General features: G+C 40.2%; 49 protein-coding genes, 2 tRNA genes and 1 pseudogene (1 of these 52 running past the window's edge). 27 read left to right on the forward strand and 25 right to left on the reverse strand.

Annotated features, from left to right (window positions below; translation table 11 throughout):
- Positions 1 to 115 precede the first annotated feature (115 nt).
- A complete protein-coding gene (argG, locus tag HHA42_RS06470) occupies positions 116 to 1459 on the reverse strand; it encodes an argininosuccinate synthase (protein WP_168525845.1) in 1344 nt (447 codons plus the stop codon).
- Between the two features lie 360 nt (positions 1460 to 1819).
- Between argG and HHA42_RS06475 the strand changes: the two genes are divergently transcribed.
- From HHA42_RS06475 to epmA, 4 genes are all read left to right on the forward strand, one after another.
- Positions 1820 to 3853, forward strand: a complete 2034-nt coding sequence (locus HHA42_RS06475; RefSeq protein ID WP_168525847.1) for an NADPH-dependent 2,4-dienoyl-CoA reductase — start codon at positions 1820 to 1822, stop codon at positions 3851 to 3853.
- Between the two features lie 129 nt (positions 3854 to 3982).
- Positions 3983 to 4072, forward strand: a tRNA-Ser gene (locus HHA42_RS06480).
- A gap of 160 nt (positions 4073 to 4232) precedes the next feature.
- Complete coding sequence (locus HHA42_RS06485; protein WP_168525849.1) at positions 4233 to 5300, forward strand: 4-phosphoerythronate dehydrogenase; 1068 nt, start codon at positions 4233 to 4235, stop codon at positions 5298 to 5300.
- A complete protein-coding gene (gene epmA / locus HHA42_RS06490) occupies positions 5297 to 6277 on the forward strand; it encodes an EF-P lysine aminoacylase EpmA (RefSeq protein ID WP_168525851.1) in 981 nt (326 codons plus the stop codon). The genes HHA42_RS06485 and epmA overlap by 4 nt, the downstream gene beginning before the upstream one ends.
- Positions 6278 to 6436: 159 nt before the next feature.
- Here the strand turns inward: epmA and HHA42_RS06495 are convergent, their stop codons facing one another.
- From HHA42_RS06495 to ahcY, 6 genes are all read right to left on the reverse strand, one after another.
- Entirely contained in the window at positions 6437 to 7672 is a 1236-nt protein-coding gene (locus HHA42_RS06495; protein ID WP_168525853.1) for a multifunctional CCA addition/repair protein, read from the reverse strand.
- Between the two features lie 102 nt (positions 7673 to 7774).
- On the reverse strand, positions 7775 to 10054 hold the full coding sequence (locus HHA42_RS06500) for an NADP-dependent malic enzyme (protein WP_168461193.1): 2280 nt from the start codon (positions 10052 to 10054) through the stop codon (positions 7775 to 7777).
- A gap of 138 nt (positions 10055 to 10192) precedes the next feature.
- A complete protein-coding gene (locus HHA42_RS06505; protein WP_168525855.1) occupies positions 10193 to 13069 on the reverse strand; it encodes an EAL domain-containing protein in 2877 nt (958 codons plus the stop codon).
- Between the two features lie 182 nt (positions 13070 to 13251).
- The gene (locus HHA42_RS06510) at positions 13252 to 13968 is read right to left on the reverse strand and encodes a 16S rRNA (uracil(1498)-N(3))-methyltransferase (RefSeq protein WP_168525857.1); all 717 of its coding nucleotides are present in this window, start codon (positions 13966 to 13968) and stop codon (positions 13252 to 13254) included.
- A 36-nt stretch (positions 13969 to 14004) separates the two neighbouring features.
- A complete protein-coding gene (gene metF, locus HHA42_RS06515) occupies positions 14005 to 14841 on the reverse strand; it encodes a methylenetetrahydrofolate reductase [NAD(P)H] (protein ID WP_168525859.1) in 837 nt (278 codons plus the stop codon).
- Positions 14842 to 15056: 215 nt separating this feature from the next.
- The gene (gene ahcY, locus HHA42_RS06520) at positions 15057 to 16439 is read right to left on the reverse strand and encodes an adenosylhomocysteinase (protein ID WP_136144189.1); all 1383 of its coding nucleotides are present in this window, start codon (positions 16437 to 16439) and stop codon (positions 15057 to 15059) included.
- Between the two features lie 218 nt (positions 16440 to 16657).
- Between ahcY and HHA42_RS06525 the strand changes: the two genes are divergently transcribed.
- Positions 16658 to 17164, forward strand: a complete 507-nt coding sequence (locus HHA42_RS06525) for a cysteine peptidase family C39 domain-containing protein (RefSeq protein WP_168525861.1) — start codon at positions 16658 to 16660, stop codon at positions 17162 to 17164.
- A gap of 94 nt (positions 17165 to 17258) precedes the next feature.
- Here HHA42_RS06525 and HHA42_RS06530 read toward each other — a convergent pair whose 3' ends face one another.
- Positions 17259 to 17771 carry a tetratricopeptide repeat protein gene (locus HHA42_RS06530; protein WP_168525863.1) on the reverse strand — a complete coding sequence of 171 codons (513 nt, stop codon included), beginning with the start codon at positions 17769 to 17771 and terminating at the stop codon, positions 17259 to 17261.
- Positions 17772 to 17990: 219 nt separating this feature from the next.
- On the opposite strand from HHA42_RS06530, the gene HHA42_RS06535 reads away from it, so the two are divergent.
- Entirely contained in the window at positions 17991 to 18251 is a 261-nt protein-coding gene (locus tag HHA42_RS06535) for a hypothetical protein (RefSeq protein ID WP_136144186.1), read from the forward strand.
- Positions 18252 to 18325: 74 nt separating this feature from the next.
- Here HHA42_RS06535 and HHA42_RS06540 read toward each other — a convergent pair whose 3' ends face one another.
- Entirely contained in the window at positions 18326 to 18712 is a 387-nt protein-coding gene (locus HHA42_RS06540; RefSeq protein ID WP_136144185.1) for a carboxymuconolactone decarboxylase family protein, read from the reverse strand.
- Between the two features lie 198 nt (positions 18713 to 18910).
- The gene (lipA, locus tag HHA42_RS06545) at positions 18911 to 19924 is read right to left on the reverse strand and encodes a lipoyl synthase (protein ID WP_168525865.1); all 1014 of its coding nucleotides are present in this window, start codon (positions 19922 to 19924) and stop codon (positions 18911 to 18913) included.
- 288 nt (positions 19925 to 20212) lie between these two features.
- Here lipA and sthA point away from each other — a divergent pair, with 288 nt between their 5' ends.
- Positions 20213 to 21628 carry a Si-specific NAD(P)(+) transhydrogenase gene (gene sthA, locus HHA42_RS06550; RefSeq protein WP_168418062.1) on the forward strand — a complete coding sequence of 472 codons (1416 nt, stop codon included), beginning with the start codon at positions 20213 to 20215 and terminating at the stop codon, positions 21626 to 21628.
- 160 nt (positions 21629 to 21788) lie between these two features.
- Here sthA and HHA42_RS06555 read toward each other — a convergent pair whose 3' ends face one another.
- The 5 genes from HHA42_RS06555 to map form a co-directional block, all read right to left on the reverse strand.
- Positions 21789 to 22745: a TauD/TfdA family dioxygenase gene (locus HHA42_RS06555; RefSeq protein WP_168525867.1), complete on the reverse strand. Its 957-nt coding sequence runs from the start codon at positions 22743 to 22745 to the stop codon at positions 21789 to 21791.
- 240 nt (positions 22746 to 22985) lie between these two features.
- Positions 22986 to 23120 (reverse strand): hypothetical protein, encoded by a 135-nt coding sequence (locus tag HHA42_RS13595; protein WP_289846645.1) that lies wholly within the window; start codon positions 23118 to 23120, stop codon positions 22986 to 22988.
- The gene (locus HHA42_RS06560; RefSeq protein WP_154320512.1) at positions 23113 to 24324 is read right to left on the reverse strand and encodes an MFS transporter; all 1212 of its coding nucleotides are present in this window, start codon (positions 24322 to 24324) and stop codon (positions 23113 to 23115) included. Before HHA42_RS06560 ends, HHA42_RS13595 begins: the two co-directional genes overlap by 8 nt.
- A gap of 195 nt (positions 24325 to 24519) precedes the next feature.
- Positions 24520 to 25572: an OmpW family protein gene (locus HHA42_RS06565; RefSeq protein ID WP_168525869.1), complete on the reverse strand. Its 1053-nt coding sequence runs from the start codon at positions 25570 to 25572 to the stop codon at positions 24520 to 24522.
- Between the two features lie 346 nt (positions 25573 to 25918).
- Positions 25919 to 26746: a type I methionyl aminopeptidase gene (map, locus tag HHA42_RS06570; RefSeq protein ID WP_154320514.1), complete on the reverse strand. Its 828-nt coding sequence runs from the start codon at positions 26744 to 26746 to the stop codon at positions 25919 to 25921.
- A 208-nt stretch (positions 26747 to 26954) separates the two neighbouring features.
- On the opposite strand from map, the gene rpsB reads away from it, so the two are divergent.
- From rpsB to HHA42_RS06585, 3 genes are all read left to right on the forward strand, one after another.
- Positions 26955 to 27701, forward strand: a complete 747-nt coding sequence (gene rpsB / locus HHA42_RS06575) for a 30S ribosomal protein S2 (RefSeq protein ID WP_168418066.1) — start codon at positions 26955 to 26957, stop codon at positions 27699 to 27701.
- A 143-nt stretch (positions 27702 to 27844) separates the two neighbouring features.
- Complete coding sequence (gene tsf / locus HHA42_RS06580; protein WP_168461185.1) at positions 27845 to 28720, forward strand: translation elongation factor Ts; 876 nt, start codon at positions 27845 to 27847, stop codon at positions 28718 to 28720.
- A gap of 116 nt (positions 28721 to 28836) precedes the next feature.
- Positions 28837 to 29355: a DUF3465 domain-containing protein gene (locus HHA42_RS06585; protein ID WP_168525871.1), complete on the forward strand. Its 519-nt coding sequence runs from the start codon at positions 28837 to 28839 to the stop codon at positions 29353 to 29355.
- A gap of 34 nt (positions 29356 to 29389) precedes the next feature.
- On the opposite strand, the gene HHA42_RS06590 is transcribed toward HHA42_RS06585, so the two are convergent.
- The 7 genes from HHA42_RS06590 to HHA42_RS06620 all read right to left on the reverse strand — a co-directional run bounded on the left by HHA42_RS06590 (position 29390) and on the right by HHA42_RS06620 (position 35500).
- Complete coding sequence (locus HHA42_RS06590; RefSeq protein ID WP_168461181.1) at positions 29390 to 29845, reverse strand: Mpo1-like protein; 456 nt, start codon at positions 29843 to 29845, stop codon at positions 29390 to 29392.
- 206 nt (positions 29846 to 30051) lie between these two features.
- Entirely contained in the window at positions 30052 to 30660 is a 609-nt protein-coding gene (locus HHA42_RS06595) for a septal ring lytic transglycosylase RlpA family protein (protein ID WP_168418070.1), read from the reverse strand.
- A 294-nt stretch (positions 30661 to 30954) separates the two neighbouring features.
- Positions 30955 to 31956: a lytic murein transglycosylase B gene (mltB, locus tag HHA42_RS06600; protein WP_168525873.1), complete on the reverse strand. Its 1002-nt coding sequence runs from the start codon at positions 31954 to 31956 to the stop codon at positions 30955 to 30957.
- 354 nt (positions 31957 to 32310) lie between these two features.
- Entirely contained in the window at positions 32311 to 32961 is a 651-nt protein-coding gene (locus tag HHA42_RS06605) for a hypothetical protein (RefSeq protein WP_168461179.1), read from the reverse strand.
- Between the two features lie 18 nt (positions 32962 to 32979).
- Positions 32980 to 33795 (reverse strand): NADPH-dependent 7-cyano-7-deazaguanine reductase QueF, encoded by an 816-nt coding sequence (gene queF / locus HHA42_RS06610; protein WP_168418073.1) that lies wholly within the window; start codon positions 33793 to 33795, stop codon positions 32980 to 32982.
- The gene (locus tag HHA42_RS06615; RefSeq protein WP_168525875.1) at positions 33795 to 34568 is read right to left on the reverse strand and encodes an ABC transporter permease; all 774 of its coding nucleotides are present in this window, start codon (positions 34566 to 34568) and stop codon (positions 33795 to 33797) included. Before HHA42_RS06615 ends, queF begins: the two co-directional genes overlap by 1 nt.
- On the reverse strand, positions 34565 to 35500 hold the full coding sequence (locus HHA42_RS06620) for an ABC transporter ATP-binding protein (RefSeq protein ID WP_168418075.1): 936 nt from the start codon (positions 35498 to 35500) through the stop codon (positions 34565 to 34567). Before HHA42_RS06620 ends, HHA42_RS06615 begins: the two co-directional genes overlap by 4 nt.
- 179 nt (positions 35501 to 35679) lie before the next feature.
- Between HHA42_RS06620 and HHA42_RS06625 the strand changes: the two genes are divergently transcribed.
- From HHA42_RS06625 to HHA42_RS06635, 3 genes and pseudogenes are all read left to right on the forward strand, one after another.
- Positions 35680 to 35755: transfer RNA gene (locus tag HHA42_RS06625), tRNA-Arg, on the forward strand.
- A gap of 163 nt (positions 35756 to 35918) precedes the next feature.
- Positions 35919 to 37151 carry an integrase arm-type DNA-binding domain-containing protein gene (locus tag HHA42_RS06630; protein WP_168525877.1) on the forward strand — a complete coding sequence of 411 codons (1233 nt, stop codon included), beginning with the start codon at positions 35919 to 35921 and terminating at the stop codon, positions 37149 to 37151.
- A 241-nt stretch (positions 37152 to 37392) separates the two neighbouring features.
- Positions 37393 to 38565, forward strand: a pseudogene (locus HHA42_RS06635) (tyrosine-type recombinase/integrase).
- Positions 38566 to 38886: 321 nt separating this feature from the next.
- Here the strand turns inward: HHA42_RS06635 and HHA42_RS06640 are convergent.
- Positions 38887 to 39954, reverse strand: a complete 1068-nt coding sequence (locus HHA42_RS06640) for a hypothetical protein (RefSeq protein ID WP_168525879.1) — start codon at positions 39952 to 39954, stop codon at positions 38887 to 38889.
- Between the two features lie 753 nt (positions 39955 to 40707).
- On the opposite strand from HHA42_RS06640, the gene HHA42_RS06645 reads away from it, so the two are divergent.
- From HHA42_RS06645 to HHA42_RS06680, 8 genes are all read left to right on the forward strand, one after another.
- Entirely contained in the window at positions 40708 to 41712 is a 1005-nt protein-coding gene (locus HHA42_RS06645; protein WP_168525881.1) for an inovirus-type Gp2 protein, read from the forward strand.
- A gap of 61 nt (positions 41713 to 41773) precedes the next feature.
- Positions 41774 to 42721 carry a hypothetical protein gene (locus tag HHA42_RS06650; protein WP_168525884.1) on the forward strand — a complete coding sequence of 316 codons (948 nt, stop codon included), beginning with the start codon at positions 41774 to 41776 and terminating at the stop codon, positions 42719 to 42721.
- Positions 42722 to 42905: 184 nt separating this feature from the next.
- Entirely contained in the window at positions 42906 to 43289 is a 384-nt protein-coding gene (locus tag HHA42_RS06655) for a hypothetical protein (RefSeq protein WP_168418080.1), read from the forward strand.
- A 20-nt stretch (positions 43290 to 43309) separates the two neighbouring features.
- On the forward strand, positions 43310 to 43681 hold the full coding sequence (locus HHA42_RS06660; RefSeq protein ID WP_252726306.1) for a hypothetical protein: 372 nt from the start codon (positions 43310 to 43312) through the stop codon (positions 43679 to 43681).
- A 32-nt stretch (positions 43682 to 43713) separates the two neighbouring features.
- On the forward strand, positions 43714 to 44751 hold the full coding sequence (locus HHA42_RS06665) for a DUF932 domain-containing protein (protein WP_168418082.1): 1038 nt from the start codon (positions 43714 to 43716) through the stop codon (positions 44749 to 44751).
- A gap of 148 nt (positions 44752 to 44899) precedes the next feature.
- Complete coding sequence (locus HHA42_RS06670; protein WP_168525886.1) at positions 44900 to 45994, forward strand: lambda-exonuclease family protein; 1095 nt, start codon at positions 44900 to 44902, stop codon at positions 45992 to 45994.
- A 249-nt stretch (positions 45995 to 46243) separates the two neighbouring features.
- Positions 46244 to 47140 carry a hydrolase or metal-binding protein gene (locus HHA42_RS06675; protein WP_168418084.1) on the forward strand — a complete coding sequence of 299 codons (897 nt, stop codon included), beginning with the start codon at positions 46244 to 46246 and terminating at the stop codon, positions 47138 to 47140.
- 94 nt (positions 47141 to 47234) lie between these two features.
- Positions 47235 to 47465, forward strand: coding sequence for an AlpA family phage regulatory protein (locus tag HHA42_RS06680; protein WP_004757441.1), 231 nt, complete (start codon positions 47235 to 47237; stop codon positions 47463 to 47465).
- 37 nt (positions 47466 to 47502) lie between these two features.
- Here the strand turns inward: HHA42_RS06680 and HHA42_RS06685 are convergent, their stop codons facing one another.
- Positions 47503 to 48801: a Y-family DNA polymerase gene (locus HHA42_RS06685; RefSeq protein ID WP_168418085.1), complete on the reverse strand. Its 1299-nt coding sequence runs from the start codon at positions 48799 to 48801 to the stop codon at positions 47503 to 47505.
- A complete protein-coding gene (gene umuD, locus HHA42_RS06690) occupies positions 48798 to 49370 on the reverse strand; it encodes a translesion error-prone DNA polymerase V autoproteolytic subunit (RefSeq protein WP_004757444.1) in 573 nt (190 codons plus the stop codon). Before umuD ends, HHA42_RS06685 begins: the two co-directional genes overlap by 4 nt.
- A gap of 208 nt (positions 49371 to 49578) precedes the next feature.
- On the opposite strand from umuD, the gene xseA reads away from it, so the two are divergent.
- The 6 genes from xseA to HHA42_RS06720 all read left to right on the forward strand — a co-directional run.
- Positions 49579 to 50841, forward strand: a complete 1263-nt coding sequence (xseA, locus tag HHA42_RS06695) for an exodeoxyribonuclease VII large subunit (RefSeq protein ID WP_168525888.1) — start codon at positions 49579 to 49581, stop codon at positions 50839 to 50841.
- Positions 50834 to 51028, forward strand: a complete 195-nt coding sequence (gene xseB / locus HHA42_RS06700) for an exodeoxyribonuclease VII small subunit (protein ID WP_168418088.1) — start codon at positions 50834 to 50836, stop codon at positions 51026 to 51028. Before xseA ends, xseB begins: the two co-directional genes overlap by 8 nt.
- A gap of 532 nt (positions 51029 to 51560) precedes the next feature.
- The gene (gene zorA, locus HHA42_RS06705) at positions 51561 to 53621 is read left to right on the forward strand and encodes an anti-phage ZorAB system protein ZorA (RefSeq protein WP_168418089.1); all 2061 of its coding nucleotides are present in this window, start codon (positions 51561 to 51563) and stop codon (positions 53619 to 53621) included.
- A gap of 18 nt (positions 53622 to 53639) precedes the next feature.
- Positions 53640 to 54371, forward strand: a complete 732-nt coding sequence (zorB1, locus tag HHA42_RS06710) for a type I Zorya anti-phage system protein ZorB1 (protein WP_168525890.1) — start codon at positions 53640 to 53642, stop codon at positions 54369 to 54371.
- Between the two features lie 4 nt (positions 54372 to 54375).
- Positions 54376 to 55746 (forward strand): EH signature domain-containing protein, encoded by a 1371-nt coding sequence (locus HHA42_RS06715; RefSeq protein ID WP_168525892.1) that lies wholly within the window; start codon positions 54376 to 54378, stop codon positions 55744 to 55746.
- Positions 55747 to 55776: 30 nt separating this feature from the next.
- Positions 55777 to 57671, forward strand: partial view of a DEAD/DEAH box helicase gene (locus HHA42_RS06720; RefSeq protein ID WP_168525894.1) — the 5' portion only. Its footprint extends 1321 nt past the window's final position; 1895 of the gene's 3216 nt are visible here — the first part of the coding sequence; the start codon lies at positions 55777 to 55779; its stop codon lies off the right edge, out of view.

Genomic DNA, 57671 nt, shown 5'->3' on the forward strand with positions numbered 1-57671 from the left:
CCAAGGGTTGTAAAAGGAAAACCTCAAAAATACCCAAGAAAAAGCCAGTCAATCTCTTAACTGACTGGCATTACTCATATTGAGCGGCTTTTGACTTTGCAGACAATCATCAAGATTATTTGTTTTTGTCTTTAAGTTGTGGCACAGCAGAACCTGTACCAATCGACAATAAACCTGAGTTTGTGTACAAGCCTAATTTTGCACGCGTATCGGTAATGTCAAGGTTACGCATTGTCAACTGACCAATACGATCCATTGGCGTAAACATTGAATCACCTTTTTCCATCGTTAAACGCTCAGCTTCATAAGTGAGGTTTGGAGATTCAGTGTTCATGATGGTGTAGTCATTACCACGACGTAATTCTAAAGTCACAGTACCTGTAATCGCTTTTGCTACCCAGCGTTGTGCAGTTTCACGTAGCATCAGTGCTTGAGAGTCGAACCAGCGACCTTGATACAATAAACGACCTAAACGTAAACCGTTAATGCGGTATTGTTCAATCGTATCTTCGTTATGAATACCAGTCACTAAACGCTCATAAGCAATGTGCAATAACGCCATGCCCGGTGCTTCATAAATACCACGAGATTTCGCTTCGATGATACGGTTTTCGATTTGGTCAGACATACCCAAACCATGACGACCACCAATACGGTTGGCTTCAAGAATTAACTCAACTGGGTTTTCAATGCGCTGACCGTTTAATGCAACTGGCATACCTTCTTCAAAAGTCACAGACACTTCTTCTGCTTTAACTTCAACGTCATCTTTCCAGAACGCCACGCCCATGATTGGATCAACAATTTTGATGCCAGCATCAAGATATTCTAGGTCTTTGGCTTCGTGTGTTGCACCTAGCATGTTTGAGTCAGTTGAATAGGCTTTTTCTTTTGACATTTTATAGTCAAAGCCATTATCGATAAGAAATTGTGACATTTCCGCACGACCACCTAACTCATCAATAAAGGTTTGGTCTAACCAAGGCTTATAAATTTTAAGCGCTGGATTAGTCAATAAACCATAACGGTAGAAACGCTCAATATCGTTACCTTTATAAGTTGAGCCGTCACCCCAAATGTTGACGTCATCTTCTTTCATAGCGGTAACCAACATGGTGCCCGTAACTGCACGACCAAGCGGTGTAGTGTTAAAGTAAGGCATGCCGCCTGTGCTGATATGGAATGCACCACATTGAATTGCAGCAATACCTTCTAAAGCTAACTGTAAACGACAGTCAACCAAGCGTGCTTTTACTGCACCGTATTCTTCTGCTTTCTTTGGAATGGCATCATAGTCATCTTCATCTGGCTGACCCAAGTTTGCGGTATACGCATACGGTTCAGCGCCTTTTTGCTTCATCCACAATAAAGCAGCTGAAGTATCTAGACCACCAGAAAAGGCGATACCGACTTTTTTGCCTACTGGTACATTCTGCAAGATAGTTGCATTATCAGTCATTGCTAGTCCTAACTTTTTTAAAATAGGCACCACATTTGGTGGCCAAGGAGAATTCTAAACTGCAAATTATAGCACTCTTTAAAATGCTTGTTTTCGTTTAAAAAGCGCATTTGATAAAAAAATCAGGTTCTCGCTTAAATTTTCATTTAGAAATGGCAAACTGAGGATAGAAGATGATAATCAAAACAGATATTTTTTGGGCATCATTAAAATGCTCTATTTTTAACAGTTTGAGATCAAGGAAAGCGGTAGATTGACGTTTGCGCCACACAGTCGAACTTTAGAGTCATAAACAGTTTATAAAAATCAGTTAAAGTATTCATGCAACAAGTTGCAAAGCTAATTATATAAGGATTCATCATGACAACTCGCTATGCAAATATTCTAAAACCATTACATTTAGGATTTACCACCATCAAAAACCGTGTCGTGATGGGTTCAATGCACACGGGCTTGGAAGATCGCTTTTATAATTATCCAAAGCTTGCAGCTTATTTTGGTGAACGTGCCAAAGGTGGTGTGGGCTTGATTATCACAGGGGGTATTTCACCTAACCGTCAAGGCTGGTTATTGCCTGCAGGTGGCACCATGAATACCCTGGGTGATGTTGCACCACATCGACTAGTGACACACGCGGTACATAAGCACGGTGCCAAAATTTTAATGCAAATTCTGCATGCAGGGCGCTACGGCTACCAACCCTTTGTGGTTTCTGCAAGTCCAATCAAGTCACCAATTTCACCATTTAAACCCCGTAAAATGAGTGAAAGACAAATTTTAAATACCATTCAGGACTACGCCAAAACTGCCAATTTAGCCAAAATGGCGGGCTATGATGGTGTAGAAATTATGGGCTCTGAAGGCTATTTGCTGAATCAGTTTTTAAGCCGTCATGTCAATCAGCGTGAAGATCAGTGGGGCGGTTCGATTGAAAACCGTATGCGTTTTGCTTTAGAAGTGGTGAAAGCCATTCGTGCTGAAGTTGGTGAAAAATTTATTATCTGCTTCCGTTTGTCTATGCTCGATTTAGTGCATGATGGTAATACCATGCAGGAAGTAATTACAGTTGCCCAAGCGTTAGAGCAGGCAGGGGTGAACTTGCTCAATACCGGTATTGGCTGGCATGAAGCACGTATTCCAACTATTGTGACATCTGTACCGCGTGCTGCTTTTGTGGATTACACAGCCGAGGTGAAAAAGCATGTTGAAACTCCTGTGATTGCCTCTAACCGTATTAATATGCCTGATACAGCAGAAGAAATTTTGGCAGCAGGTAAGGCGGATATGATTCAAATGGCACGCCCATTATTGGCAGATGCGTTTTGGGTCAATAAAACTGCAACCAATCGTGTCAATGAAATTAATACCTGTATTGCTTGTAACCAAGCGTGTTTGGATCATACTTTTAAAAATCAACGTGCGACCTGTCTCGTCAATCCACGTGCAGCTTATGAAACTGAATTGGTCTATGAAAAAACCAAACAGCCAAAACGTATTGCAGTAGTCGGTGGTGGTGTTGCGGGAATGTCTGCAGCTACAGTTGCTGCTAGCCGTGGGCATCAAGTGACTTTGTTTGAAGCAAGCAATGAAGTGGGCGGACAATTCAACTTGGCGAAAGTTGTGCCAGGGAAAGAAGAATTTCACGAAACCATTCGCTACTTTAAAGTACAAATTGAAAAAACTGGGGTCGATTTACGTTTAAATACCAAAGTGAATCGTGAACAACTAGAACGTGAAGGTTTTGATGAAGTTGTAATTGCAACAGGTGTGGTACCACGCGCCTTAAAAATTGAAGGGAGCGATGCACCGCAAGTATTGTCTTATGCTGAAGTATTGCGTGGCGCACCGGTTGGTCAAAAAGTTGCTGTCATTGGTGCGGGCGGTATTGGTTTTGATGTATCCGAGTTTTTATTAAAACCTGAAAATCAGCCACAGCCGCAACCATTAGTAGATTGGCAGCGTGAGTGGGGAGTAGATCCAAATCCTAACTATGTGACCGAAGGCGGGATGTTGGCTGCAGAAGTACATCCACCTATTCGTGAAATTTACTTATTACAGCGTAAAACTACAGCTTTAGGCGCGGGTTTGGGTAAAACATCAGGTTGGGTGCATCGTGCACAATTGAAAAAACATGCAGTGCGTATGTTACGTGGGGTGCAGTATAAAGCCATTAGTAACGAAGGTTTGTGGATTGAAATGGCTGGGCAATCGCAACTGTTGCGTGTAGATAGTATTGTCGTCTGTGCAGGGCAAGAATCTGTAAAAGACTTAATGCCGAAGGCAGATGAAAACACCTTGGCAAACTATCACATTATTGGCGGTGCGAAACTTGCTGCAGAGTTGGATGCAAAACGTGCTATTCGTGAAGGCGCAGAGTTGGCAGCACAACTTTAAAAAGTTTAGGTGCTATGCTGTTGTTTTGATGAAACATACAGATAATTTGGTGAAACAATATTCATTTGAATGACTGGGTGCTATTTTTTACTTGTCATCAAATCAAAAGCTTCGTATGATTGCGCACATGGAAGCGTGGCAGAGCGGTTTAATGCACCGGTCTTGAAAACCGACGAGGGTGTGAGTCCTCCGTGAGTTCGAATCTCACCGCTTCCGCCAAATATCAGCAATAAAGCCCTGACAATGTCAGGGCTTTATTGCTTTTGGGTTATGCAATGTAAGTAGCATAGACAAAACATATTCAGATTATCTCAGCTCGAATAGTCATCCCGAACAACACAAGCTATCATAAGCAGGCAAATACACATGGGATGGCAATATGAAAATCATTGCAGATGAAAATCTGGCATATACCGATTATTTCTTTGCAGATTTGGCAGAAATACAGCATAAAGCAGGGCGCCGCCTGACGCATGAAGATGTTCAAAATGCCGATGCATTATTAGTCCGTTCCGTTACCCAAGTGAATGCAGTACTCATTCAAAATACTCCGCTTAAATTTATTGGCAGCGCCACCATTGGTACTGACCATCTGGATATTCCTGCGATAGAGCAACACGGTATTGCATGGTCAAATGCCGCAGGTTGTAATGCGCAAGCGGTGAGTGAGTATGTGATTACCGCATTGCTTCATCTCAAGCCTGAATTACTACATGCCAATCAAAACTTTACGCTTGGTGTGATTGGGTTAGGTAATGTCGGTTCCAGATTGGTCAAAATGGCACAATTGTTAGGTTGGAATGTAATTGCACATGATCCTTTTGTGCAACTGCCACAGGTTCAACAATTCAGCTTGGACGAATTATTAAAACAGGCAGACGCTGTCTCTATTCATGTGCCTTTAACTGATACGGGAGAGCATCCAACTTATCACTTAATTAATGCAGCACGATTGGCATGTATGAAGCCTCAAGCTATTTTAATTAATTCTGCACGCGGGCCAGTGGTTGAAGAAGCTGCGTTAATACATGATATTCAGCGTACCCAGCGTCTAGTGGTACTAGATGTGTTTGAACACGAACCAGAAATTTCCGCAGAACTGCTAGCTTTACTGGCTTTGGCAACGCCACATATTGCGGGTTATAGCTTGGAAGGTAAAGCGCGAGGTACTCAAATGATCTATCAGGCGTTCTGTCAAACTTTCGGTTTGGAAGCAAATAAAACGTTTGAAAGTCAGTTGCCTGCTTGTGAAACCTATTTTCAAAAGCAAGACCTGAAAAGCAGTTTACAAGCACATTTAACTCAAATTTATAATATTGCACGAGATGATGCCAATTTACGTGCTTGCCTAAAAGATGGCAAAGTCGAGCAGCAGGCTTTTGATCATTTAAGAAAAACCTATCCTTTGCGTCGTGAATGGGCAGCACATGGGGGCCCGCAGGCATGAGTTCGATAATTCAGTATCAACCCACCTGTGATTTAAACAGCATGCGTGCGCGTGCCAAACTTTATGCACAAATTCGTCAGTTTTTTGCTGAGCGTGAGGTGCTTGAAGTTGAAACACCCGTGTTATCACAAGCAGGGGTGACCGACGTCCATTTGGCTTCTGTACAGGCACTTCGTCATGTGCAGGGCAAACTACATACGCATTATTTGCAAACTTCTCCTGAATTTGCCATGAAGCGTTTATTGGCAAGTGGCAGTGGGCCGATTTATCAAATTTGTAAAGTGTTTCGTGATGATGAGCACGGTCGAAAACACAATAGCGAATTTACCATGTTGGAATGGTATCGCCCTGAGTTTAGTCTGAAGGATTTAATGTTTGAGGTCACAGATTTGCTAAATCTGACTTTAGAACAGCGTTTTGGCGAAGTGCGACCTACGCTGCTGAGTTATAAACATGCATTTATGGATCGTTTAGATTTAAACCCACTGCAGGCGAGTCTGCAACAACTGAAAGATTGTTGTCATCGACTTGGGTTGAATTTGGACTTGGGGGATGACCGTCTAGGATATATCGATCTGTTATTCTCTCATTTTGTTGAACCGAGTTTAGGGTTTGATGCACCTGTTTTTTTAATCGATTTTCCACCTGAGTTGGCTTCATTGGCTAAAACAAAAAACGATGCAGATGGTGAATTGGTCGCTGCTCGCTTTGAGTTATATATCGAAGGTTTAGAACTTGCAAACGCCTATGATGAGCTGATTGATGCAGCGGTATTACGATCACGTTTCGAGGCCGATAATGCTGATCGCGCACAACTCGGTTTGCATTTGATGCCAATTGATGAATATTTGTTGGCAGCTTTGCCCAATATGCCTGCTTGTTCAGGTATAGCCTTGGGGATAGATCGTTTACTAATGGTCGCAACAAAACAGATGCGTTTAGAACAGGTGATTAGTTTTCCTGCTCAATTGGCTTAAAGCATGATGCTGGGGCATCATTAGGTTTCGGCAGAGCTTGATATTGAATTTGATTGAGCAGATAAAACCTCAGGGCTCAGATTGAATAAAAAGCCGCTAGTTGTATTGCTAGCGGCTTTTTATTTAAAACTGGTCTAGGTAAAGAGATGAGTCAATAGTTTAAGCGGTGACTGCTAAATGGCGTGCTTTTAATTGCTCAATGGCTTTAATGCGTCGTTCAATCAGCATTTCACCAATATCTGGGCCTTGAATATCCGCAGGTAAGTCCTGCGCTTTGATGCTTCGCACAACTTGTACGGCCTCTAACACATATTGCGCTTGCGGGTAGTCACGATCTTCCAAACCTAAGCGACCTCGTGAGTCACATTCACAGGCTTGTACAAAGGCTTCGACTCGCTCAGGGCGACGTAATACATCTAAACGCTGTAATAAACGCCATAAAGTGCCAGGCTTTAAAGTCAGCGCCTGATGGCATTTTAAATGCTCCTTACATACTGCAAGTGCCAGTTGTTTGGTGTGCGTTGGTACCTTAAGTCGCTCACACACTTCTGTGACAGGTTTTAAACCACGTTCTTCATGCATGATGTGACGTGGCAATTCGTCTGCAGGGGTCAGGGCTTTGCCTAAATCATGTAGAAGCACTGCAAAACGTACATCCAGTGAATAATTGGCACGACAAGCTTGCTGCAGCGACATCATGGTATGCAAACCACTGTCAATTTCAGGGTGATACTCAGGACGTTGTGGAATACCAAACAGTGCATCCAACTCAGGGAATAAAACTTTTAAAGCACCACAGGCACGTAAAGTTTCAAAATAAACATCAGCACGTTCTTCCATCAACGCACGCGAAGTTTCTTTCCAGACACGCTCCGGTGTCAGCGCCTGTAGTTCGCCTGATTCTGCAAGTTGCTGCATTAGCAACAAGGTTTCAGGGGCAACCTGAAAACCCAAGCCGTGATAACGTGCAGCGAATCGTGCAATGCGTAATACACGCAAAGGGTCTTCTGCAAAGGCATCAGACACATGACGCAGGACTTTATTGCATAAGTCTTGCTGCCCACCGTACGGGTCGTAAACAGTGCCTTCATCATCCATCGCCATAGCATTGATGGTCAGGTCACGACGAATTAAATCTTCTTCTAAAGTCACACTCGGGTCTGTATAAAACTCAAAACCATGATAACCATGACCCGACTTGCGTTCAGTTCGGGCAAGTGCATATTCGTCTTTGGTGTCTGGGTGTAGAAAAACAGGGAAGTCTTTGCCCACAGGCTGAAAGCCTTGAGTCAGGAGTTGGTCGGGCGTCGCACCAACTACAACATAATCTTTTTCGTGATAGGGGTGACCGAGCAAGTGATCTCGAACTGCACCGCCTACTAAATAAACTTGCATGAAAAAACCTCTATTCTTCAAGCAATCATGCTACAGAATAGAGGTTTTCTCAAGTCCATAATTCTGAGTCAATGGCTCAGAATTGCATGGAGTATCTATAAATTATAGGCTGTCACGTTCCGTTTGTTGAATTTCAGCAACGGTTAACGCAGTCATATTCACTACACGACGTGTCGTAGCAGTTGGCGTCAAGATGTGTACAGGTTTCGCTGCACCCAATAAGATTGGGCCAATTGTGACATTGTTACCAGAAGTAGATTTCAACAAGTTAAATGAAATATTTGCAGAATCTAAGTTAGGCATAATCAACAAGTTTGCAGAACCTTTGAAGCGTGAGTTCGGGAAAGCAAATTGACGGATATTTTCGTCTAATGCTGCATCACCGTGCATTTCACCTTCAACTTCAAGCTCAGGTGCAATTTCGCTCAAAATTTCAAACACTTTACGCATTTTTTGTGCGCTTGGGTCTTGTTGGTCAGAGCCAAAGCTAGAGTGTGACAATAAAGCAACACGTGGTGTCATACCAAAACGACGTACTTCTTCAGCAGCCAAAATAGTCATTTCAGCAAGCTGCTCAGCAGTTGGGTTGGTGTTGACATAGGTGTCTGCAATAAACAGGTTGCGGTCTTCAAGCATTAATGCATTTAGGGTAAAGAAGTTGGTACGGCCTTCTTTTAAACCAATTACATTTTTCACGAAATCAAGGTGAATGTCATAGCTTGAGTAAGTACCACACAACATACCATCTGCTAAACCGTGTTTCACCAACATTGACGCAATAAGGGTAGAGCGACGACGTGCTTCACGTTGTGCATACTCAGGTGTAACCCCTTTACGCTGCATAGTGGTGTAATAATCTTCTGCGAATTTTTCGTAATTTGGGTTGTTTTCCTGATCAACGATTTCAATATTGACACCGTGTTCAAGACGTAAACCTAATTTTTTGATATTCGCTTCAATGACCGCAGTACGACCCACCAAAATTGGTTTTGCCAAGCCTTCATCTACTGCAATTTGTACTGCACGCAATACACGTAAATCTTCACCTTCGGCATAAGCAATACGTTTTGGATCAGTTTTAGCCTGTGCAAAAATTGGCTTCATCATAAATGCTGAGTTGTAAACAAACTCAGATAGACGTTGACGATACGCTGAGAAGTCTTGAATTGGACGGCTTGCAACGCCAGAGTCCATTGCTGCCTGAGCAACAGCAGGTGCAATTTCAAGAATCAAACGCTGATCAAGCGGACGTGGAATTAAATAGTCACGACCGAAAGATGCAGATTTTTCACCATAGGTAGCGGCATCCGCTTCGATGTGCGCCATACGCGCAATGGCATGTACACACGCAATTTTCATTTCTTCGTTGATGGTGGTTGCACCCACATCTAACGCGCCACGGAAAATATACGGGAAGCACAGTGCATTATTCACTTGGTTTGGATAGTCAGAACGACCTGTTGCCATGATGACATCTGGACGTACTTCGTGCGCATGTTCAGGCAAAATTTCTGGGTCTGGGTTGGCCAAAGCAAAGATGATTGGATTTTCAGCCATTTCTTTAACCATGGCTTTGGTCAAGATTCCTGCTGCAGAAAGACCAAGGAACATATCAGCACCGCCAATGACATCGGCAATTTGTGTTCCTTCAATATCTTGCATATAGCGTTTTTTCGACTCATCTAAACCTTCACGCTTAGTGGTGATTAGGCCGCGAGAGTCAGCAACAATGATATTTTCTTTTTTTGCACCCAAGGCACATAACAAGTCCAAGCAAGATAGTGCTGCTGCACCTGCGCCTGAAGCGACGATTTTAATTTCATCAATTTTTTTGCCATTGAGTAACAAGGCATTGAGCAGGGCAGAACCTACAATAATTGAAGTACCGTGTTGGTCATCGTGGAACACAGGAATGTTCATGCGTTCACGTAGTTTTTTCTCGATGTAGAAACATTCTGGCGCCTTGATATCTTCAAGGTTAATCCCACCAAAAGTCGGTTCTAACGCGGCAACAATATCGACAATTTTGTCTGGATCATTTTCAGCAATTTCAATATCAAAGACATCGACACCAGCAAACTTTTTGAAGAGTACGCCTTTACCTTCCATTACAGGTTTAGAGGCTAAAGGACCAATATTCCCTAAACCGAGTACAGCTGTACCGTTACTGACTACAGCAACCAAGTTACCACGTGCGGTGTAAAGTGCTGCTTTTGAAGGATCACGTTCAATCTCTAAACATGGTGCTGCGACACCTGGGGAGTAAGCGAGCGCTAAGTCACGTTGATTGACCAGCTGCTTACTTGGTGTAACGCTGATTTTTCCTGGTGTTGGAAATTCGTGATAGTAAAGTGCCTGCTGTTTTAATGATTGATCGTCCATCTGAATCTCGTATGTGACAAGTTAGCCAGCGGTGCTGGTGGATTTTTATGAATCCTATCGAATATACCATTACTTGCCCTATTAGCACAGTCGTTGCTGTTTATTTTTAGAGCAAACTTAGAGCTTTCGGGTCTAGTTTCAGATTAAGGAGCTATAAGCGCGTGAGTCCTGACGTGCTTGTAGAAACAGCGTTGCTTCCTGTTCAGGTAAAGGCTTGGAAAATAAATAGCCTTGCGCAATGTCACATTTCAAATTCTGCAAATACTGTAACTGCTGTTCAGTTTCAATCCCTTCAGCCACCACACTCATGCCCATGGCTTTGCCCATAGCAATCATGGCACTAACAATGGCTTCTTGTTTGGTATTCCCAATTTTAGAAACAAAGCTACGGTCTATTTTTAAACTGTCAATTGGGAAGTCTGTTAAGTAAGAAAGTGAAGAATAGCCTGTACCAAAATCATCTAAGGCGATATGAATATCACGTTGTTTAATTTCATCTAATAAAGACTTCACGGTTGTGGAGTTTTCCACTAAAGAGGATTCGGTAATTTCTAATTCTAAGCTTGCACCTGAAATTTGATAGGTATTAATCGCATCATCTAAATCTTGCAGCAATTGACCACGTTGCAGTTGTTGTGCAACTACATTAACCGATACTTGGATATGATCAAAACCTAACAGATTCCATTCACGAATTTGCTTGGCAGTTTGTTGAATTACAACCCGACCAATATCGGAAATTAAACTGGTTTGTTCCGCAATAGGAATAAATAGGTTCGGTGGAATAATGCCTTTGGTTGGATGTTTCCAGCGCACCAATGCTTCAAACCCAACTACCTGATAATTATGGAAATCAATTTTAGGTTGATAATATACAATTAACTCATCATTTTTAATGGCTTGGCGTAAGTCACGCTCTAAATGCACATCTTGTTCTAGCAGTTTGGTGTTGTCTAAAGCGTAATATTTAACGGTATTACCACCCAAACGCTTGGCTTCAGACAAGGCTTGTTCTGCACAATTATTCAGATAATCCAGCTGGCGTCCATGTTCAGGATAGAGGGAAACCCCCATCGACAGGGTAATAATATGTTCTTGTCCCTGCACATTAAACGGCAAATTAAAGGCTTTGGTGATGCGTTCACAGTGCTGCTGTATAGAAGGGCGAATATGAGAAATTTCATACACAATTGCAAAATCATCGCCATTTAAGTGCGCGACAAACAGCGCTTCGGCATTGGTGATGCGTAAACGCTGCGCCACTTGACGGAGTAATTCATCGCCACCATTATTGCTTAAATATTCATTTAAAGGTCTGAAACGGTCAATATTGAGTCGAATGACCGCCAATTGCTGCAATGAATCTTGCTGCGAAATAAGATATTGATGTAGTTGATAATTATAGTAAAAGCGATTAGGCAAGTCGGTCAGTGGGTCGTAATTTTCTAAATAGGATAGACGTTGTTCTTGTAGTTTATGTTCGGTTAAATCAGACACAATCCCAATATAATTAATAATGCGGTTTTGCTCATCGGTGACGGCATTGATATGCACACGAACTGCGAGTTCTTTACCAGAGCGGAATCTTGTATTCATTTCAGCATCATATTTACCTGTGCTGAGCAATTGTTGAAGAATTTCTTCTTGCGTAATGCGTTGATGTGCTTTGTGGGACTCGACCAAATCAAACAGATATTTGCCTAAAATATGGTCGCGTTTAAATCCGCTCATTTGTGCATAGAATGGATTGGCTTCAATATAGCGTAGGTTTTCATCTAAAATAAAAATACCTTCGGCTGCCTGTTCAAGTACGCTGGCAGTGAGTTTTAAGCGTTCTTGCCCAATCCGTTCTTGGTGAATGTCACGGCGAATCCCCACCATGCGTAAAGGTTTATTGGTGACAGGATCACGCTCAATCACCCGCCCAATATCATGCACCCAATACCATTGACCTGAACTATGTTGTACGCGATATGTGGCTTGATAGCGTTCAGTTAGACCCCGTAAATGTTGTTTCATGGTTTGGTGAAAGTGCGGAATATCATCAGGGTGAATCAGTTGCTGTAATTTATTCCGATGCTGTTTAGTATTCTCTAAAGGAGTTTGCTGTGCGCCACTACCAAAGACAATACTGCGTTGCCGTATATTCCAGTCCCATGCTTTTAGACCTGCGGCTTCATGTGCCAAAATTAAACTATGTTGTTGATTGATTAAATCTTGGTGCGTTTGTTCTAAGTCAAAGGTACGTTCTCTTACTTTTTGTTCTAGCATTTGATTGTTGAATTGGAGTTGCTGCTCAATGTCTTTGGACTTGTTCATTTCAGCTTGTAATTGTTGGCAGAGCTGATCTGTCCATTCCACTTGTTGTTCGGCCGTTTTTTTGAATTGGTTGTTTTTAAAATAAACACTCGATAAACGCCGATGCATGTGCATAGAAGTATTGGCGCAAATGAGCAAGGTAATGAGAGCAAAGTTAGTGGCCACGAAAAAGAAGGCCGAGTTTTCTGTGCGAATTAAAAATTGCGCAGCGATATAAGGTAAAATCGCAGGTATAAACACCCAACAAAAATAACTGAGACGTTGCGTTAAGAAGGTCAGGGCAAAGGTCTGACTGACAATAATCAGCAATGCCGCTAAAATAATGGCTTCGTAGCTGCTGAGTTCAAGATTGTGCTGCGGCAAATAGTAGTACAGTAAGCTGACGCCAAATGCGATGGCCGTGCCTGTCAGAAAACATACCAATTTTAACCAGCTATGCGCATGCTCTAGCTGATATTGTCCTGCTTTAAAATGGACTGCGGTTAAAAGTAGACACGAACCTATGGTTAATTCGGTCAGAATAAACCACACATTAAAATAAATAGATGAATGAGCAAAAGAATATTGGTAAATAAAAAACACATACAGACAGACAATTGCGATGCTGACTAAAAAAAAGCGCAGCAGTCGAATCGTATTGGTTATTTGCGCAGCATATAAATATTGCTGTAACAACTCATCCTGAACGTCTGACATATATCCCCAAAGTCTAACAAATGATCAAATGACTTCTATTTTTAAATAACTTGTTGCTGCTAAAATTCTCGGTGTTTTGTGATTGAATTTTAGACAGATATTTTTAATATATGGCTTGAGATTAATCATGTAAATCGTAAAAAGCAACGTGTTTACAGGGTAAATCTGCAAAAACAGATAAATTATTTATCCATCGTATAATTTAGAATCGATAATGCTACTACTGGCGCGGTTTCAGTGCGTAAAACACGTGCGCCAATACACCAGTTCTGAAAGCCAACAGCGTTTGCAGCAGCAATTTCAGCTTCACTTAATCCACCTTCAGGGCCAATCAATAGAGCAAAATCTTGGCTTGCGTTATCCAATACATTCACTTGTTCTTTATTCGGCGCAAGAACCAGCTTGGTGTGTGGTAAATCACCATTCAACCAGTCAGATAGACTTAAGGGCGCTAAAATTTTAGGCACAAGATTCATACCGCATTGCTCACAAGCTGCAATGGCAATACCTTGCCAGTGATCCAGTTTTTTTTGATCTCGATCATATTTCAAACGCATTTCACAACGCTCTGAAGTCAGCAACTGAATTTCAGTCACCCCAAGCTCCACTGCTTTTTGAATTGCGTAATCCATACGGTCACCCTTGCTCATGACTTGACCTAATACAGTGCTAAAGCGAGGTGTGCGATTGTCTGGATTGAAGTCTTGAACTCGGACACAGGCTGTTTTTTTTGCAATTTCGGTAAGCTCAACCTGATATTCACCACCTTGTCCATTAAACAAGGTGGCGCAATCACCCACTTGAGCACGCAAGACTTTAACCCAGTGATGAAATACTGTTTCAGTCAGATCAACTTGCGTATCTACTACTAAATCAGCCTCAATATAAAAACGGGGCATAGGTCTTACTCGTTCAGGTGAATAAAAGGTAAAGGATTAAGCCAAACCAAGATCAGTCACTAGCTGACGTGTTGGTTCAGTATTGTTCATGGTATAAAAATGCAAACTTGGTGCACCACCTGCAATTAGGCGTTCACATAGCTTGATAATCACTTCATGGCCAAAGGCTTTAATTGACGCAGTATCATCGCCATAAGTTGCCAACTGTTTACGAATCCAGCGTGGAATGTCTGCACCTGTGCTGTCAGCAAAGCGGATTAAATTGCTGGCATTGGTAATAGGCATAATGCCTGGTGCAACAGGAATATTCACCCCTTGTTTTTGAATACGTTCTATGAAATAGAAGTAAGCATCTGGATTGAAAAAGAGCTGGGTAATGGCAGCATTTGCACCTGCATTGACTTTGGTCACAAAGTTTTGAATGTCGTGATCAAAGTTATCTGCTTGAGGATGCATTTCAGGATAAGCCGCAACTTCAATGTGAAAGTAATCACCTGAATGTTCGCGAATAAAGCGTACCAAGTCCGATGCGTATGGCAATTCGCCTAAACCCACCTGACCTGAAGGTAAATCACCACGTAAAGCCACAATACGATCAATACCTTGTGCTTTATAGATATCAAGCAATTCAGCAATGCGTGCTTTATCATCACCAATACAAGATAAATGCGGTGCGACAGGTGTGCCTTTACCATTTAAATCACTAATGGCCGATAACGTGCGCTCACGCGTTGAACCGCCAGCACCATAAGTGATTGAGAAAAATTCAGGTTTTAGAAGTTGTAATTCTTGATGTACAACTTTGAGTTTTTCTGCACCTACATCGGTTTTAGATGGGAAAAATTCGAATGAAATAGGAACTTGTTTCGACATAGTTAAATCCTTTTTATAAATACTTATTTGTATTCTTTCACCTCTCCTAAATCCTCTCTTGCGCTGGGTTTAAAAGCAGTGCTTTAAACTTGCTCAGGAGAGGACTTACCCTCGAATACATTCATTAAACAATGAATAATTTCCTCTCTTGCGCTGAACTTCAAAGCAGTGCTTGAAGTACGCTCAGGAGAGGGTTAGGGAGAGGAATTGAAAACTTAGTATTTATAAGCGTCCGCTTTAAATGGACCTTCAACTGCAACCCCTAAATAGTCCGCTTGAACTTGGGTCAATTGAGTTAATACACCACCGAAACCAGCAACCATTGCTGCAGCAACTTCTTCATCTAGTTTTTTAGGTAAGATTTCAACACGAATAGCTGCTTGTTTTTGCTCTGCAGGTAGGTCTGCAAATTTTTCTGCAAATAAGTGCATTTGAGCCAACACTTGGTTTGCAAATGAACCATCCATAATGCGTGATGGGTGACCTGTCGCATTACCCAAGTTCACTAAACGACCTTCAGAAAGTAAGATTAAATAATCGTTTTCGTTTTCTGAACGGTACACTTGGTGTACTTGAGGCTTCACTTCAACCCACTTATAGCCACGTAGGTAGTTGGTGTCGATTTCAGTGTCGAAGTGACCAATGTTACATACAACCGCACCTGCTTTTAAGGTATCAAGCATGGCAGCATCACACACGTGATAGTTACCTGTAGTGGTCACAATCAAGTCAGTGTTTTGAAGAAGTTCTTGGTTGACATCGGCTTTGTTGCCTGTTTGCACGCCATTGTTATATGGAGATACAACTTCGTAGCCATCCATACATGCTTGCATTGCACAAATTGGGTCAATTTCAGAAACACGTACAATCATGCCTTCTTGACGTAAAGATTGCGCAGAACCTTTACCTACGTCACCATAACCAATCACTAATGCACGACGACCAGACAATAGCATGTCTGTACCGCGTTTGATTGCATCATTGAGCGAGTGGCGGCACCCGTATTTGTTGTCGTTTTTAGATTTCGTCACTGAGTCATTGACGTTAATGGCAGGTACTTTTAAAGAACCATCTTTCCACATTTCAATCAGACGTTGTACGCCAGTTGTGGTTTCTTCGGTAATACCGTGAATACGCTCTAATAATGCAGGATATTTCTCATGAACAAGTGCAGTTAAGTCACCGCCATCGTCCAGAATCATATTGGCATCCCAAGGTGTGCCGTTTACATTAATTTGTTGCTCAAGACACCATACATATTCTTCCTCAGTTTCGCCTTTCCAAGCAAAAACAGGCACGCCAGATGCTGCAATTGCTGCCGCAGCATGGTCTTGAGTAGAGAAGATGTTACAAGATGTCCAACGAACTTCTGCGCCTAATTCAACCAATGTTTCAATTAAAACAGCAGTTTGAATGGTCATGTGGATACAGCCGAGAATTTTCGCGCCTGCAAGTGGTTTTGCAGCTGAGTAGCGTTTACGCAAGCCCATTAATGCTGGCATTTCAGCTTCTGCAAGTTTGATTTCTTTACGGCCAAAATCAGCTAGGGTGATATCGGCAACTTTATAATCTGTAAATGAAGCATTAACCGCGTTCATCACGATCTCCTTAAAAAAACAATTGATCATTCAGTTCGCGGATGCCGTTTCTTGCATAGCAATGGATATGCTACGCTGGTCGAGCCTGGCGATTTTACATTTAGTGCCTGTAAAACGTCGCAGCATCCCTCGACTAGCGCAATATTGTACTTGGAAATTGATTTAGTTCCAATCATGTTTTGTTTATTATCAACACAATTATATTTTGGGGCGAAAGCATGGCGGTGGAGCTTCCTTCTGAATTGGCAGAGCTTGAAGCCAATTGTGGTATTTACGCGGTTTGGATGTTATTACAACATTTAGGCATTGATGCCGATATTCAACAATTAATTGATGTCTGTGGCTATACACCTGAGCAGGGTACAACCACGATTGGTCTGGCAGTTGGTCTGAAAAAATTCGGTTTTAATGTGCAGTTTTACACAGACCCTGACCCTGATCTACAAGATTCAGAAAAGTTGAGTTATACAAAAGCTGAACAGCTAAAATTGCCTATATTAGCGCCTATTGCTTATACCCAAATTCAGCAAGCCTTTGATGCAAATAAATTTGTGATTGTGTATTACGATACTTTAGACGGTGAGGGCAATCATTCACTGGTATATTCAATAGACGAAGCTGAAATCTGTTTTTTTGACAGTTTTGAGCCTATGCCTGCGGCTGTTTTTGAGCAACAACGTCAGCAAGCAGGTATTTGCAGACAAGTGATTGTGGTAGATGTTTAAAATATGATTGAAATGTCTTTCAATAATCCAAAGTGAAAGCAGCAAATCTATCAAAGCCGATCATTTGATCGGCTTGAAAGAAAAATTATTGCAGCTATTGGGCAGCATCGGCTTTTTGTGTCCAATAATCTGCTTTGGTTTCATCTGCATCTACACCCAAAGCATTTTCATAAATAAAAGCAAGGTCACGCATGGCTTGTACTTCGCCTAGTTCCGCAGCTTGCTGAACCAGTGCGACTGAACGTGCGACATCTTTATCAACGACATCGCCACGACGGTAAAAGCCCGACAGTTCTAAAATTGCAGCAGGGTGTTGCGCATCACTGGCTTGTTTAAGCCAAAAAAAGGCCTGGTCAAAGTGATATTTGGCATCTTCAGGGTCATCTTCCTGCACATCTTTTGCATATACAGTATAGCCTTCACCAAGCCAATACATGGCTTCAATATGTCCATTACTTGCCGCTTTGAGTGCCCATTCTTCGGCCAGTTCAATATCTTCATCAAAATCGCTTTGCATATACAGCACGGCAACTTCAAACTGAGCTTCAGCTTGCCCAGCAATCGCGCGGTTAATTAGTGCAGTAGGAATAGAAACAGATTCTGACATAACGCCATCCAACACAATTTTGAACTTTTGAATGAGCGATAGCCTAAAAGGTCTTGCATGAAAAAGCTATCTTTATTGCAGAGGTTTGGTGGGTTGATCTGCAAGGGAAGAGTGTTGTATTTGATTGGTTAAAATTAAGTGAATAACAAAAAATCACTTGAGTCAGAATGGCTTGCTTCAATATGCTTAATTTGAATAAGACATGATGAGAACAATAAGATGGTAAAATTTTTGACTGCTGAGGAAGCGAAAGTCTATTCAGATCACGCCCACCTTGATATTGAATTGTATAAACAGCGTTTGGCTATGTTGATTGAGGAAAATGCCAAACAGGGTAATACGGCAGTTTTGGCTGTGTTACCTAAACATTTACCTTTGGAAGATATTCGCAATTTATCGGCTGAACTGACTGACTTAGGTTATCAGGTACGTTTTGAGCTGAATGAGTTTTTCTATAGTTTTAATGTGTATTGGATTTAAGATCAAAACTGTCGATATTTCACTGTATGCGTTCAGTGAAATGTCGACAGTTTTTATAACTTCTTAGCTTGCACTTAAGTGTTGGTGGTATGTTCAGCCAACACTTCTAAAGCTGCACGAAAGGCTTCCTGTGTTGCAGGTGCACCGCAATAAGGTAGGCTGTGTAGCAAAACTTCCTGAATTTCTTCTACACTTGCGCCATTATTCAGCGCACCACGAATATGTCCTTTTAATTCGGTTGGGCTTTTTAGCGCTGTTAAAAATGCAATGGTAATTAATGAACGATATTTACGAGGTAATACACCTTCACGTTGCCAAGTTGAGCCCCAAGCATGTTCGTTAATCCAGTCCTGTAAAGGTTGGGTAAACGGCACAGTATTGTCTTGTGCACGTTTTACAAAGCTTTCGCCCATAACTTCTGTGCGGACTTTTAAGCCATTTTCATAATCTTGTTGTGACATTTTGCTAGCCTTATTTTATTGTTTGAACTTAGTAGATAGATTAACAATTTATGGGCACAACACCATTCACACTTGGTCGTAGACATTCAAAACATGTTCAGATCGACTTATTGAAATCTATTCACAAGGCATAAAAAAGCCCCAGACATCGAGTTGGGGCTGTTTTGGCTTTATCGCAAATTTGGAAATAAGCGAGTGTTAAGCCTCAATGGTTTGCACGCTAATTTTTTTAGCAGGGTCTGCTTTTCGGCGTACAGTTGGAACAGGTTCGCCATAGTATTGACGGTCTGCAAAATAACTTGAACGCACCATTGGTGCTGCCCAAATATTTTTAAAGCCAAGCTTTTGACCATGTGCGGTGTAGCGTTCAAATTCTTCTGGTGTTACAAAACGGTCAATTGGCGCATGTTCTTTAGACGGTTGCAAATATTGGCCAATGGTCACGTAATCTACGTCGTGCACCTTAAGATCATCCAATAACGCAATCACTTCTTCTTCAGTTTCACCAATGCCCACCATCAAACCACATTTGGTTGGAATATCAGGACAGTATTCTTTAAACATTTTGAGTAAGTTTAAAGAGTGTTGATAGTCTGAACCTGGACGCATGGCTTTATATAAACGTGGCACAGTTTCAATATTGTGGTTGAAAACATCTGGCGGACATTCAGTCATAATGCGTAGTGCAATATCCATACGACCACGGAAGTCTGGCACCAAAATTTCCAATAAGGTGTTTGGACTGAGCGCTCGGGTTTCTTTAATACAATCTACAAAATGCTGCGCACCGCCATCTAATAGGTCATCACGGTCTACAGAGGTGATCACGGCATATTTTAAGCCTAAATTGGCAATGGTTTCTGCCATGTGACGTGGCTCTTCAGGGTCAAGCGCATTTGGTCGACCATGGGCAACATCACAGAATGGGCAGCGACGGGTACAAATATCACCCATAATCATAAAGGTTGCAGTACCACCACCAAAGCATTCAGGTAAGTTTGGGCAAGCGGCTTCTTCACAAACGGTATGTAATTTTTGCTGACGCAAAGTGGTTTTAATGCGTTGAACTTCTTCAGGTGCCGTCATTTTGACCCGAATCCAGTCAGGCTTGCGAGGCGTTTCAACCGTAGGAACAACTTTTACAGGAATACGTGCGACTTTTTCAGCACCACGGAGTTTGACACCCTGTTCAGGTTTACGGTTTGCAGACATATTCAACTTTTCCACTGTTTTTGAAGGGGAGAGATTTAGTATGGCTTACATTTTACAGAATGTTGAAGCAAAATATGCCAATTCCAACATGCACGGTAAAATGTCAACGAACATTCATCATAAGAGCATATTATTATAACGAAATTGTGCTTAAATTGGGTAAAAACGATATTCATATAAAAAATGTGGTTATCACGTAATATATGCACACTAAATACAGAAAATTCAAACGATTTACGTCATAATATGGCCCATTGAAAAGATAGATTTAAAGAAAAGGAGCGTTGAATGCCACGTAAAAAAGAGGTCGTTAGTGGAACTTTCGTGAAGTATGATGCGGTCGTTCTCGGTTCAGGCCCTGCGGGTGAAGGCGCGGCAATGAAACTTGCCAAATCAGGTAAGCGTGTTGCGATTGTAGATATTCGTGAACAACTCGGTGGTAACTGTACGCATGTGGGTACAATCCCGAGTAAAGCACTGCGTCAGACGGTGTCTAATATTATTCGTTACCGTCGTGACCCAATGTTTAAAAAAATGGGTGACTGGCGTCAGTTTACCATGAAGCAAGTGCTTCAAAGTGCACATAAAGTAATTCAACAGCAGGTTGAAACGCACTCACGCTTTTATGATCGCAACGAAATTGCGATTTATCATGGCCGCGCTTATATTCAAGATAAAAATACAGTTTTGGTTTTTAGTGCAGATGGCATTAAAGAAACCATTATTTGTCAGCAAATTGTGATTGCAACGGGTAGTCGCCCATATCGTCCTGAAATTTTAGATTTCAACCATCCACGTGTATTTGATTCAGACAAAATTTTGGATTTGGACTTTTCTATCCAAAAAATTATTATTTATGGTGCAGGGGTAATTGGCTGTGAATATGCATCTATTTTTATTGGTTTAGATCACAAAGTCGATTTGATCAATACACAGCATAAATTACTCAGCTATTTGGATGATGAAATTTCCGATGCGCTGTCTTATCACTTACGTGCGCAGGGTGTGTTGATTCGCCATAATGAGCAAATTGATCATTTAGAAACTTTTGATGATCACGTGGTTTTATACTTGCAAAGCGGTAAAAAAATCAAAGCCGATGCAATTCTGTGGTGTAACGGTCGTTCAGGTAATACCGATGGTTTAGGTCTTGAAAATGTTGAACTCAAGCCAAACAGCCGTGGTCAGTTAACAGTCAATGATCAATATCAAACCGAAGTAGATAATATTTATGCTGCGGGTGATGTGATTGGTTGGCCATCATTGGCATCTGCTGCGTATGACCAAGGTCGTTGTGCAGGTGCAAATATGAGTGGCGAAGAAAATGTGGTACCTGTGACTGATATTCCAACGGGTATCTATACCATTCCAGAAATTTCTTCGATTGGTAAGACCGAACAGGAGTTAACTGAAGAGAAAATTCCGTATGAAGTCGGTCAGGCGTCGTTCCGCCATTTAGCACGTGCGCAAATTACCGGTGATACTGTAGGTGAATTAAAAATTCTGTTCCACCGTGATACATTGGAAGTGTTAGGTGTGCATTGTTTTGGTAATAATGCCGCAGAGATTATTCACATTGGTCAGGCCGTGATGAATAGCCCGAACAATACAATTAAGTATTTTGTTGAAACAACATTTAACTATCCGACTATGGCTGAAGCCTACCGTGTAGCAACTTTAAATGGTATGAACCGCTTATTCTAAATTGCTGCAACATCGTTTAAAGTTCATTAAAAAAGAACCCGTAAAGTTTAGGCTTTACGGGTTTTCTTATTCTAAGTTATTCGTTTGGTGTTTTAGTTTTGGTACGTCATTTTATTTGAGTCCAATAATGGCTCGGTACAATGTCTGCATGATGAGTAAGTTAAAATGGTCGACTATCCGCCAAACTAATTCTTTTAAGTAAGCGCCGTTGCTCGGCAGGGAATGGCTCCCTAGAGTGTAAGGTCACTTGATTGTCCCAAAATACCAAATCCCCTTGTTCCCAATGATGGGTGTAGCGGAAGGCTGGCTTTAAAATATGTGCACGTAGCCGAGCAATTAATTCACTGCCTGCCTGATCATCATAATTGAGCAACTCCACTTCAGAATGGGTGTTCAGCCAAAGGGCTTTACGTCCAGTTTCAGGATGGACTCTCACCAAAGGATGTGGATAGCCATGACCAACAATAGGTTGATCATGAAAACGATATAGGGGCGAATTACCATAGCTACCCGTTGCAGTCGTATTTTGCGCACGAACAAAAGGGTTGTATGTAATGAGTTGAAGGTGATCAATTTCCGCTTTGGTGGTTTCATCTAAGGCATCGTAGGCTTTAATGGTGTTGTACCATGTGGTTTGTCCGCCTTGTTCTGGGATTTCTATAGCGTAGAGCAGCGAGGCAAAAGAGGGTAAAGGTGTCCATTGATGGTCTGCATGCGGTTTAAGTTCTGCATGTCCCGTATAATCACCTTGTCCAACAGCATTAGATACCGGTACAACATCGGGAGGTGTACCTGTGTCGGCTTGACTGCCCAAAACAGGATTGTCTGAACTTGGGCGGAAAATAGAACCAAAGTAACTGGCAAATGCTAAATACTGTAAATCATCTAGCTGTTGTTGTTTAAAAATCAAAACTAGATGTTGTGCCAAAGCTTGTTTTAGACGATAAATTGTTGCACCTGTTTGGGCTTTTTTCGCATCTAGCCCTGTCACGACAGCACCTAAGGCAGCACCTGCTAAAGGTTGTATTTGAATATCATTAGGATTTTGTAATGAATCGGCTTGATGCCAACGTGGTGCATCATGAATCGCTTGAGAAAGCGGGCTTAGACTGCTCATTGGTTTTTTTACTCTTTCTTGGTATATGGTCAAGAAAATTTAAGTAAAAACAGCCATCAAATAAAATTAAAAGAAATGCTAAACTTATGAAAAATATTATTTTTTAAATAAATGTTTGATCTTTAACCATTTAACTTATTTTGCATAGATTTGCTGTTTAAATGCAATTTAGTCAATGGAGCAAGTTATATAAGTTGCTCCTTCAGTATTGATGATAAATAGATCGAGTGACACAGGAAATTAATGTGCACAGAATGCTTGATTAAAATACTCAAACAGCTGAGGCGTTTGCATCCATAAAAAAATTGAAAAGACGAGCAGGGCAATAACCACCAGTGCGAGCAGCACTTTAAAATTAAATAAAGAATTAGTCATGGATGACGTGCTCCTCATTGACCCAGAAATGCACCAAGACCGCAAATGCGCTTAAGGCAATTGAAACGATCCAAATTGCATTATAGTTGCCTGTTAGGTCGTGGTTTAAGCCACCGAGCCATCCCCCAAAAAAAGAACCGACTTGGTGGGTAAAAAACACAATGCCGCTAAGCATAGTCAGATATTTGATACCAAACATATTGGCCACAATACCATTGGTTAGCGGAACAGTAGATAGCCACAATAAGCCCATGATGATGCCAAATGCATAAATTGTCCAGATGCTCAATGGCAGGGCTAAAAATGCGATAATCGCAATGCCACGTAGCCCGTACAGCCACATCAACAAATGTGCTTTGGAATAGCGACCGCCTAACCAACCTGCTGTGTATGTCCCAACAATGTTAAATAAACCCACCAAGGCGAGAAAAATGGTTCCTGTGGTGGCATCAAAACCATGGTCAATTAAATAACCTGGTAAGTGAATGCCAATAAACACTACTTGAAAACCACAGACAAAAAAGCCTAGCGCCAAAAACCAAAATGGTTTGTGATTTTTAGCGATGATCAGAATTTGCTTAAACCCCAAAGCTGGTTGTGTGGACGCTGTAGAGCTTGGGTTTTGATACATGGGAGCTTTGAGCATCCATGCCAAAGGAACAATCAATGCAATTAAAATAGCACTGACAATTAAAGCACCAGACCAACCAACATTTTGTAATAACAATAAGGTCGATGGCAGCATAATGAATTGCCCAAAAGAGCCTGCTGCACTGGCAATACCCATCGCAAGGCTTCGCTTTTCAGGCGGTGCTGCACGACCAACTGCTGAAAGTAGTACAGGAAATGAAGTGGCAGATAAAGCGAGACCCAAAATTAAACCGACGCTTAAATTTAGCAACAAGCCTGTCGAGCTGACGGCCATGAGTAATAAGCCAATGGCATACAGTGCACCGCCTACGGCCACTACAATTTTACTGCCGTATTTGTCTGCAAAAGCGCCTGTAATGGGTTGGACTGCACCCCAAATGAGGTTTTGCATGGCAATGGCTAAACTGAAAACATTATGTCCCCAGCCAAATTCATGGCTCATTGGCACAAGGTATAAGCCAAAGGCATGTCGAACACCAAGTGACAATGCCAAAATAATGGCACTTCCAATTAACATGTAAATCAGAGGTTTGGAAAATTGAGCATTCGACATAAGGCATCCAACAACAGCAAACAGACTGCTATGGTAGTCGATTCAGCTCAAGATCGCGATAAAATAAAATTCATCAAATGATAAAATTGAGTTATTAAGATTGAAGCGATTGCTTTAATTAAAAAGTACAGGAAAAAATAAGACGACCGTAGCCGTCTTAAATTTAGTTGAAAGAGGGAAGAGAAAAATTAGAGCTTAAAAGCGCATCCCAAAACCTGCGTATGCAATGATCGGATTCACTTCAATATCGGCTTTGGAGTGAATGAGTTCGCCGTGTTTAGCATCGGTCACAGTAATGGTGGTTTCGTTTTTAAGATGTGCATAAGATACAGAACCGACAGCAAACCATTTTTCATTAAAGTCATAGGTAAAACCTACGGTTGCAACGGGCGCAAAGGCATCGGTGGCGTCTAATTCAACTTTAGGATTGGCTGCACTTGGTGTACCTTCTAAAGATGCGCCCGCTTTTCCTTCTTTAATACTGGCAATCATGTGACCTGCGGCGATCAGGTGTTGTTCAGTGCGTGGGTTAATTTCTAATTCATTAAAATAAGCATACATTAACCCGACACCGACATAAGGACGGAATTTATTTACACCTGTTTTTCCAAAATGGTATTGAAACTCGAATGCAGGTGTCCAGGCACGGGCAGAGGCAGCAGGGCCATGTGCTTCTAAATCGGTAATGAAAATATCATTTTGTAATTCAAGCTCACCCAATGCGCCGCCTAATGGACGTGCAATTGCTGAGAAGGGTGCATAGATTTTACCTTTACCTTGTAAATCAACTTTAGGGGGAATACCACCTTTGACTTCAAAGGAAATATTATCGGTAAAGAAATAGTTGCTGATGATACCCAACGTGGTGACATCATCTGCTTCTAAACCTGTACCATGATTATCCCATTGCTCCAAACCTGAAATTGTGGCTTGTCCACTCATGTTGGCAGGAACGGTAGGCAGCAAATTTAATGCCCCACTTAATAATACGGGTGGCTCAAAACCGTCACGTAAATTATCTTTTACAGTTTGGGATTGAACCTCACCGACATCGGCTGTGTAGCCATTTTGAATAGCTGTATTGACTCGAAAAGGTTGTGCCTTGCCTTGCGGCATAACATGCAGTGCACCAACCGAAACAGAAAAGCGTTTAAAACCATCGCCATCCTGTAAGCTGAAGTAGGGTGAATTAGCATAACTCACAATTGGTAAGCTGCTGATTGCAAGGCAGCATAAGGTTTTTTTCATAACGGAACTCCATGTCCATTGTGCTTGTTGTTATTTGCGATTATGTTATGTGAGGCATTATGAAATGGTGTAGGAAAATAAAACTGTTGTTTTTACAGCATATTTTTTTAATTGTTTGTTTGTGATCTGAAAGTTGTATTGAGTTTTTGTTAACTATATAGCGTGTAGTTGAAATTCATTAAATTAATTATTTAGTGTTAAGTTTTTATATAATTCTTTGAAATTTAAAATTATCTTTAAGATTTAAAGTAATTAAATTAAAAAAAGACCAGTTTAAAACTGATCTTTTTGACAAACAGTTTCAATTTCAAGCCAATGACAGATTTTAGCTAACTGTCATTAAAGCTTAGGATTGAAAGCGAGACAAATCTTCATCAGGGCGTGCAGTCAGCACTTCTAAGCCATCTTTGGTGACTAAAATGGTATGTTCAAACTGTGCCGATAATTTATGGTCTTTGGTTACGACCGTCCATTTATCACCCAGTAGTTTCGTTTGCCATACGCCTGCGTTAACCATAGGTTCAATGGTAAACGTCATGCCTTCTTCTAAAACCATGCCTGTATTGGCTTGGCCATAGTGCAATACTTGCGGTTCATCATGGAAGGTAGTGCCAATACCATGACCACAATATTCACGTACCACGCTAAAGCGCTCTGATTCGACATACTTTTGAATGGCATGACCAATATCACCAATGGTAGAACCTGGCTTTACAGTCGCCATACCACGGTACATGGCTTCTTGAGCAACTTTACATAAACGGTTGGCTAAAATAGAGGTTTCACCGCCCACGACATACATCATATTGGTGTCGCCATGAAAACCATCTTTAATCACGGTAACATCAATATTTAAAATATCGCCTTTTTTAAGAATTTTACTTTCAGATGGAATGCCGTGACACACGACATGGTTAACTGAAGTACAAATGGTGTGCTGAAAAGCAGGGCGACCTGGTGCTGCGCCGTAACCTAGGCAGGCAGGAATAGCCTCTTGTTTATTGACAATATAGTCATGACAAATAGTGTCTAGTTCTAGCGTGCTGACACCTGGTTTGACGTGTGGTTTGATCATATCCAAAACTTCTGCCGCCAGTCGTCCTGCCACGCGCATCTTTTCAATATCTTCTGCGGTTTTAATAAGTCGACGTGGTGCTTGATAAGTAGTGTTCATGATCTTTAAAAACTTTTGGAAATTTGTGTGTGACTATGGTATAAATAGCCGCCCATTTTATCAAATGCTTTTTATGAATATGTTTCATGCGGCATGGTAAAAGGGTATTTAAAAAATCCGCACATATATCGTCACATTACTCTGGGTGCCCTTTGGGGTGGAGAATGCGGATATATGGAGGCCTAACCCAAACTTTAAGGTAAAGAAAATGGCAGATTACAACGTAAGCATGCGCGACCTTCTTCAAGCTGGCGCACACTTTGGTCACCAAACACGTTTCTGGAACCCAAAGATGCGTCAATACATCTTTGGTGCGCGTAACAAAATTCACATCATCAACCTTGAACACACTGTTCCAGCGTTAAATGATGCTTTGAACTTTGCTAACAACTTGGCTAGCAAAAAGAACAAAGTTTTGTTCGTAGGTACTAAACGTGCTGCTTCTGCAATCATCCGTGAACAAGCTCAACGTGCTGGTCAACCGTATGTAGATCACCGTTGGTTAGGTGGTATGTTGACGAACTGGAAAACACTTCGCCAATCTATCAATCGTTTAAAAGATCTTCAAGTTCAATCTACTGACGGTACTTTCGCTAAGCTTACTAAACGTGAAGCTTTAGAGCGTAGCCGTGAAATGGAAAAACTTGAGCGTGCTTTAGGCGGCGTGAAAAACATGGGTGGTTTACCTGACGCATTATTCGTAATTGACGTTGACCACGAAGCAATTGCAATTAAAGAAGCGAAAAACTTAGGTATTCCTGTAATCGGTATCGTTGATACAAACTCTAACCCAGACAACGTAGACTACGTTATTCCGGGTAACGACGATGCGATCCGTGCAGTAACACTTTATGCTTCTGCAATGGCTGATGCGATCATTGCTGGTAAAGAATACGCTCAAACTCAAGCCAACGCTCAAGCGAAAGGCGAAGAAGCTCCTGCTTCTGAGGCTTAATGCGTTTTGACGCAAGCTTGTCATTTTTGCGACATGTGATGGTGGCAAAGTAAGCGTCATGTATGCAGACGGCCCAAGAGACACCCTCTGGGCCGTTTCTGTTAAAAAAAGAATTCATTTTCTACCGATTTTAGGAGATTAACATGACTGCAGTTACAGCAAGCATGGTTAAAGAATTGCGTGATCGTACTGGTCTAGCAATGATGGAATGTAAAAAAGCATTGACAGAAGCAGGCGGTGACATCGAATTAGCGATTGACAACCTTCGTAAATCTGGTCAAGCAAAAGCTGCTAAAAAAGCAGGCAACATTGCTGCTGACGGTGCAATCACTATCGTTCAAGAAGGCAACAAAGCAATTCTTTTAGAAGTAAACTGCCAAACTGACTTCGTTGCTAAAGACGAAAACTTTGCTGGTTTCTCTGCAAAAGTTGCTGCTGCTGCATTGGCTGCAAACGAAACTGATGCTGCTAAAATTGCTGAGCTTAAACTTGAAGATGGCGCAACTGTTGAAGAAACACGTATTGCCCTTGTTCAAAAAATTGGTGAAAACATCCAAGTACGTCGTGCACAAATCGTTGAAGGTGAAAACCTTGCTGTATACAAGCACGGTCTAAAAATTGGTGTTGTTGTTTCTTATACAGGTGATGCTGCGACTGGTAAAGGCATTGCAATGCACGTTGCTGCATTCAACCCAGTTGCTGTTACTGCTGAGCAAGTTCCTGCTGATCTTATCGCAAAAGAGAAAGAAATTGCAGAAGCGAAAGCAATCGAATCTGGTAAGCCTGCAAACATCGTAGAGAAGATGGTAACTGGTTCAGTAGAAAAATACTTGAACGAAGTTGCGCTTGATCGTCAAATGTACGTAATTGACAACGAGAAGAAAGTTGCTGAAGTATTAAAAGCAACAGGTACTACAGTTGCTCAATTCGTTCGTTTTGAAGTGGGTGAAGGTATTGAGAAGAAAGCAGAAATGAGCTTCGCTGAAGAAGTTGCTGCTGCTCAAGCTGCTGCGAAATAATTTTACTGTCGTAAAATATTTTGTAAAAAAGCCCCAAGTTTATTTGGGGCTTTTTTATGAGCGGTGTTCGGGTATAAATATCGAAATGCAAACTAGACTAAAAGTGTGATGACAATATGGCAAATAAAAAGAATTTAGGTGTTGGTGCAATTATTGTTATTTTAATTGCAGCATTTTTTGGCATAGATTTACAGCAGTTTCAAACTGAAACACGCCATGACGCATCCATTTCAAGTGAAAGCACAAAATCTACTCCATCTAAGGATGCTCAAACACCTTTTAAGCATGAAAATGGGTCAGATGATGTTGCCAAGATTGAGCGAGCATTTCGGCTAAAACAGCGTGATGTGCAAGTTCGTGCTAGTGGTCGGGTAATTGCAATTTTACCTGATGATAATGAGGGTTCACGTCATCAAAAATTTATCTTGAAACTTAGCAATGAACAAACACTTTTAGTGGCACACAATATTGATTTGGCGCCTCGTATAGCCAATATGCAAAAAGACGATAAGGTTGAGTTTTTTGGTGAATATGAATATTCAGACAAGGGTGGGGTAATTCATTGGACGCATCATGACCCAGCCGATAAGCATGTGAGTGGATGGTTAAAACACCAAGGAAGAACCTATCAATAAAGGTTCTTCCGATTATTCTAATTGGATATAGCGTTTAAACGCGCAAATCGCTCGTTTTTTGCCGTGTTTGCCAAGAAGGTAGGATTTTACCTAAATATGCATCCATGCACCAAATTGGGCCAATGAGAAGGAATTGGACGTCTTTAAAGAATGAAGGCTTTTTACCTTCTACTTTATGTCCATAAAACTGGCCAATCCAAGCCAGAACAAACAAGGCAATATAGAAACCAGAACCTACAGGTAAAATATAAATTAACCATGCCATCACCAGCATGAGTGCCGCCATGGCGACAGCTAAAACTAAATCGAGTCGCGCATAAAAAATAAAACTGAGGACTAACAGCAACGTGGTGAGTAGCGCACTAAAATGCGCCAGAATACCCACAATTGAAAAAAAGATTGTGGGTACGCATACCCAATGAATAAGTTTATTGGTTTTATTTTGATGGCTTTCACTATACTCATCAAACCACTCTGTTACAGTCTTCATGCTCTACTCCTGTAGAAAACGATTCATTGTTATTTTTAGACTGAATAAAATATAGCGTAGAACGATGCAGCTGTCAAAAGTATAGCGTGGTGAATAAGGGGGTAGATCTATATTTTGCTCTAAGATTTAAGGGCAAAAAGCTTAGATGTTAAAAAAGCCACATAAAGTGGCTTTTTTTGTCAAATGTTCAGGAGTAAAGCGAAGTTTTAAGAGTTAGGACCTTCAACACGCTCAATACTCACTTTACCTACGCCTGCATTGGTAATACCCAATTGCTTCGCAGCGCCGTAAGAAAGATCAAGTACACGGTTGCCATGGAACGGACCACGGTCATTTACTTTTACAACAACGCTTTTGCCGTTGTTTTTATTGGTCACGCGAATATAACAGTTGAGCGGTAGGCTACGGTGTGCTGCGGTCATTGCATTCATATCGAATGTTTCACCGCTTGCAGTTTTACGACCGTGGAATTGACGACCATACCAAGACGCCATACCTGTTTGGCTAAATTTACGTACAGTATTTGAAGCCACAGTGTTTAACTTCTCAATCACTGAAGGCTCTTCTGCAGGAATTTCAATTTTCGCTGCAATCGTTTGACGACGAATTTGGTCGCCTGAACGTTCGGTGATTGAAAGGCTGTTTAAATTTGAGAAATGTGAATTAAAACTTTGAGCTTCTTTATTGAGTACACGTGCAGCAAGGCTAGATGACTCATTATCATTATTGAATGATGATTGCACCATTTCAGCTTGCGACTGACTTAGGGCAACAGCTGCAGAAAGTGCAAGTAAGTATTTAAGTGAACTATGCATGGTTTGAACTCCTGAAGACAGAATTTTTAACTTATTTCGCTCTTAACTGATTGAAATAGTGGTAATCCTGTCTGTAATTTCACTTTTTTGACTACATTTGACGAAATGGATAATATTCATCCCTTACCAAAGGTGTCTAGTCTTTATACGAAAATAATGACAAAAAGTACCAAAAAACAACTTTGTTTGATTAAAAAATAATCAATATTGTAACAATGTATTTAAAAAGATGATTTTGTGATCAAATTGTCAGAAATATTTCTTGACTTTACTTGTTTGGTTTGGGTGTGGGGTTTATCGGCTGGCAATTTCAGTACCGAGTAACCATAACGCAGTTGCATACATACGGCTGCGGTTATAGGTCGTAATCACCTGAAAATTTGGGTAAGTAATATAGTAAATTGGCCCATAATTCTCTTGCAATTGAATGACATTCACCAAATCCAGATCATCTATTTGTACAATAGGATTCAGCGGTGCGATGCCTTGCGATTTTAAGACACCATAAGGTGTAGGTAAGGTTAAATCTTTGGCAATCACACTGTCAGGATTGTTACCTGTATAACGTGCTGCAAATGCAATGGGTTGATTACGCTGCCAGCCATGCTGTGCCAAGTAGTTTGCAATTGAACCAATCGCATCTACTGCTGAATTGCGTAGGTCGATATGACCGTTGCCATCATAATCCACCCCAAATTTTGGAATGTTGCTTGGCATGAATTGAGGATAGCCGACTGCACCTGCATAAGAGCCGACCACAGAAGAGGTTGGGATACCATCTTTATATGACCATGCAATGAGTGCAGCAAGTTCATCTTTAAAGTATTCAGCACGGCGTTCATAGCCAAAACCTAAAGTTGCTAATGCGTCACGAGTAATAAATGAGCCTTTATTGCTACCAAAGCCTGTTTCTACGCCCAAAATACCTAAAATGATGGCTTGCGGCACACCAAACTGCTGCTCAGCACGATTGAGTGTATCTGCATACTGCTGTTTAAAACGTACACCACGCTGAATAGTACTTTCTGCAAGGAAATTCGTTTTATAGGCATACCAAGGCTTACTTTCGCCTGGACGGTTCATAATATTGATGATATTGGGTAAATTTTTAGAACCATTCATTGCCCAGTCAACTTGCGCTTCGCTCAAGCCATAAGTTTGCATAGTTTTTTGTTTAAAACTGGCATAAGACGGATGATGCTGAAAATCATTGGCCTGACAGAAGCTGGTGATAGAAAATGCACCGATCAGTAAAGAAACACGTTTTAGTTTGTTATAAAAATCAAGTTTGAACATATTGGGCAAAATTCCAAATTCATGATTTGCACAACTTATTTATATGCAGTAAATAAGTTTGTACTTATATAGAAGAAGAGGTCTTAAGATTGACCTTAAAGCGCTAAAGCGAAGTCAGCGGCTAAGATAGCATTCAAGCGCGCTTGCTTTGTAAAAACTTATACAAAAATAGACAAAGAATGTGTAAAAAGCGCGCAGGATTTGTAACAAAGTTAAAACGCATCACAAAAACTTGCTGCAATTGTCTAAAAACGGACAGATTTGCCAGTATTTATTCTCCGAATAAAAATGCCTGATCGAAATCAGGCATTTTGTCAGTTCATTACATGATTAATATGTATATACGTATCTATATTAAGGATGGAATAAGGTGTCGTGATATTCCGCTAAAACCATCAGCTCTTCCTTGTTAAGATTTGGAATGATTTTATCAACAGCAATATGAACGGCTTTAATTACCGCAGCAGCACCGATATCTGCAGCTTTACGCTTAATCATGCCTAAATCTAAGGTTTTATTAAAGTCGCTCATAAAGTGACGTACGGTCGCTTCTGCGAACTGTTTATACAATTCAGTTAAAGCTGCTTTATTGACTTCATTGCCCGCTTGAATTTCGGCATAGTTGTGTTTAAGGCTGGTCACCAAACTCGCATCTAATGTTTCACCGATACGTGCATTGCCTGCCGCATCTTTAAAGCTACTACGCTCAGAAAATTCAATCGATTGTTTGACGACATCATTTGGTGCTTTGCTTAATAGTTGTTTAAGCAATACCGCAACGGTAGATTTGATATAACCCGCAAGTTTTTCGGCAGTGTCACGCTTATCACTGGCAGGAAAACGGCGTACCAACTCCGTTAAAATTGCATCAATGATTTCATCATTAATCATGAGTGCTGTTTTGTCACGAAGCGGGTACAGCGGTTCACTTGAATTTTTTTTCTGTTGTGCAGTTTCAATTGTATTTAATAATTCTGCAGATGGAATAAATCCAAAAAATGGCATTGTAAAACCTCAATGTTTTTATTGTCGCGCTAAACGAATAGGGCGAGGCATCCATGTTAAGTCCGATACACGACATGGGTTAATGTCTAAACCACCACGACGTGTATAGGTTGCATATACCATCAACTTTTCTGGTGCAAATTTTTGCCAAATATCTGCAAACATTTGTTCCACGCATTGTTCGTGAAAACCATTATGCTGACGATATGAAATAATATAAGCCAAAATACTGCGATAACAAGGTTTTTTGCCTTGATAACGGATAAAAACTGTACCCCAGTCAGGTTGTCCAGTGACTGGGCAATTACTGCGCAATAAATGAGAGTAAAGTTGTACCTCTACATCTTCTGCCTGTTCTAAATCAAACTGTAATAAGCTTGGATCAGGATGTTGCTCCAAGCGTTCAGGACTAAGTTGATCTATGCAAATGCCCTCAGGCTGACTGATGGCTAAATCATCAACCTGAAATAGCGTTAGCGTAACTGGTGCTTCTGCTGCTGCAGTTAAATCATGCTCTACCGTTTCAATAAAATTGGCAGGAGATTGAAAACGGGTAAAGTTCATACTGTTGAAGTAAAGCTTTAGCGATTTAGATTCAATCAGGTTAGGCGAGGATGCAGGTAAGCTAATACGACCAATCGCAACCTGAGGGACACCTTCAGCATTTAGCCAAGAAATTTCAAAAACGTGCCACCAGTCCTGACCGAGTTGGATGCCTTCAACGTCAGCATATTTTTCACGTGCAGCCGCACGTGAAATAGGGAATAAAATATCGGGTTGATATTCGGTTGGGTAGTTGGTGTCTTTACCAAGGAGAGATTGTTCAACACTCATTATTCACGCATTCCTGAGCCACGAGAAAGTAAATGATAGGCGATGCCATACAGCGCGGCACAGCATAGTGTAATCACTGTGAGTGAAATCGTCACGTTTACATCGCTATGACCTAGAATGCCGTAACGGAACGCATTGACCATATACACGACTGGGTTAATTAAAGATAAGTTTTGCCAAAATGGACTGAGAGCGCTAATTGCATAGAACACACCGCCTAAATACGTCAGGGGTGTTAAAACAAACGTTGGAATAATGGAAATATCATCAAAAGATTTGGCATAGACTGCATTAATAAAGCCACCTAAAGAAAACAAAAAAGAGGTGATTAAAACAGTATAAATAGTTACAAACCAATTGGTAATATAAAGGTCTGTAAAGAAAAAGCTCATTGCTGTCACAATAATGCCGACCAATACCCCACGACAAACACCACCCAATACATAGCCCCATAAAATGGCATGTAAAGGTACAGGACTCATAATCAGCTCTTCAATGCTTTTCTGAAATTTTGCACTAAAAAAACTAGAAGATACGTTGGCATAACTGTTGGTGATGACAGCCATCATAATTAAGCCAGGCACAATAAATTGCATATAGCTAAAGCCGCCCATTTCACCAATACGTGAGCCAACCAAATTACCAAAGATTACGAAGTACAAACTCATGGTGATGGCAGGTGGTAATAAGGTTTGCGGCCAAATCCGCATAAAACGACGAATTTCTTTATGAACTAAGGTGTAGAGTGCAATACGCAGTTGGGTAAAATTCATTGCGCAGCTCCATCTAAATTCTTTTCGACCATTTTGACAAATAACTCTTCTAGACGGTTCGACTTGTTTCGCATACTGCGCACCCGAATACCTTGTGCTTCTAACAGTTGGAACAAATCGTTCAGGCTATGGGCTTTATCCATCGTGACTTCTAAAGTCACAGCATCGATTAGATTAAAGCGAACCCCAATGATGTCCAGTTCAATCGGTTGAATGGGTTCAGCCAAATCAAAAATAAAAGATTCTTCATTCAGTTGATTGAGGAAGTTTTTCATAGAGGTGTCTTCTTTAATCACACCACGGTCAATAATCGCAATGCGACGACACAGCATTTCTGCTTCTTCTAAATAGTGTGTGGTCAGAATGATAGAAGTGCCTTTATCATTCATCTCCGTGAGAAAATCCCACATAGAACGACGTAATTCGATGTCAACACCTGCAGTTGGTTCATCTAAAATCAGTAATTTCGGTTCATGCATCATGGCACGTGCAATCATCAAGCGGCGTTTCATCCCACCCGATAACATGCGGGCTTGAGTGGCGCGTTTATCCCAAAGCCCAAGTTTTTCTAAATATTCTTCTGCACGTTGTTCTGCGATCTTTTTTGGAATACCGTAGTAACCTGCTTGAGTAACTAAAATATCAAAGGTTTTTTCAAACTGACCAAAGTTAAATTCCTGCGGAACAACACCCAAACACTGCTTGGCTTGCGATGGCTGTGTATCTAGATCATGACCAAAAATTTCTACTGTGCCTGAAGTTTTTTTGGTGAGAGAACTGATGATGCTAATGGTTGTAGATTTACCTGCACCATTTGGCCCAAGTAGGGCGTAAAACTCACCCTCAGGTACGCTCAAATTAATGCCCTTAAGTGCTTGGAAGCCATTTCGATAGGTTTTCGATACGTCCCTTAACGTCAATGCATCAGTCATGAAATTCTCACTTGAGGAATAGAGCAACTATTGTGAGCGATCTTGCGCAATAAACCAAGTGAGCAGCATGGAATTCTATGTTGCAACTTTGGAACATTGCTTAAAGCATAAGCATAAAATTGTTCAACTTATATATAGTTGCTTTACCTTGAGCAATTTTTTGTTATGATGTGCAGCGCGCGCTCATAGCTCAACTGGATAGAGTACAGGTCTCCGAAGCCTGTGGCGTGGGTTCGAGTCCCGCTGAGCGCACCATTTCACTGTTTTACCTCATCCGAAGAAATACGAAAATCATTAAAAATAAATAGCTTACGTACTTCTATTGTCCGATAATGTCCGAAGGTGTTTTAGGTTATTTAAGTTTTTTGCGGTAATTTTTGCGGTAATTTCAAAATTATTGCGAAGGCTTACCGTAAAAATGCCAAAAGTAATTGTAAATCTGACAGATACACAGATTCGTTCAGCTGTAAATTCACATAGAAAGTTATCAACCAAGGTTCAAATTAAACTTTCAGATGGTAAAGGACTATTTTTTATTATTAATAAAAATGGCAATTCCTATTGGAGATTGGACTACGCTCGCCCAATCACTAAAAAGCGTAATAGTATTTCTTTGGGCACATACCCAGAGGTATCATTACTAAATGCCCGAGCAAAAAGAACAGAATATCGAGAATTACTTGCTCAAAATATAGATCCAGCAATTCTGAAGAAAAATGATGAAGAGATTAAATCTGGTAAGAATACTTTCGCTTTAATCGCAGATGAATATAGAAAGACAGAGGAGTTAGAGCCTAGTACCCAGAGAAGAAATCAATTTGTTTGGGATAAGTTGTATTCGGCAATTGGTGATAAGCTAATAAGTGACATCACACCTACGCAAATTTTAGAAGTTTGTCGTATTTATGAAAGGCAAGGAAAGACAGATTCAGCAAAGCGTATGAGAAGCAAAGCATCCCAAGTCTTTCGTTATGCGATTGCTTTAGGCTTATGCCAATTTAATGTGGCAGACCAAATCAGTGGGATTTTAAAAGTTGGTAAAACCAAGCATAGATCTGCGGTCACAGATGAGCAGTTGTTAGGACAGTTATTAAGGAATATTTATAATAGTGTTGGTCGGGGTGATATCGCGATAGATTATGCTGTAAAAATTTTACCCCATGTTTTTGTACGTCCAGGAGAGTTGAGGGGCGCGAAGTGGGCAGACATTGATTTTGAAAATCGAGTTTGGAAATACACTCCTCCTAAGACGAAGAATCAGACAGCATTACAGCATATTGTTCCTCTGTCAGATCAAGTAATAACCTTATTTAAAGAATTACACCAGATGACAGGTTATACCGAGTATTGCTTTGTATCGATGCGAGATCAGTCTAAAACGATTAGTGAGTCAACTATTAACAAGCGGTTAAAGCAATATGGTATTGAAAATGGTGAAGCGACAGGTCATGGCTTTAGGGCTACAGCCAGAACTTTATTGGATGAGGTATTAAAGTTTCCTATCGAAAGGATTGAACAGCAACTTGCTCATCAGGTTCGTGATATGCATGGCAGAGCATACAACCGTACAAAGTATTTAGAAGAGCGTACAGTGATGATGCAAGCATGGTCTGATTATTTGGATCAATTAATGTATAAAAAAGTAGAGTAGTTAATTTAATACATATTAGCGAATTGTAGTTTCAGTTAAGTTGCCGCCACCTCCACCAAAATTCTTTCCGAAGGAATCCATCGGAATCTAAAAAAGCCTTTAAACTCAATGTTTAAAGGCTTTTTTATTGGCTATATTGTCCGACCCTGTCCTAAGCTGTTTGACCCTATTTTTGCTTTATGAGGGTCAAAATTGTCCCAATTTGACCCACTAAATAGGTTTAATTATGTGGGACAAAGATATATCGCTTACCGATGTGCTGTGTAAAAAAGCATTACCCCAGGAAAAACAGTACCGCCTTTCTGATATTAATGGTCTGTCTTTACGAATCGATCCGAATGGCAAAAAATATTGGTCTCTCAGATATACGGAAAATAGACAAAGGAAGTCCAAAGCATTGGGTATCTATCCTGAGCTAAGTTTAAAGCGTGCAAGGGAGATCGCGCTTGATCTGAGATATAAACTCAAAAATACAACTGAGGTCGAGCAGGAGTAGCCTTATTTTAAGGAAGTCGCAGAGGATTGGTTCAATAATCAAGAAGAAACCTGGTCATCCAAACATATTAGTAATGTTCGAGCTTCCTTGGATGAGCTTTATATTGCTCTTGCTAATAAGCGTATTAATCAAATTCAGGCACCTGAGATTCTGCAGATCATTAAGAAGATTGAAGCTAGAGGCTCGCTTGAAATTGCAAAAAGGACCTTATCTAGTTGCGGCATGGTCATGAAGTACGCCATTGCACATGGCTATCGTTATGATAATCCGGCAGGTGATCTGGTTTATGCTCTCAAGAATAAAAGAGTCAAAAACCTGGCTTCGCTTACCGCCTCTGAAATGCCTGAATTCTTAAGAAAGGTAAGAGCATACCCAAGTGATGCTCAGACACATCATGCGATTATTCTGATTATGCTGACAGGTGTTCGGGTTAGTGAGTTGCTACAAGCATGCTGGGAAGAATTTGATCTGGAAGGGCGTAAGTGGGATATCCCTGAAGAACGGATGAAGAACCGTCTTCCACATCGTGTACTGTTGACGGACATGATGATTGCCGAGTTTCAGGCTTTGAGACTTACCCATAATCAGGAACTGCTATTTCCACATCGTTTAAATAACAAAGAACCTATGCGTAGCGAGTCTATTTTGGCTGTGATCAAGCGTTCGGGCTATGCAGGTCGGATGACCACACATGGTTTTAGATCGCTATTCAGTACAGTCGTAAACGAATCGAATTTGTTTAATCCAGATGCCATTGAGCGCCAGCTTGCTCATGTACCTCAGAATAGGATTCGCTCGGCCTATAACCGAGCACAGTACTGGGGCGAGCGCGTAAGGATCATGGAGTGGTATGGGGAGCAGGTAGAAGGATGGATGGCTGTAATAAAGTTTTTCTTACCCCTGATTTTTTGTTTTTAAGAATATTTTTATATGTTCTGATATACATAATTTGAATACCTGTATATCTAGATCATTAATAAAGTTCGGGTCGCAGGTGGCTGTAATGGTGAGTCTACTCCTGCATGTCAAGGCTGGTTAGAAGGAGGTAACGCTTGGATGTTTTTAGCTTATGCAGAAAGCAGTAAATTTCCACAATGCTTTTGAATTGGGTTTTAAAGGATGCAAAATTATAAAGAATAAATTGATATTATTTTCCAAGTCAGCTAAAAGTGGCTGACTTGGAGCATGTAGAAAATAGGTACTTACATAAAAAACTTATAACAGTCCTGAGTGTGTAACTTAATACTTAAATCGACCTTTATCATCTGTGGCTTCAAGCTCATATTCTTTATTGATTAATTTTTCAATTACTTTATTTTCACTTAAGTTCATAAGTGCACTAAGTTTACTTAATTTGTCCTTGCAGTCTTTAGTAAGCGGAAGGTGGTAATTTTTCTTTACCTTGTCTGATTGGCGATATTTTTTTTGTGACCAAGACTTTTTCATCTTCTCGATCAATATTGTTCTTACAGCAGGATTTAAGTAAGAGTAATGATCTAAGTCTATAAGAATCTGATCGTATAAGCTGAGTTGATTTAGATTGATTTTCTTTGAGGGAGGCGTGTAATTGAGCGAAGGGTTTTGAAAAATTTTGAATAAATACTCTTTAGCCCATTTTAATTGAAGTTCATCATCTGAACTGATCCATGAGATTTCTTTATCTGGAACGCTGAAACGAATAAAATAATCATTAGCATGTTTTAATTTTGAGAGCTTCTCCTGAAAAGTTGTATCTAAGAGATCATATCTAGTAATTAGCTGTTCGTAAAAGTTCTTTCCAAATAAAAGGTTAAAGTGTTTTCCATTGCTCCAATTTATCGAAAACTCACCAGGAAAGATGGGGTTATTTGCAATGAATTTGGGGAATTGAGGTGATGTGATAAAACCAGTTTTTTGTTGTTTGTATTTTAAAAAATTTGGATAAACTTGTGGGTGATTGACTCTCAAGAAGTGTATTTGTCTATATGATGTGGGGATTTGCAGAAGTGAATTTAAATACTCGTGTAGCCAGGCAATCAATCTGTTATTGTTTTTTTCTATAAATTCAAGTTCCTCATCAGGGATGATTGTATCTTTGATATATAGGTGAAGCAACTCTACGAATGCTGCCGTATTTGGTCCTTCACTTACAAGAGCTTTAAACAGTTCTTCTTTAATCTTTTCATTAGTTGGTATGGCCAAGCTCTGTGGTGACAAATATTCGTCTTTGTAATGTAAGCAATAGATATACCAAGCAAGAACGTATTCTCTATTCCCAAAATCTTTAAAATAATTCTCATAATTTTTATAAAATAAATCTAAATCCATTTTATACCCTTTCTATAGATCACTTATGATAAGTATAAAAGAATTCACCATTCTTTTGAATAAATTTTGAGTGATTTTTAGTGGAATTCAAAAAGTAATTAATAAGGTTTTTTTATATTTTAAAGAGTTTTTTGGTAGAATTTGTGTAGAATTACAGTAGATATAATTTTAATAAAAAACTAAAAATCAATAGGTTATATTTTTTTAAAAGTTTTTATTAATATTTTACTTGATGCAAAATTTTATTGTAGTTTAAGGTAAAATTGTTTTATGTTGGATCAAATTTTTTTGGTGCAAAAAGAAAGAAGATTTATTTTTTTGATTTTTAGCTTTTGGCGGATAACTCCCGCCAACCCGCGTGCGAAGAAACGCACGCATTTGCTTGCATGTTTGTATGCCGTGCTATTGCAGAACCGAGGATTGGGGATTAGATGTAAAGCAGGTATTTATATTATTACTAATTACTACACAATACAGATTAAGAAGTTTTATGTATTACTGATGAGGTCAAATACCAGTACTAGATCAAAGTAATTATATGTGGTGATGTAGAGAACTCATGAACGAGATATGGCAATCAGTCTGCTCAAAACAGACTGATTGTCAGTTTACCTATTCTACTGATCCAACAACTAAGCGTATCGTTTTATGCTTGTGTTTGCTTCTCAGAGCAAAGCACAGCAGCAGTCAGAGTGAGTAAAAAATTATATTTAGGTCTTTAGCTATGAATGAACTCATAGCTAAGGATTACAAATGTTTAATCACTTTCGTTTAGATAACCAGTCTTCTGTCTTGAAGGCTGTCGATGACTTTGTATTTCGCTGTAATAATTTAGGTGTACCACCTGATCAGTTTATCTCAGAGCTCAAAGAGCTGATCCCTGCATTTAACGTCTTCATACAAGAGGGCGTAGTCTACTCGACCTACATCCAAGCATTTCTTCGTTTGGTGGAGGATATCGACCGTAAGCGCCATAACCGTGATTATGAGACCTACTTCAATAGTTTAAGCAAAGCAGAAGTATATCGGTTCAGAGACCAGTTGCGGCATTGTGAGAATGATTTAGCGGTTGAAATAAAACGCTATACTGAAAAAAAGCGGCATAATCGTGAGGCGTTTGACTCTTACATCAATGCAATTTTCGCTAACTACAGCCGCGGATTGGTCATTCGGGTCGATTTGAGTTATCTGCAAGAGAGTCAGCATCTAGTGACTTTGGATCGCTTTAGCCAGGATGTAGAAAGTTTACGGAAATATCTGCAGTACAGACAGGGGCTTGTAGAGCACCTATTGGGCTATGGGATGGCTTTAGAGCAGGGCGACAGAAAAGGCTTTCATATTCATCTATATCTGATTTTCAACGCACATAAAGTTCAGCGGGATGAATATTACGGGTATAAATTGATCGAGCTTTGGCAGGGTATTACTCAAGGGATTGGTATGGGCTATAACGTCAACAGTAAGGAGAATAAGGAAAAGTATCAAATGATGGGGACTTTGGGAATTGGTGAGATATTTTCTGCTGATCAAAATATGCGTAAGAATACGTCGACGGTTGCAGAGTATTTGAATCATGATGATAAATGGTCTCAACGATTGCTGATTAGAACTCCTAAAATGCGAACTTTTACCAAAGGTGAGCTTGAACTACGGTGGGTTCTGGCTGAAACCCAAGTTCAGGAGCAGCAGGCAGATCAGTCTGATCCAGCGCCAATCGGTGCATGGACAGCGTTTGATAGAGACCTTATAGACTTATAAAGCGAGTAAAAAAATATGGTGCTGACAGTTCTATGAAATCTAATGAATCAGGACTATTAGCATGACGATACATCTCGAATTAGACATTGCCCCGCGTTTAGAGGCGGATATCTATAACCTTTATATTGAAGCTCGTAATTTGCGTGGACAAGATGGTGAGCAGCTATGTATTCAGAAATTCACAGAAAAGTTACTGGCATACAGCGATGCTTGCCAGCGATTGATGCATTTGGATTGTAATGTTGAACTGTCTTTTTGGTTAACGTGCTTTAAACAAGCTTATTTAACAGTGTTTAATAAAAACGAGTGGCACTATTACCAAGATGATCGACTGGACTCAAAACGGTTGCCCCTTGTTGTTAAAGAATTACTTTGCAGCTTTAACACAGCTACATTTGTAAATTGGATGAATCATGTCAATGAACGTCAGCGCAAAAACATAGACAAAGTTGAGCGTTTATACCAAGCCATGAATGAGATTTGCATAAATCCAAGGGATGTCTGCTTTAATTTTGGTTTTCAGAGTGTGGTTAATCCGTATCTTTGCCTTGAGACATTAAGCAAGATGGTAAAACAGTTTGAAAAACGATTAGATCACCTGGAGTGGTATCGTTACCAAGTCTGCTTTGCGTTGCGTTATATACATCGTGAAGAGCGGATACCTCGTTACGTGGTTACATTATGTCTGAGTTTTGATCATCATTATTTTGAACAGGTTAGAGTGGATCAAATCGAGTTGGATCTAGCAAGGCTTTGGCGCGACGTCACTGAACAGAAAGGAATTTCGTTGGATAAACCTAATTTGCTGATGCACCATCCCATTCAGGCACTGCCATTGCAAGCGAGTGAAACGAATAGCCTTGAAACAGCAGGTGCTGAGTTTTGTTTGCTGAATCATCTTCTGGAATTACCACAGGGCGGAAGTATTGTGAATGATGAGAAGAAGGCTTTGTGTGTAACTTACCTTGGATTCAAAAATATGAGTGTGATTAAAAAACTAAATAAGTAAGGGGGCATAGACTAAGAGGTGCTGGATTGGTTCTTATGCTTTCTCTTGGTCATGCTGAATGGCTCAGAATAAAAATAAATCAAATACATATTACCTCAGTGAAGCATAAGCAGAAACAACGACACAGCAGTGGCAGTCTCGCACTGCCATGTGTCTTTTAATTATTCACTGAGGGAAAAAACTGATGAAAATAAAGTTTAAACAATCTATGTGTTTTGTCGTGGTATTCGCTACGCTGGGTCTTGGATTAACAGGCTGCGGTGGCCTGCCTTCCGATGCACTGAATATTGAGCTCTTAGAAGAAGATACCAGTAACTGGTGGTCAGGCGATCAGCTTACGACGGTAATTCGGGTGCGCTCAACTGCAGCAGAAGACATCAGTATTCAAAATGTAGAGATCAACAACGGTGGCTGCCGTTACGGAGGCCGCCATAATCAAAGCACACAATTTCCAATCCGCTTATCCATGGGACAGTTTGTCCGTCTAGAATTAAAGAATTGCGACTATCAGGATGTGATTCAGGTGGATGTGGAAACCGATAAAGGCTTTGGCAGCTATAAATTCTAGCGTTTGAAACACATGAGACAATGCTCAACATTCTTGACCGTACCTTTTCAGGTGCGGTTTTTTATGCCGTAATTTTAGGAGGTCAGCCGATGACACAAATTACCTGTCCATTTTGTCACTCAGACAACTTAGTAACTCTTAGCCCACAGCATGCAGGCTTGGGACAACTCGAAGTTTTACTGGAGGCGATGTCACCTGCAGCAATGGCAGCATTGGGCGTCAAGCTTTCCAGACAGCTCGACATCCCCCCAATCGTGGGTGGATTAATTGGTGTGGTGGTCGGTGGGGGATTAATGCTGGTCAATCAGCAAATCCTGAGTAAATACCAGTCCTTAAATCACCGCTACCTCTGCAATGACTGTCAGAACAGCTTTGTCAGTGTTGCAGCCTGAATTCAGATTAAAACAGATTAAGGAATATCAAGATGGCACATCAAATTGAACAAATGGCTTTTGTAGGACAAACCCCTTGGCATGGTCTGGGCAATCAACTCAGCCAAAACCAACCGATTGAAGTTTGGGCAAAGCAGGCAGGTATGGACTGGCGCATTGAGTCCTCCAATGTCAGCTACATGGCTCAAAACTCACGTGGGCAAAGCATCATCATGCCTTATGAAGAACAACGGGTACTGTATCGTTCAGATACCCATGCACCTTTATCGGTGGTCAGTCAGCGTTATCAGGAAGTCCAGCCGATGGAGATTCTGGAATTCTACCGTGATCTGACTGAACAATCAGGCTTTGAACTGGAAACCGCTGGTGTCTTAAAAGGTGGGAAAAAGTTCTGGGCCTTGGCACGTACAGGACAAACTGCAGAATTGAAAGGTGGGGATGTCAGCAATGGCTATATTCTGCTGGCAACAGCATGTGATGGCACTTTAGCCACCACTGCACAATTCACCAATATCCGTGTGGTGTGTAACAACACTTTAGCGATTGCCTTGCGTGGACAGAGTTCCAATGCAGGTGTGGTCAAAGTACCGCACAGTACCAAGTTCGATGCCGACAAGGTCAAAGATCAACTCGGTATTTCAGTGAAAACATGGTACGACCACATGTATGAAATGAAACAACTTACCCAGCGTAAAGTCACCCAGAAAGAAGCAGCAGCTTATTTTGATGCGGTATTTAACAACAATAGCCTAAGTGCGATGGAACAGGAGGATAACATTATTCAGTACTACCGTAATGTTGCATCTCAAGCCAATCCACATCCCAATAAAACTGAACCGAATGGACGTGCCATGACCAAAGTTATGAATATGTTTAATGGGCAGGGACGTGGAGCAGACTTATCTTCAGCCAAAGACACCGCTTATGGATTACTTTGTGCGATTACCGAGTTTGTGGATCATGAACGTCGAGCGATGAGTACCGATCATCGCCTTGACTCTGCTTGGTTTGGTGCAGGCGCAGCATTGAAACAACGTGGATTGGAACAAGCTTTACACTTAGCTGTTTAAGCTGAATTTAATCTTGAGATTTTATCATCAGGGCATGTGATCCGTACGATCAAGTGTCCTCCTAATCAACGATCCCTCTTTGCCACATCTTCGGATGTGGCTTTTTTTATGCCGTTTTTTTAGAACCTATTGAGATGAGGAACAGCACATGAACCAAAACATAACCACAATACCAACAGTAAATCCCACCACTTTAATCACAACTAATCCAACTGCTGTCGCTGATTCAGGACAGCTAAATCCACCACAAGGCCCTTCAAAACGTAGCTTAAATGCCAGACGTCTGATCAACACCAAACAGCTGGACTATCAGGCATGGCTTGAAGTGCGTAAACAGGGGATTGGCAGCAGTGATGCCGCAGCCGCCTGTGGCTTGAATCCTTATATGTCGATGCTAGAACTGTGGATGATCAAAACAGGCCGGGTACAGCAAAATATAGAAGATGAAAGCTCAGGACATGCGCCTTTATATTGGGGCAAGCAGTTAGAACCCTTGGTCGCAGAATATTACAGCATGCACACCAACCATAAAGTCCGTCGGGTCAATGCTGTGTTACAGCATCCTGATCCTGACAAAGCCTTTATGTTGGCAAACTTGGATTATGCCGTGGTGGGCAATGAAGACGTGCAAATACTGGAATGTAAAACTGCAGGGGAATATGGCGCCAAACTGTGGCGAGAAGGTGTGCCGTTATACGTGTTGTGTCAGGTACAACATCAACTGGCGGTGACAGGTAAGCAAGCGGCACATATTTGTGTGTTGCTGTGTGGACAGGAAACCAAAATCTACAAAGTCAGTCGTAACGAAGCCTTGATTGAACAAATCATTCAGGCAGAACGGCTGTTTTGGGAATGTGTTGAAAATGACGTTCCGCCAGCAGTGGATGCCAGTGAGTCAGCTGCCAAAGCTTTACAACAGCTCTATCCTGAACATACCCCTCTGAGCTGTGTTGATCTAACGGAGGTGGAACTAGCCAATGAACTGTTTAATCAGCTGATACAGGAGAAACAACAGATTGAACAGCACCAAAGTCAGTTTGACCTACTTAAACATCGTGTTCAGGCACTGATGCAGGAACATGAACGTGCTGTATTTCAGCAAGGTTCGGTGACATGGAAGAAAAGCAAGGACAGTATCAGCCTAGACACCAAGTCCTTACTTCAGCATCAACCTGAACTCATCCAACAGTACCCACTGCAGAAAGCTGGCAGTCGTCGTTTCAATATTTATGCTGAGGCCTAAATCCATAGTCTCGACTTAAAACCCCTTATCCCGAAAAAACAGCAAAGCCGCCCATTCCGCCCCCTCCTCCTAAAAAGGAGGAAGGGGCATTTGGACAGCTCTGCTTGATTGAATCATAGAAGCACCCGTCAACGACCTACCATTCAATCAGAGATCATTGTTTTTATAGTGAGTTGAGATTGGTCTGGCATAGGTATGAGTGCTCAAAGAATTTTATTGTGTTGTAAAAAATGAATAGAGGAATAAACCATGATTAAAGGTCTAGCAATCACACCGCCCATCTTGGGACGGATCAGTATTGGTCGTGTAGTAGAAAAGAATGGCAAGCGTCTGCCAGAAAAAGACGATCAATTCACCATTACCAGTCAAATACAGGGCAAGGAGGGTTGGGTCAAACATCCCTTAGATGAGCAATTGCGTAGCCAAGCACCAAATCAAAAGTTGCGCAGCATCCCTGTACGTATGATTTTCAATGACCCTGAATTGAACTTACGTGCGGAGTACAGCTTGTTTGACCGACAGACAGGTCGCCCGATTTGTGTGGGGAATGGTCAGACTTGCCAACGCATGACATCGCAAGGTGTAGAGCAGCATCCTTGTCCATCACCCGAGTTATGCCCACTTGGACAAGGCGGGCACTGTAAGCCTTATGGACGCCTGCATGTCAATTTAGGCGAAGCCGATGAGTTTGGAACATTTATTTTCAGAACTACAGGCTTTAACAGCATTCGCACTTTGGCAGCACGTTTGAATTACTACCATGCGGCATCAGGTGGTTTGTTGTCGTGTTTGCCGTTGCAGCTCACGTTGCGTGGGAAAAGTACCACCCAAAGCTATCGTCAGCCCGTGTATTACGTGGATTTAACTTTACGTGAGGGAGTGGATTTGCAAACAGCGATTCAGACGGCCAAGGAGATTGACCAACAAGGTAAGCAGGCGGGGTTTGATCAGGCAGCATTGGATCAGATTGCACGGCAGGGTTTTGCCAATGCCAAGTTTGAGGTGCATGCAGAGGAGGGGATGGAATTACTGGAAGAGTTTTATCCAAACAATGACAGTGCTGTAGATACAGAGCATTCAGCGCAATTGGGTTACGTGCAAGAGATTCAGCAAGGTTTGAAGCAGAGTGTGCAGGCGGTGAATTAGATCTGTTTGGACGTCTTCGAATTATTTTTTTACGGAACGTCCTGATTATTTGAGTGGAAGACAGCTCGCTTAAATAATCTTAGGAGAACATGTCATGAATGCATTTGTTGGACAAACCTTTCAAATGAATCAATTGATTAGTATCAAACAAGTTGTTGAGTTTACGGGTGTAGGGCGATCAACCATCTATGAAATGATGGATGAAAACTCACCGTATTATGACCCAACTTTTCCAAAGAAAGTGAAAATTACACAAAATCGTATTGGCTGGTCAGCTTGGGAAATCAATCAGTGGATTGAGGCCAAACTTGCGAGTCGAGAATAAATGGGAGCTTCAGCTCCCTTATTTTTTTTAGTTTTTTTTAATTACCAATTTTTAGTAATCCTTGCCAACTGAAATAGTTCTGGGTCAGATGAGTACGGTTCATCGACCATTTTCGCTGTGGTAAGTAGCAGCTGCCAACGGCTAATTTAGTTTTCCCATATCTCGCCTGTAGCGCTTCTAAAGTTTGCATGAGGTTTTCATTATTTTCACGCTGGCTATGGTCGGTCAGCAGATCAGGAGTAAAGCGCTGCTTAGCAATTAAATCCGTCAGAATTACACCACACTTTTTATATTTCACGTCAGATTTATAAATGTGTTCCAGCAGTTGCATGGCTGTTTTAATCAGATCCAAAACACAATCCGTCGGTTCAGGAAACTCAAAAGCTAATGACTTACTGTAATAGGGAGCCTTTGAATCAAAAGGATTCGATTGCACAAAAGCAATGACACATCCACATAAGGAAGCGTCTGCTCGTAAACGTATGACCGCATCCTGTACATATTTGCCCATAGCCTCTTTGAGATCATCTAGCTCGGTAACTTTTTCACCAAATGAACGACTTGCTATGATTTGCTGTTTGGGGGGAGGGGCATCATCTAACTGCATACAAGAAACACCTTGCAGCTCCAATACTGTTCTTTGCATTACCACAGAAAAAAGACTCGCCATGCGATGTGCATCTTGCATCACTAAATCCAGCACTGAAGAGATTCCCATGGCATTTAGTTTTTTAACTAACTTACGACCAACGCCCCAAACTTCACCGACCTCAATGTCTGAATAAAGCATTTCCTGATCTAGGAAATCCATAATGAGTAAGTTACACACACCCTTGAAACCCTGTCTTTTTTTGGCAAGATGGTTGGCCATTTTGGCTTCAGTTTTACTACGCCCGATACCAATCGAGACGGGTAAGCCAATCCAATCCAACAATCGTTGTTTCATGTGATGCGCATACTGAGTTAAGTCAAAATTTTGTGCATAACTGGTCAGGTCTAAAAAACACTCATCAATTGAATAGATTTCCTGTTCATGTGGCGCAACAAAACTAGCCAAAATTGAATGAAAACGCTTGGACATTTCAGCATATAAAGCATAGTTACTGGATAACACCACGACCTGATGTTGCTGAACAATATCTTGTATTTGAAAGAGGGGAACGCCCATTTTGATGCCCAGCGCTTTGGCTTCATTACTTCTTGCCACAGCACAGCCATCGTTATTGCTGAGCACAATCACAGGTTTATTGTTTAGACTGGGATTAAATACCCGCTCACAACTGACATAACAGTTGTTAATATCAATCAGGGCATAAATCCGCTCGTAACTGCTCATCTGAACTTCTTGATCACACTGGTAACCACACCCCAAATCAGCATGGTTTGATTATCTTTTAAATGGATATCAGCAAAATCAGGATTGGCTGCCTGCAACCAGCATTGATTACCCTCAATCATCAAGCGTTTGATCGTAAAATCATTGTCAATCAATGCCAGAACAATATCCCCATGCTTGGCTTCAATACTACGGTCAACGATTAGCTTGTCATTCAGATCAATCCCTGCATCACGCATGGATAAGGATTCCACTTCAACAATAAAGGTGGCCTGTTGGTTTTGAATAAGAAACTCGTTTAGATCAAGGGTCTTATCGATATAGTCCTGAGCAGGGGAAGGGAAGCCTGCAGCCACTTTTTGCAAAGCAACAGGAATCTCATAATGTGTTTTTGTCTCAAGCAATGTAATAGAGGAAATATCGTTAAACTTTGGAGTGTCATTTTTCTTCAGGTATTGTTTGATTTCCAATACACGAGACTCTGGCACTCGAATGACCTTGGTCGGTTCGTTATAGACAAAAGGACGGCCAGAACCTTTGCGTGCACCACCATGCTTATTTTGCGTCATTTTTATTATCAATCTTGATTATGTAACATAATTGGGATTATAGAAAACTCAAAATATAAAAACAATATGAGTCGTTCTCTAAATTTATTCAGCGATGGGATCACTCAGCTGTTCAGGGAGAGAGGTGGTAGTTCAGTTGGTGGTTTTTGTATTGTGATCTACAGGGTTGTTTTGTACTATCGATTAAACTCATTCTATTTATTCATTTATGTCAGAGACCCAACTAAGCCTTAGTGAATACCTTGCCAGTGTGCAGGAAGTCGTTCAGCTCACTTTCAGTGAAGCAGTGTGGGTTAAAGCTGAGATTCGTAATTTAAGTATTAAAGGTGGTCATTACTATCTTGAATTGGCTGAGAAAGATGAAGAAACCCATAAGGTGATTGCTAGCTGTAAAGGCACCATTTGGAAATTCACGGCACAAAAGATTGTTTTAAAGTTCGAACGAGAAAGTGGTATTGAGCTGGCTAAAGATCTAAATGTTCTGATTAAGGTTAAAGCGAGATTTGATCCTCAGTACGGTTTTTCTATTAATGTCGAAGACATTGATTCCAGTTTTACTTTAGGTGATATTGCCAAACGCTATCAGCAAATCATTCAGCGACTGACTCAAGAAGGTTTACTCACTAATAATAAACAGCTGCCAACACCTTTTGATGTTCAAAATGTTTTGGTCATCGCACCAGAAAACGCAGCAGGTTTGGGTGATTTTAGAAAAGATGCTGATGCCTTGGAACAAACTGGTGTCTGTTATTTTGTTTATCATGCAGCGACTTTTCAGGGCAATACGGCGCCGATTAGCATCATACAAGCATTGAGTACTGCATTAAAACAATGGGCTGCCGACTATTCAATTGCTCCAGATTTGATTGTGATTATACGTGGTGGGGGAGCAGTGAATGATTTGGCCTACCTGAATGACTATGATCTAGCGGCACTGCTATGTAAAAGAACTGTGCCAATTTGGGTGGGTATTGGTCATGAAAAAGACCGTACCATTTTGGATGAAATCGCTCACCGATCTTTTGATACGCCAAGTAAGGTGATTGCAGGAATCCGCAACCTGATTGTGGAACGAGTCAATGAAGCTAGTACGGCTTTACAAACGATTAAACTGTTATCACAGCATCAATTGACCGCTTATCAGAGTCAGAATGATCAGTGTCTTAAAACCATCAAAACCATGGCACAAAACCAAATCAATGAGGCTCAACGTAGTGTTGATCACCTAAAAAGTGACACCCAATATCTTGCACAACTGCAAATTAAACAGGCTTCGCAGCGTACAGAATCACTGATACGAGAAACCCTGCTACAGAATCCACGAAATGTCATGGCTAAAGGCTATGCCATTATTCGTAGCCGAGGGAAAGCGATCCGTTCAATTCAAAAGATAATTGACCCGCAACTTCAGATTGAACTACAAGATGGCATCATTCATGCCACCGTGACAGAGGTAATAGCACATGAATAATGAAGAATTAAGTTTTAAGCAAGGTTATGAGATTCTGAAAAAAAATGCAGAAAAACTCGAATCACAGGAAGAACCAGATATTGATAATCTAATGGCAATTGTTGAAGAATCAATGAGTGCCTATAAAGCTTGCAAGTCTCGTATTGATGCTGTTCAACAGGCATTGAATGATACTTTTAAAGAGTAAATGGATATATGTAGCAGGGGGCTTAAATATTTTTAAGCCTCAAAATCAAATTTACGATGTTCAGTGTTTGAATGCATGGTGCGCAAGTTGATCATAAATTTGAAGCCACTTTTGAATACTGTAATTTTTTCAATCTTTGTGTAATAAGGCTAGTTTAAGTAGGAAAGCCGAGTATAAGTTGGCGTGTCGACTTGTTGAAAGTTGAGATTGAAATACCTAGAGAGCAAAAAGTTTGTTAAAAATTATTTGATAGAGCGACGTTTTGTGACGTTTTGAGCTTTTATGCTTATTGAAAATTTAAAAATATCTTTTAAATTTAAACCATATTTTCCAAAAGTTCGAAAATTATCAGTATCATAGATTAAACTTAAAGTACCATATTTAGCAATGCAGTCCAACATAAGCAAATGAGTCGACTATTATCTTAGCCATCCCAAGAGAATTTATGTGCGTTTGTTTAGGTGATTTTCTGACATGTTAAGTGATCGATAGTTTTCGGATTTATAGAGTTAAGTTATTTAGGGGATCAGAGATGTTGGCTTTTGCTGAGTTTCTACAAAATTATTTTATTATTCCAGTATTAATGCTTTTTTTTGTCTCGTGGATTGGATTTAGATTCTTCACAAAGTATATCCAACCTGCAAAAAAATTAAATAATAAACTGTTGCAGATAATTGAGGCATTAAAAGGTGCTAAAAAAGGAGGGGGCTTAAATAAAAATACCTTAGACTCTGAGTTTGAGCATGATACTCCTCTACAACATGCTTGGTTAAATTATAAGAACTCTTTTCATGATGTTTATGAAATAGTAGATGGCGAAGATTTATTGGTATCTTCTCGAGCTACAGCTTCTAGTGATGTTTTCTTTTCTCAAACAGTTATTGTTGATACCCCTTTAAAAGTTGAATTTTATAAGCACTTACCAGGAATTATCACAGGTGTTGGTATCATCGCCACATTTGCTGGTCTTTTATTTGGTTTGTTAGCATTTGACCCAGCAGGTGATCCAGCAAAAGTTCAAGATAGTTTGGGGCTGTTATTGGCTGGTGTGAGTGAAGCATTTATGGCTTCAGGTTTAGCGATTGCAACAGCGATGATTATTACTTGGAGAGAAAAATCTTGGTTAAGAAAGTGTTATGAAAGTCTTGAAACTTTAACCACTGAAATAGATCAAATTTTTGAAACCGATGCTACTGGTGAAGAATATCTAGCTAAGCTCTTAAGGTCTTCAGAAGCAAATGAAACAAATGCACGTCAGTTAAAAGATAGCCTTGTGAATGACTTAAAGGCAATGATGACTAATTTGGTAGAAGAGAACAAGAAGAATCAAATAGCATTTGCTGCACAATTAAGTGAAAGTTATACAAAATCAAGCCAAGATATGGCGACACAAATTGGGCAATCTATTACCGATACCTTACAAGCTCCGTTAGATAAAATTGCGGCGAGTGTTCAGCAAGTTAGTGGTGATCAAGGCTCTGCAGTGCAAGAGCTTATAACCGATGTACTGACCGCATTTATGAGTAAATTAGAGTCAACATTTGGCAGTCAAATGACAGGTATGAGTGAGATGATGACTCAGTCTGTGTCTGCAATGAGAGAAATGCAACTTGGGTTTTCTCAATTGTTGACAGAAATGAAGACGAACAGTGAAGCTTCGACCAAAACTTTAGAAACTCAGATGTCGAAAATGATCGAGGAAATTCAAGAAAAACAAAACCTAATGTCTGACCAGATGAACTCAATGGTTGAGTACTTATCTCAGAGTACTGTAAAAATTGGAGAACAGGGTCAACAGGCTATTGAACAGTTAAACGGTAAAGTATCTGAGTTGATGATGGGACTTGGTAGTACTATGTCTGAATTAATGTCAGATGTTGCTAAGCAACGCATGGAACAAGATCGTATTGCTATAGAAAATCAACAAAAACTTCATGAACAATCGTCTATTTTGATTGATAACCTTGGTGCAGAGATTAAAGATCTTATTGCTCATAGTCAGGATGCTGTCCAAGCATATAAAGAAAATATTCAAAAAATTGTTCAAGTAACGACAGAAAGTATTACTGGTATGAACAATGGTGCTGAAAAAATACGTTTAGCCTCAGACAAGTTTAATACAGCTGGTGAATCATTAATTACTGTGACTGATAAAACCTCACGTTTAATTGGGGAGGTTAGTACAACTTCTACACATTTAACTACTGCGAGCAGTAACTTAATTACTTTATTAAGTGATTATAAAAACTCACAAGAAAGTGTTAAGCAGGCGATCACTACCTTAGATGACTTAATTAAAAAAGCTAAATCTGAGGCAGGTATGAGTACAGAAATGCTTAAAGATATGAATCAGATGACTGTTGCACTTAACCAAGTTAAGAAAGAAATGCAGGATTATCTTGAACAGGTCAGTGATGTATTAGTGAAAAGCTTTGAAAGTTTTGGTGCCTCTGTTGAAACAAGCTTAAATCATTCATTGGGTGCTTTTGATAATACATTAGATCAAGCTGTAAAACGTCTTGCTACTGGGGTAGATGGCCTAAGCGTGTTTGTTGAAGATCTGGAAGATCTTGTACATAAAAAGAAAAATTAATTTTGGAGTGCATGATTAATGTTGGGTAATAGGTACTCTAAAAAACCAAGTTTGAAAGATGAGGGTGAAAAGCCCTTCTGGATATCTTTTGCAGATTTAATGACAGCACTTATGACTTTGTTTCTAGTCGTGATGGCTGTTTCATTGATGGTGGTGACTAAAAAAATCAATGAAGCAACGCAAGCAGAGAAAGAAAGAAGTTCAGAGATTTTGGATATATGTACTAGCATCCAAAATGATGCAGCTTTAAAAAACAAGATTATTACAGTCGATTGCAAAGATAATCGTATTCACTTTGGTGAGGCAGGTCGCTTTGGTCATAATGACTATAGGTTGAATGCTGCAGGGGTGGAAGCATTGAATAACCTAGTGCCAATTGTGTTGGATGCTGCAAATAGTGAAAACGGAAAAAAATGGTTTAAGCAAATTGTTATCGAGGGTTTCACAGATACGGATGGTTCTTATCTCTATAACTTAAATTTAAGCTTACGTCGTTCTGAATGGGTGATGTGCAGTTTACTTGATCCAAAATTTAGTCAGGGGCTAAGCTTGACTGACACACAAAAGAATCAGGTTAAGCAATTGTTCTTAGCTGGAGGAGTTTCTTTTAACTCAGCGAAAGATAGCAAAGAAGCTTCACGTCGTGTTGAACTTCGCATGCAGTTCTATGGATTAAAAGAAAAAGACAATGCCGACCCTCAACCACATTTTGTGTCAGCACCAATCGAAACGTGTCAATTAGCAAGGTGATACCATGACCATTGTTGATCTAAAACAGCGTTTGCAAGAGAAAATAAGTCAGATTTCTGAACCAAATCTGATACATAATAAATTTGTTAGACCTCAGCGTTTAATGAAAACACTTACTGTTATAGAAAAAAAATTTGATGATTCTGAAAATACTCAGCCATTGGATGAAAAAATATTTAAAACCATTAATCGTTTGAAAAAAAATGGATTTGGGGATTTGACCAGAAGAGATTTAAAAAATTTAGCTTGGGCTTTAGGCAAAAAACTACCCAGTGAAAATGAAAAAATGTTATTTACCCAGTTGGGAAAAGAAATAATAAATTATTTTTCAAAAGCTAATTTTGATTTGTTGCGTTTGGTTTATTTTCCATTACTTTACACATACTTTTCTTTTGAAAAAAAAGAGGTGGATAAGATTCCCTCTACATGGGTTCTATTAAGAAATATTCTTAGTCAAAATAAATCTAAGCTGTTTATGGACTTACGAAAACCAAAACCATGGATGACCACACTGGTCGATCATGCAGAGATACTATCTGATCAACCTACAAAGAAATTTGTACGTGATTTTTTACAAGATAATGATCAAAATAGAATTTCTGCAGAGTTGGAAAGTTTAAGAATATCGGCTAGTAGTTGGTTTTGGGATGATCTAATACGTTCTTCAATTAAGTCTATTAAAAATATGAAAGAAGATGAGTATTTTAAGATTATTCCAAGATTTTTGCTGTTACTTGAAAAAAATAAGTTATATACAACTGATATTTTAGTCGCACTTTTGGAGCGTTATGCTCGTACTTCTCAACGAGAAAAAGTTCATGAGGTACTTAAACATTTGGCTCTAGATCAATGGGGTAACCCTCAATATGAAGCATCATCTGGATGGGTTAATGTAAATGTTGATACTAAAAAGATGGTGATTCAGTGGTTTGTAAAAGCGGATTTAGAAGCTTTCTTTAAATTATTTAATCAGAATGCAGACATACAACGATTCAATTATTGGATGCGCTTCATAGATCAAATTACCTTCTCGCAGATATTTTTAGGTTCAAATGCATTAAATTCTAAAAGAGATGAGCATCTAAAATTTAGAAAAATGAATAGGGGGAGGATTAAAGAATTGGCGGGCTCTACAACGTCTACAAATAATGCTTTTTTATTGAAAATAGGAAATGTTTATATTGTTGATTTTTCTGAAACGGGGAATGCTTGTTATTTTTATAATCGTCTTCCTTACAAAGACTATATTGGAAAAATTGATATTAAGACTCTTAGAAATCAGGAAATCTGTATTGATCGTCAAACCAGAAATGGGAATTGGCAACCTCGATTTGATAATGCCTTAGCAAGACTCGGTATCTTTGCTAAGAGATAATTTTTTGAGTATTTGATTGATAGGTTAAGCATGAAATTAGCATTTTGGAAAAATAAAAAAGATACTGAATCTGTTAAAGAAACGAATTTGCTGGACAGAGTAATAACTTCTTTACAATATGATGAAGTTGGATTGCTCTACACTTATCAACAAAACGCTAAAAATGATGCAGACTTTTATTGGCAAAGCCTAGCGGAAGAAGATATCGCTTATCGAATTGATGAGCAGTATGTGTTGCCTTGGGAGGATTTTTTTCAACTTAAACAAGACCCTGATCATACAAATGTAATTCCTTTATTAAATATACCTCACCAATCAAAGTTGTATCCAGTTCTCCGTAGTGAGGGGGGATTAAGTGATTCTGGGTTTAAGATTATTCTTGATGGGTGGCGAGATCAAAATGGAATTAAACTTAAAGGGATAAAACGTGTAGGTGCAGTACTTGAAGTTGAAGGTGAAGAGCAATTAATAGATGAAACTACTTGGAAATTAGCAGAGAAAATAAAAGAGTTTTCTCGAGTAGCAGACAAAAATTACAAACTAAATCAGAAATATTGGGCACAAATACGAACTTTAGCTAAGCGTAGTCAAGCAAATCTTGATGATTTTTTGAAAAAAACAGTCGTACTTGCACCTGAAAAATTACAATTAAATCTGCGTAAAAATATAATTAGCACAGAGTCTGTTGTTGAAGTACAACCAGATTTTGAGGAGGCACCATTAAATTGGTTACAAGTATTCGATCAATATAATCAAGTCCAAGACCAATACAGTATTAGTTTGCCTGATGGTGGGATAGCTCATGTAGTTATTGATCCTCAAGTAAAAAATGTACTGAATGAAATAAAAAAAATGCCAAATAGGCGCGTATCAGGTGAGCGTGCACAAGCTTTCTTACATAACCCTTTTGCGCAATTAGGGGATGATGCCTCAGATGTTCTTTCTCCTGAAAGTTTTGAACAATCTAAGCAAGAAGCAGAGATTTATAGTTATAGTTTGCAGTTAGATAAACATTATAATGAATTAGGGCATTATATTTCAGCGCAACTGCATCTCAATGAAAATTCAGATCGTGATCAAAAACCGATAATATTAGAGCTCGTTAATCTTGAACAAACAAGATATTTTATAGATGCTTATGAAAGACCTTCACCAGTTTTCCTTTGGGCTGGTTATGCAATTGATAGAACAAGCTATCTAGATCATCAAATTCAAGATCTTAAAAATGACATAGCAAAAATTCAAAAATTCCAAGATGAATTGCAAGCTAAACAAGTACTAGATTTATCAAATTATAGTGAGCGTGTGATTGGTATTGGTGAGGCTCAAAAGTTAAATCCAGGATTTGTACAAAAGGATAGTGGTGAGTCAGCATGGTTACCACAGCATTTGGTGGAGCTAGGGCAGCTCTTAAAAGAGCACTCTGAAGATCAAACATTTGAATTACTTGAACAGCGTATACAATTGGCAGAACAAGATGGTAAAGCTTGTGTTGTAATACCAAACACCGATACTGAAGTTTCTATCGATGAAGCTAAGCAATTGTTAAATCAACTAAACACTTCTAATAAAAACTGTCTTGTGGATCAAGAAAAAGAGCGCGAAGAAAATCTTGAGAAAAAAAAGAAAGATACTTTGCTTATCGCCAGTAATATTGAAGAAGCAGAATTCACTAAACAAAGAACGGAACTACTAACTTTTGATAAGGTAAACTTCCAACCACCAAGATTACCTTCAAGTTTTAGAAAGCAGGAATTTAGTTTAAAGCTCCATCAAGAATTTGGTATTTCATGGTTGCAGAATCTCTACCAATATGCACCTGACAATGTGAGTGGGTGTCTTTTAGCTGATGACATGGGGTTGGGTAAAACACTGCAATTATTGTGCTTTATTGGTGAGTATTTAGAAACTGCAAAAGAAAAAAA

Origin of the sequence: Acinetobacter sp. A3, from assembly GCF_012371415.1 — a bacterium.
GTDB lineage: Bacteria > Pseudomonadota > Gammaproteobacteria > Pseudomonadales > Moraxellaceae > Acinetobacter.

Bases quoted from the DNA above. Each gene is read 5' to 3' on its own strand.
- HHA42_RS06535 (WP_136144186.1), top strand. From the start codon at position 17,991: ATGGTAAAATTTTTGACTGCTGAGGAAGCGAAAGTCTATTCAGATCAC.
- HHA42_RS06715 (WP_168525892.1), top strand. From the start codon at position 54,376: ATGACCATTGTTGATCTAAAACAGCGTTTGCAAGAGAAAATAAGTCAG.
- HHA42_RS06510 (WP_168525857.1), bottom strand. From the start codon at position 13,968: ATGCCCCGTTTTTATATTGAGGCTGATTTAGTAGTAGATACGCAAGTT.
- HHA42_RS06475 (WP_168525847.1), top strand. From the start codon at position 1,820: ATGACAACTCGCTATGCAAATATTCTAAAACCATTACATTTAGGATTT.
- HHA42_RS06540 (WP_136144185.1), bottom strand. From the start codon at position 18,712: ATGTCACAACAAGATTATGAAAATGGCTTAAAAGTCCGCACAGAAGTT.
- HHA42_RS06560 (WP_154320512.1), bottom strand. From the start codon at position 24,324: ATGTCGAATGCTCAATTTTCCAAACCTCTGATTTACATGTTAATTGGA.
- HHA42_RS06565 (WP_168525869.1), bottom strand. From the start codon at position 25,572: ATGAAAAAAACCTTATGCTGCCTTGCAATCAGCAGCTTACCAATTGTG.
- HHA42_RS13595 (WP_289846645.1), bottom strand. From the start codon at position 23,120: ATGACTAATTCTTTATTTAATTTTAAAGTGCTGCTCGCACTGGTGGTT.
- ahcY (WP_136144189.1), bottom strand. From the start codon at position 16,439: ATGAACGCGGTTAATGCTTCATTTACAGATTATAAAGTTGCCGATATC.
- HHA42_RS06650 (WP_168525884.1), top strand. From the start codon at position 41,774: ATGACGATACATCTCGAATTAGACATTGCCCCGCGTTTAGAGGCGGAT.
- lipA (WP_168525865.1), bottom strand. From the start codon at position 19,924: ATGTCTGCAAACCGTAAACCTGAACAGGGTGTCAAACTCCGTGGTGCT.
- zorA (WP_168418089.1), top strand. From the start codon at position 51,561: ATGTTGGCTTTTGCTGAGTTTCTACAAAATTATTTTATTATTCCAGTA.
- zorB1 (WP_168525890.1), top strand. From the start codon at position 53,640: ATGTTGGGTAATAGGTACTCTAAAAAACCAAGTTTGAAAGATGAGGGT.
- HHA42_RS06615 (WP_168525875.1), bottom strand. From the start codon at position 34,568: ATGAATTTTACCCAACTGCGTATTGCACTCTACACCTTAGTTCATAAA.
- HHA42_RS06685 (WP_168418085.1), bottom strand. From the start codon at position 48,801: ATGAGCAGTTACGAGCGGATTTATGCCCTGATTGATATTAACAACTGT.
- map (WP_154320514.1), bottom strand. From the start codon at position 26,746: ATGAACACTACTTATCAAGCACCACGTCGACTTATTAAAACCGCAGAA.
- HHA42_RS06500 (WP_168461193.1), bottom strand. From the start codon at position 10,054: ATGGACGATCAATCATTAAAACAGCAGGCACTTTACTATCACGAATTT.
- HHA42_RS06525 (WP_168525861.1), top strand. From the start codon at position 16,658: ATGGCGGTGGAGCTTCCTTCTGAATTGGCAGAGCTTGAAGCCAATTGT.
- epmA (WP_168525851.1), top strand. From the start codon at position 5,297: ATGAGTTCGATAATTCAGTATCAACCCACCTGTGATTTAAACAGCATG.
- HHA42_RS06675 (WP_168418084.1), top strand. From the start codon at position 46,244: ATGATTAAAGGTCTAGCAATCACACCGCCCATCTTGGGACGGATCAGT.
- HHA42_RS06680 (WP_004757441.1), top strand. From the start codon at position 47,235: ATGAATGCATTTGTTGGACAAACCTTTCAAATGAATCAATTGATTAGT.
- HHA42_RS06670 (WP_168525886.1), top strand. From the start codon at position 44,900: ATGAACCAAAACATAACCACAATACCAACAGTAAATCCCACCACTTTA.
- HHA42_RS06555 (WP_168525867.1), bottom strand. From the start codon at position 22,745: ATGAGCAGTCTAAGCCCGCTTTCTCAAGCGATTCATGATGCACCACGT.
- tsf (WP_168461185.1), top strand. From the start codon at position 27,845: ATGACTGCAGTTACAGCAAGCATGGTTAAAGAATTGCGTGATCGTACT.
- sthA (WP_168418062.1), top strand. From the start codon at position 20,213: ATGCCACGTAAAAAAGAGGTCGTTAGTGGAACTTTCGTGAAGTATGAT.
- HHA42_RS06660 (WP_252726306.1), top strand. From the start codon at position 43,310: ATGCTCAACATTCTTGACCGTACCTTTTCAGGTGCGGTTTTTTATGCC.
- HHA42_RS06605 (WP_168461179.1), bottom strand. From the start codon at position 32,961: ATGCCATTTTTTGGATTTATTCCATCTGCAGAATTATTAAATACAATT.
- HHA42_RS06640 (WP_168525879.1), bottom strand. From the start codon at position 39,954: ATGGATTTAGATTTATTTTATAAAAATTATGAGAATTATTTTAAAGAT.
- HHA42_RS06485 (WP_168525849.1), top strand. From the start codon at position 4,233: ATGAAAATCATTGCAGATGAAAATCTGGCATATACCGATTATTTCTTT.
- xseB (WP_168418088.1), top strand. From the start codon at position 50,834: ATGAATAATGAAGAATTAAGTTTTAAGCAAGGTTATGAGATTCTGAAA.
- HHA42_RS06505 (WP_168525855.1), bottom strand. From the start codon at position 13,069: ATGTCAGACGTTCAGGATGAGTTGTTACAGCAATATTTATATGCTGCG.
- HHA42_RS06590 (WP_168461181.1), bottom strand. From the start codon at position 29,845: ATGAAGACTGTAACAGAGTGGTTTGATGAGTATAGTGAAAGCCATCAA.
- argG (WP_168525845.1), bottom strand. From the start codon at position 1,459: ATGACTGATAATGCAACTATCTTGCAGAATGTACCAGTAGGCAAAAAA.
- HHA42_RS06665 (WP_168418082.1), top strand. From the start codon at position 43,714: ATGGCACATCAAATTGAACAAATGGCTTTTGTAGGACAAACCCCTTGG.
- mltB (WP_168525873.1), bottom strand. From the start codon at position 31,956: ATGTTCAAACTTGATTTTTATAACAAACTAAAACGTGTTTCTTTACTG.
- metF (WP_168525859.1), bottom strand. From the start codon at position 14,841: ATGTCGAAACAAGTTCCTATTTCATTCGAATTTTTCCCATCTAAAACC.
- HHA42_RS06585 (WP_168525871.1), top strand. From the start codon at position 28,837: ATGGCAAATAAAAAGAATTTAGGTGTTGGTGCAATTATTGTTATTTTA.
- xseA (WP_168525888.1), top strand. From the start codon at position 49,579: ATGTCAGAGACCCAACTAAGCCTTAGTGAATACCTTGCCAGTGTGCAG.
- HHA42_RS06620 (WP_168418075.1), bottom strand. From the start codon at position 35,500: ATGACTGATGCATTGACGTTAAGGGACGTATCGAAAACCTATCGAAAT.
- umuD (WP_004757444.1), bottom strand. From the start codon at position 49,370: ATGACGCAAAATAAGCATGGTGGTGCACGCAAAGGTTCTGGCCGTCCT.
- queF (WP_168418073.1), bottom strand. From the start codon at position 33,795: ATGAGTGTTGAACAATCTCTCCTTGGTAAAGACACCAACTACCCAACC.
- HHA42_RS06645 (WP_168525881.1), top strand. From the start codon at position 40,708: ATGTTTAATCACTTTCGTTTAGATAACCAGTCTTCTGTCTTGAAGGCT.
- rpsB (WP_168418066.1), top strand. From the start codon at position 26,955: ATGGCAGATTACAACGTAAGCATGCGCGACCTTCTTCAAGCTGGCGCA.
- HHA42_RS06655 (WP_168418080.1), top strand. From the start codon at position 42,906: ATGAAAATAAAGTTTAAACAATCTATGTGTTTTGTCGTGGTATTCGCT.
- HHA42_RS06595 (WP_168418070.1), bottom strand. From the start codon at position 30,660: ATGCATAGTTCACTTAAATACTTACTTGCACTTTCTGCAGCTGTTGCC.
- HHA42_RS06630 (WP_168525877.1), top strand. From the start codon at position 35,919: ATGCCAAAAGTAATTGTAAATCTGACAGATACACAGATTCGTTCAGCT.
- HHA42_RS06495 (WP_168525853.1), bottom strand. From the start codon at position 7,672: ATGCAAGTTTATTTAGTAGGCGGTGCAGTTCGAGATCACTTGCTCGGT.
- HHA42_RS06530 (WP_168525863.1), bottom strand. From the start codon at position 17,771: ATGTCAGAATCTGTTTCTATTCCTACTGCACTAATTAACCGCGCGATT.